The organism is Phytohabitans sp. LJ34, from assembly GCF_052068095.1.
In the GTDB taxonomy this organism is placed as follows: domain Bacteria; phylum Actinomycetota; class Actinomycetes; order Mycobacteriales; family Micromonosporaceae; genus Phytohabitans.
The window spans coordinates 455407-509699 of sequence record NZ_JBQHDG010000001.1 but is presented as its reverse complement, the minus strand read 5'-3'; the positions used below and the strand labels follow the sequence as shown (position 1 = coordinate 509699).

General features: G+C 71.3%; 57 protein-coding genes, 2 tRNA genes and 1 pseudogene (2 of these 60 only partly in view). 25 read left to right on the top strand and 35 right to left on the bottom strand.

What is annotated here, in order from left to right:
* Positions 1 to 455: the 5' portion of an ATP-binding protein gene (locus ACTMTJ_RS02430; RefSeq protein WP_441214338.1), read on the bottom strand. 292 nt of this gene lie to the left of the window's left edge; only the first 455 of its 747 coding nucleotides appear in the window; it begins with the start codon at positions 453 to 455; its stop codon lies beyond the left edge, outside the window.
* Positions 456 to 634: 179 nt separating this feature from the next.
* Here ACTMTJ_RS02430 and ACTMTJ_RS02425 point away from each other — a divergent pair, with 179 nt between their 5' ends.
* The 4 genes from ACTMTJ_RS02425 to ACTMTJ_RS02410 all read left to right on the top strand — a co-directional run bounded on the left by ACTMTJ_RS02425 (position 635) and on the right by ACTMTJ_RS02410 (position 3600).
* On the top strand, positions 635 to 970 hold the full coding sequence (locus ACTMTJ_RS02425; RefSeq protein WP_441214337.1) for an STAS domain-containing protein: 336 nt from the start codon (positions 635 to 637) through the stop codon (positions 968 to 970).
* A complete protein-coding gene (locus tag ACTMTJ_RS02420) occupies positions 970 to 1692 on the top strand; it encodes an ATP-binding protein (RefSeq protein ID WP_441214336.1) in 723 nt (240 codons plus the stop codon). Before ACTMTJ_RS02425 ends, ACTMTJ_RS02420 begins: the two co-directional genes overlap by 1 nt.
* A 101-nt stretch (positions 1693 to 1793) precedes the next feature.
* Positions 1794 to 2903, top strand: a complete 1110-nt coding sequence (locus ACTMTJ_RS02415; RefSeq protein WP_441214335.1) for a SigB/SigF/SigG family RNA polymerase sigma factor — start codon at positions 1794 to 1796, stop codon at positions 2901 to 2903.
* Between the two features lie 4 nt (positions 2904 to 2907).
* Positions 2908 to 3600: a hypothetical protein gene (locus tag ACTMTJ_RS02410; RefSeq protein ID WP_441214334.1), complete on the top strand. Its 693-nt coding sequence runs from the start codon at positions 2908 to 2910 to the stop codon at positions 3598 to 3600.
* Here the strand turns inward: ACTMTJ_RS02410 and ACTMTJ_RS02405 are convergent.
* Both ACTMTJ_RS02405 and ACTMTJ_RS02400 read right to left on the bottom strand, forming a co-directional pair.
* A complete protein-coding gene (locus tag ACTMTJ_RS02405) occupies positions 3566 to 4795 on the bottom strand; it encodes an RNA polymerase sigma factor (protein ID WP_441214333.1) in 1230 nt (409 codons plus the stop codon). The genes ACTMTJ_RS02410 and ACTMTJ_RS02405 overlap by 35 nt on opposite strands.
* Entirely contained in the window at positions 4792 to 5148 is a 357-nt protein-coding gene (locus ACTMTJ_RS02400) for a YciI family protein (RefSeq protein WP_441214332.1), read from the bottom strand. The genes ACTMTJ_RS02405 and ACTMTJ_RS02400 overlap by 4 nt, the downstream gene beginning before the upstream one ends.
* Positions 5149 to 5301: 153 nt before the next feature.
* Between ACTMTJ_RS02400 and ACTMTJ_RS02395 the strand changes: the two genes are divergently transcribed.
* The gene (locus tag ACTMTJ_RS02395) at positions 5302 to 5733 is read left to right on the top strand and encodes a DUF4304 domain-containing protein (RefSeq protein WP_441214331.1); all 432 of its coding nucleotides are present in this window, start codon (positions 5302 to 5304) and stop codon (positions 5731 to 5733) included.
* Between the two features lie 50 nt (positions 5734 to 5783).
* Here the strand turns inward: ACTMTJ_RS02395 and ACTMTJ_RS02390 are convergent.
* The 3 genes from ACTMTJ_RS02390 to ACTMTJ_RS02380 form a co-directional block, all read right to left on the bottom strand.
* Positions 5784 to 5860, bottom strand: a tRNA-Met gene (locus ACTMTJ_RS02390).
* An 82-nt stretch (positions 5861 to 5942) separates the two neighbouring features.
* Positions 5943 to 8954: a UPF0182 family membrane protein gene (locus ACTMTJ_RS02385; RefSeq protein ID WP_441214330.1), complete on the bottom strand. Its 3012-nt coding sequence runs from the start codon at positions 8952 to 8954 to the stop codon at positions 5943 to 5945.
* 84 nt (positions 8955 to 9038) lie between these two features.
* Positions 9039 to 10055 (bottom strand): YlbL family protein, encoded by a 1017-nt coding sequence (locus ACTMTJ_RS02380; protein WP_441214329.1) that lies wholly within the window; start codon positions 10053 to 10055, stop codon positions 9039 to 9041.
* 85 nt (positions 10056 to 10140) lie between these two features.
* Between ACTMTJ_RS02380 and ACTMTJ_RS02375 the strand changes: the two genes are divergently transcribed.
* Positions 10141 to 11352 (top strand): zinc-dependent metalloprotease, encoded by a 1212-nt coding sequence (locus tag ACTMTJ_RS02375; RefSeq protein WP_441214328.1) that lies wholly within the window; start codon positions 10141 to 10143, stop codon positions 11350 to 11352.
* Between the two features lie 14 nt (positions 11353 to 11366).
* Here ACTMTJ_RS02375 and ACTMTJ_RS02370 read toward each other — a convergent pair whose 3' ends face one another.
* Positions 11367 to 11963 carry a hypothetical protein gene (locus ACTMTJ_RS02370; protein WP_441214327.1) on the bottom strand — a complete coding sequence of 199 codons (597 nt, stop codon included), beginning with the start codon at positions 11961 to 11963 and terminating at the stop codon, positions 11367 to 11369.
* A 29-nt stretch (positions 11964 to 11992) separates the two neighbouring features.
* On the opposite strand from ACTMTJ_RS02370, the gene ACTMTJ_RS02365 reads away from it, so the two are divergent.
* The 9 genes from ACTMTJ_RS02365 (at position 11993) to ACTMTJ_RS02325 (ending at position 18332) form a co-directional block, all read left to right on the top strand.
* Entirely contained in the window at positions 11993 to 12412 is a 420-nt protein-coding gene (locus tag ACTMTJ_RS02365; RefSeq protein WP_441214326.1) for an HIT family protein, read from the top strand.
* A gap of 48 nt (positions 12413 to 12460) precedes the next feature.
* Complete coding sequence (gene msrA / locus ACTMTJ_RS02360; protein WP_441214325.1) at positions 12461 to 13123, top strand: peptide-methionine (S)-S-oxide reductase MsrA; 663 nt, start codon at positions 12461 to 12463, stop codon at positions 13121 to 13123.
* A gap of 160 nt (positions 13124 to 13283) precedes the next feature.
* The gene (locus ACTMTJ_RS02355; protein ID WP_441214324.1) at positions 13284 to 13493 is read left to right on the top strand and encodes a hypothetical protein; all 210 of its coding nucleotides are present in this window, start codon (positions 13284 to 13286) and stop codon (positions 13491 to 13493) included.
* A complete protein-coding gene (locus ACTMTJ_RS02350; protein ID WP_441214323.1) occupies positions 13490 to 14005 on the top strand; it encodes a DUF6879 family protein in 516 nt (171 codons plus the stop codon). Before ACTMTJ_RS02355 ends, ACTMTJ_RS02350 begins: the two co-directional genes overlap by 4 nt.
* Positions 14006 to 14028: 23 nt before the next feature.
* On the top strand, positions 14029 to 14880 hold the full coding sequence (locus ACTMTJ_RS02345; protein ID WP_441214322.1) for a helix-turn-helix domain-containing protein: 852 nt from the start codon (positions 14029 to 14031) through the stop codon (positions 14878 to 14880).
* A 109-nt stretch (positions 14881 to 14989) separates the two neighbouring features.
* Positions 14990 to 15934: a helix-turn-helix domain-containing protein gene (locus tag ACTMTJ_RS02340; protein ID WP_441214321.1), complete on the top strand. Its 945-nt coding sequence runs from the start codon at positions 14990 to 14992 to the stop codon at positions 15932 to 15934.
* Positions 15931 to 16158 (top strand): hypothetical protein, encoded by a 228-nt coding sequence (locus ACTMTJ_RS02335; protein ID WP_441214320.1) that lies wholly within the window; start codon positions 15931 to 15933, stop codon positions 16156 to 16158. Before ACTMTJ_RS02340 ends, ACTMTJ_RS02335 begins: the two co-directional genes overlap by 4 nt.
* 759 nt (positions 16159 to 16917) lie before the next feature.
* Positions 16918 to 17868 (top strand): ribonuclease Z, encoded by a 951-nt coding sequence (locus tag ACTMTJ_RS02330; RefSeq protein ID WP_441214319.1) that lies wholly within the window; start codon positions 16918 to 16920, stop codon positions 17866 to 17868.
* Positions 17829 to 18332 carry an N-acetyltransferase family protein gene (locus ACTMTJ_RS02325; protein WP_441214318.1) on the top strand — a complete coding sequence of 168 codons (504 nt, stop codon included), beginning with the start codon at positions 17829 to 17831 and terminating at the stop codon, positions 18330 to 18332. Before ACTMTJ_RS02330 ends, ACTMTJ_RS02325 begins: the two co-directional genes overlap by 40 nt.
* A gap of 134 nt (positions 18333 to 18466) precedes the next feature.
* Here ACTMTJ_RS02325 and ACTMTJ_RS02320 read toward each other — a convergent pair whose 3' ends face one another.
* A complete protein-coding gene (locus ACTMTJ_RS02320; RefSeq protein ID WP_441214317.1) occupies positions 18467 to 19084 on the bottom strand; it encodes a gamma carbonic anhydrase family protein in 618 nt (205 codons plus the stop codon).
* 711 nt (positions 19085 to 19795) lie between these two features.
* Between ACTMTJ_RS02320 and ACTMTJ_RS02315 the strand changes: the two genes are divergently transcribed.
* Positions 19796 to 20740, top strand: a complete 945-nt coding sequence (locus tag ACTMTJ_RS02315) for a S1C family serine protease (protein ID WP_441214316.1) — start codon at positions 19796 to 19798, stop codon at positions 20738 to 20740.
* 239 nt (positions 20741 to 20979) lie between these two features.
* Here ACTMTJ_RS02315 and ACTMTJ_RS02310 read toward each other — a convergent pair whose 3' ends face one another.
* Both ACTMTJ_RS02310 and ACTMTJ_RS02305 read right to left on the bottom strand, forming a co-directional pair.
* Positions 20980 to 22350, bottom strand: a complete 1371-nt coding sequence (locus ACTMTJ_RS02310; protein ID WP_441214315.1) for a cystathionine beta-synthase — start codon at positions 22348 to 22350, stop codon at positions 20980 to 20982.
* Positions 22351 to 22354: 4 nt separating this feature from the next.
* The gene (locus tag ACTMTJ_RS02305; RefSeq protein WP_441214314.1) at positions 22355 to 22708 is read right to left on the bottom strand and encodes a YkvA family protein; all 354 of its coding nucleotides are present in this window, start codon (positions 22706 to 22708) and stop codon (positions 22355 to 22357) included.
* A gap of 112 nt (positions 22709 to 22820) precedes the next feature.
* Between ACTMTJ_RS02305 and ACTMTJ_RS02300 the strand changes: the two genes are divergently transcribed.
* From ACTMTJ_RS02300 to ACTMTJ_RS02290, 3 genes are read left to right on the top strand one after another with little or no spacing between them, the layout of a single operon-like run.
* Positions 22821 to 23858, top strand: a complete 1038-nt coding sequence (locus ACTMTJ_RS02300) for an SGNH/GDSL hydrolase family protein (protein ID WP_441214313.1) — start codon at positions 22821 to 22823, stop codon at positions 23856 to 23858.
* Positions 23859 to 23909: 51 nt separating this feature from the next.
* Positions 23910 to 24698 carry an SGNH/GDSL hydrolase family protein gene (locus ACTMTJ_RS02295; protein WP_441214312.1) on the top strand — a complete coding sequence of 263 codons (789 nt, stop codon included), beginning with the start codon at positions 23910 to 23912 and terminating at the stop codon, positions 24696 to 24698.
* Positions 24699 to 24724: 26 nt separating this feature from the next.
* Positions 24725 to 25972 carry an acetyl-CoA C-acetyltransferase gene (locus tag ACTMTJ_RS02290; protein WP_441214311.1) on the top strand — a complete coding sequence of 416 codons (1248 nt, stop codon included), beginning with the start codon at positions 24725 to 24727 and terminating at the stop codon, positions 25970 to 25972.
* Between the two features lie 228 nt (positions 25973 to 26200).
* Here ACTMTJ_RS02290 and ACTMTJ_RS02285 read toward each other — a convergent pair whose 3' ends face one another.
* Entirely contained in the window at positions 26201 to 27700 is a 1500-nt protein-coding gene (locus ACTMTJ_RS02285) for an MFS transporter (protein WP_441214310.1), read from the bottom strand.
* Positions 27701 to 27829: 129 nt separating this feature from the next.
* Between ACTMTJ_RS02285 and ACTMTJ_RS02280 the strand changes: the two genes are divergently transcribed.
* Complete coding sequence (locus tag ACTMTJ_RS02280) at positions 27830 to 28552, top strand: TetR/AcrR family transcriptional regulator (RefSeq protein ID WP_441214309.1); 723 nt, start codon at positions 27830 to 27832, stop codon at positions 28550 to 28552.
* Here the strand turns inward: ACTMTJ_RS02280 and ACTMTJ_RS02275 are convergent.
* From ACTMTJ_RS02275 to ACTMTJ_RS02265, 3 genes are all read right to left on the bottom strand, one after another.
* Positions 28549 to 28860, bottom strand: coding sequence for a hypothetical protein (locus ACTMTJ_RS02275; RefSeq protein ID WP_441214308.1), 312 nt, complete (start codon positions 28858 to 28860; stop codon positions 28549 to 28551). The two genes, ACTMTJ_RS02280 and ACTMTJ_RS02275, sit on opposite strands and share 4 nt — an antisense overlap.
* 70 nt (positions 28861 to 28930) lie before the next feature.
* Positions 28931 to 29743, bottom strand: a complete 813-nt coding sequence (locus ACTMTJ_RS02270) for a Bax inhibitor-1/YccA family protein (RefSeq protein ID WP_441214307.1) — start codon at positions 29741 to 29743, stop codon at positions 28931 to 28933.
* 167 nt (positions 29744 to 29910) lie between these two features.
* Positions 29911 to 29991 (bottom strand) — tRNA-Leu (locus ACTMTJ_RS02265).
* A gap of 96 nt (positions 29992 to 30087) precedes the next feature.
* Between ACTMTJ_RS02265 and ACTMTJ_RS02260 the strand changes: the two genes are divergently transcribed.
* Complete coding sequence (locus tag ACTMTJ_RS02260) at positions 30088 to 31941, top strand: hypothetical protein (protein ID WP_441214306.1); 1854 nt, start codon at positions 30088 to 30090, stop codon at positions 31939 to 31941.
* Between the two features lie 224 nt (positions 31942 to 32165).
* Here the strand turns inward: ACTMTJ_RS02260 and ACTMTJ_RS02255 are convergent, their stop codons facing one another.
* From ACTMTJ_RS02255 to ACTMTJ_RS02215, 9 genes are all read right to left on the bottom strand, one after another.
* The gene (locus tag ACTMTJ_RS02255; RefSeq protein ID WP_441214305.1) at positions 32166 to 33485 is read right to left on the bottom strand and encodes an NAD(P)/FAD-dependent oxidoreductase; all 1320 of its coding nucleotides are present in this window, start codon (positions 33483 to 33485) and stop codon (positions 32166 to 32168) included.
* Positions 33486 to 33576: 91 nt separating this feature from the next.
* Positions 33577 to 34119, bottom strand: coding sequence for a hypothetical protein (locus tag ACTMTJ_RS02250; RefSeq protein WP_441214304.1), 543 nt, complete (start codon positions 34117 to 34119; stop codon positions 33577 to 33579).
* Positions 34116 to 35432 carry a DUF58 domain-containing protein gene (locus tag ACTMTJ_RS02245; protein WP_441214489.1) on the bottom strand — a complete coding sequence of 439 codons (1317 nt, stop codon included), beginning with the start codon at positions 35430 to 35432 and terminating at the stop codon, positions 34116 to 34118. Before ACTMTJ_RS02245 ends, ACTMTJ_RS02250 begins: the two co-directional genes overlap by 4 nt.
* 38 nt (positions 35433 to 35470) lie before the next feature.
* Entirely contained in the window at positions 35471 to 36520 is a 1050-nt protein-coding gene (locus ACTMTJ_RS02240; protein ID WP_441214303.1) for an AAA family ATPase, read from the bottom strand.
* Positions 36517 to 37107, bottom strand: a complete 591-nt coding sequence (locus ACTMTJ_RS02235; RefSeq protein WP_441214302.1) for a hypothetical protein — start codon at positions 37105 to 37107, stop codon at positions 36517 to 36519. The genes ACTMTJ_RS02240 and ACTMTJ_RS02235 overlap by 4 nt, the downstream gene beginning before the upstream one ends.
* Positions 37104 to 37805, bottom strand: coding sequence for a DUF4129 domain-containing protein (locus tag ACTMTJ_RS02230; RefSeq protein WP_441214301.1), 702 nt, complete (start codon positions 37803 to 37805; stop codon positions 37104 to 37106). The genes ACTMTJ_RS02235 and ACTMTJ_RS02230 overlap by 4 nt, the downstream gene beginning before the upstream one ends.
* Positions 37806 to 37863: 58 nt before the next feature.
* On the bottom strand, positions 37864 to 38577 hold the full coding sequence (locus ACTMTJ_RS02225) for a uracil-DNA glycosylase (RefSeq protein ID WP_441214488.1): 714 nt from the start codon (positions 38575 to 38577) through the stop codon (positions 37864 to 37866).
* Positions 38578 to 38596: 19 nt separating this feature from the next.
* Complete coding sequence (locus ACTMTJ_RS02220) at positions 38597 to 39280, bottom strand: dienelactone hydrolase family protein (protein ID WP_441214300.1); 684 nt, start codon at positions 39278 to 39280, stop codon at positions 38597 to 38599.
* Between the two features lie 163 nt (positions 39281 to 39443).
* Positions 39444 to 39890 carry an LppU/SCO3897 family protein gene (locus ACTMTJ_RS02215; RefSeq protein WP_441214299.1) on the bottom strand — a complete coding sequence of 149 codons (447 nt, stop codon included), beginning with the start codon at positions 39888 to 39890 and terminating at the stop codon, positions 39444 to 39446.
* A gap of 177 nt (positions 39891 to 40067) precedes the next feature.
* On the opposite strand from ACTMTJ_RS02215, the gene ACTMTJ_RS02210 reads away from it, so the two are divergent.
* Positions 40068 to 40496 carry a hypothetical protein gene (locus ACTMTJ_RS02210; RefSeq protein WP_441214298.1) on the top strand — a complete coding sequence of 143 codons (429 nt, stop codon included), beginning with the start codon at positions 40068 to 40070 and terminating at the stop codon, positions 40494 to 40496.
* A 45-nt stretch (positions 40497 to 40541) separates the two neighbouring features.
* On the opposite strand, the gene ACTMTJ_RS02205 is transcribed toward ACTMTJ_RS02210, so the two are convergent.
* Positions 40542 to 41447, bottom strand: a complete 906-nt coding sequence (locus ACTMTJ_RS02205; RefSeq protein ID WP_441214297.1) for a Ppx/GppA phosphatase family protein — start codon at positions 41445 to 41447, stop codon at positions 40542 to 40544.
* A gap of 18 nt (positions 41448 to 41465) precedes the next feature.
* Between ACTMTJ_RS02205 and ACTMTJ_RS02200 the strand changes: the two genes are divergently transcribed.
* Positions 41466 to 42020 carry an NUDIX domain-containing protein gene (locus ACTMTJ_RS02200; protein ID WP_441214296.1) on the top strand — a complete coding sequence of 185 codons (555 nt, stop codon included), beginning with the start codon at positions 41466 to 41468 and terminating at the stop codon, positions 42018 to 42020.
* Positions 42021 to 42399: 379 nt separating this feature from the next.
* Here the strand turns inward: ACTMTJ_RS02200 and ACTMTJ_RS02195 are convergent, their stop codons facing one another.
* The 4 genes from ACTMTJ_RS02195 to eno are packed head-to-tail and all read right to left on the bottom strand — an operon-like array spanning position 42400 to position 45293.
* Positions 42400 to 42906 (bottom strand): amino-acid N-acetyltransferase, encoded by a 507-nt coding sequence (locus ACTMTJ_RS02195; RefSeq protein WP_441214295.1) that lies wholly within the window; start codon positions 42904 to 42906, stop codon positions 42400 to 42402.
* Entirely contained in the window at positions 42891 to 43385 is a 495-nt protein-coding gene (locus ACTMTJ_RS02190) for a DUF501 domain-containing protein (RefSeq protein WP_441214294.1), read from the bottom strand. The genes ACTMTJ_RS02195 and ACTMTJ_RS02190 overlap by 16 nt, the downstream gene beginning before the upstream one ends.
* The gene (locus tag ACTMTJ_RS02185) at positions 43382 to 43963 is read right to left on the bottom strand and encodes an FtsB family cell division protein (RefSeq protein ID WP_441214293.1); all 582 of its coding nucleotides are present in this window, start codon (positions 43961 to 43963) and stop codon (positions 43382 to 43384) included. The genes ACTMTJ_RS02190 and ACTMTJ_RS02185 overlap by 4 nt, the downstream gene beginning before the upstream one ends.
* A 46-nt stretch (positions 43964 to 44009) precedes the next feature.
* On the bottom strand, positions 44010 to 45293 hold the full coding sequence (eno, locus tag ACTMTJ_RS02180; RefSeq protein ID WP_441214292.1) for a phosphopyruvate hydratase: 1284 nt from the start codon (positions 45291 to 45293) through the stop codon (positions 44010 to 44012).
* 121 nt (positions 45294 to 45414) lie between these two features.
* Between eno and ACTMTJ_RS02175 the strand changes: the two genes are divergently transcribed.
* The gene (locus tag ACTMTJ_RS02175) at positions 45415 to 46104 is read left to right on the top strand and encodes a hypothetical protein (protein WP_441214291.1); all 690 of its coding nucleotides are present in this window, start codon (positions 45415 to 45417) and stop codon (positions 46102 to 46104) included.
* Between the two features lie 626 nt (positions 46105 to 46730).
* Here the strand turns inward: ACTMTJ_RS02175 and ACTMTJ_RS02170 are convergent.
* From ACTMTJ_RS02170 to pdxR, 4 genes are read right to left on the bottom strand one after another with little or no spacing between them, the layout of a single operon-like run.
* Positions 46731 to 47879: a hypothetical protein gene (locus tag ACTMTJ_RS02170; protein WP_441214290.1), complete on the bottom strand. Its 1149-nt coding sequence runs from the start codon at positions 47877 to 47879 to the stop codon at positions 46731 to 46733.
* On the bottom strand, positions 47876 to 48391 hold the full coding sequence (locus tag ACTMTJ_RS02165; RefSeq protein WP_441214289.1) for an RNA polymerase sigma factor: 516 nt from the start codon (positions 48389 to 48391) through the stop codon (positions 47876 to 47878). The genes ACTMTJ_RS02170 and ACTMTJ_RS02165 overlap by 4 nt, the downstream gene beginning before the upstream one ends.
* Positions 48392 to 48426: 35 nt before the next feature.
* Positions 48427 to 50037, bottom strand: a complete 1611-nt coding sequence (locus ACTMTJ_RS02160; protein WP_441214288.1) for a DUF885 domain-containing protein — start codon at positions 50035 to 50037, stop codon at positions 48427 to 48429.
* Positions 50012 to 51397, bottom strand: a complete 1386-nt coding sequence (gene pdxR, locus ACTMTJ_RS02155) for a MocR-like pyridoxine biosynthesis transcription factor PdxR (protein ID WP_441214287.1) — start codon at positions 51395 to 51397, stop codon at positions 50012 to 50014. Before pdxR ends, ACTMTJ_RS02160 begins: the two co-directional genes overlap by 26 nt.
* Before the next feature lie 38 nt (positions 51398 to 51435).
* Between pdxR and ACTMTJ_RS02150 the strand changes: the two are divergent.
* Positions 51436 to 52275 (top strand): annotated as a pseudogene (locus ACTMTJ_RS02150) (DMT family transporter); the annotation flags it as partial.
* A 23-nt stretch (positions 52276 to 52298) separates the two neighbouring features.
* Here ACTMTJ_RS02150 and ACTMTJ_RS02145 read toward each other — a convergent pair.
* The 3 genes in view from ACTMTJ_RS02145 to mfd are tightly spaced (at most 13 nt apart) and all read right to left on the bottom strand, a layout consistent with a single transcriptional unit that may run on beyond the window.
* Positions 52299 to 53270 carry a nucleoside triphosphate pyrophosphohydrolase gene (locus tag ACTMTJ_RS02145; RefSeq protein WP_441214286.1) on the bottom strand — a complete coding sequence of 324 codons (972 nt, stop codon included), beginning with the start codon at positions 53268 to 53270 and terminating at the stop codon, positions 52299 to 52301.
* A complete protein-coding gene (locus ACTMTJ_RS02140) occupies positions 53267 to 53995 on the bottom strand; it encodes a hypothetical protein (protein WP_441214285.1) in 729 nt (242 codons plus the stop codon). The genes ACTMTJ_RS02145 and ACTMTJ_RS02140 overlap by 4 nt, the downstream gene beginning before the upstream one ends.
* Positions 53996 to 54008: 13 nt before the next feature.
* Positions 54009 to 54293 carry the 3' portion of a transcription-repair coupling factor gene (gene mfd, locus ACTMTJ_RS02135; RefSeq protein ID WP_441214284.1) on the bottom strand. It continues 3345 nt past the right edge of the window, so the window shows 285 of its 3630 coding nt (coding positions 3346-3630); the start codon falls outside the window, past its right edge — the gene reads right to left on this strand; its stop codon occupies positions 54009 to 54011.

Here is a 54293-nt window from a genome sequence, read left to right as displayed (position 1 = left end):
GGCATGTCCCACTGGAAGCACACCTCGGTGGCCAGCTCGCGGGCCCGCCGGCCGGCGCCGACCACCGGGAGCAGGTCTTCGCTGATCGAGGGGGCCGTGTGGTCGAGCTCGAGGGAGCGCACCGCGTCGTTCAGGGTGGGCAGCACGGGCATGCGGCGCTCGTCCGCCGCGCGCCGCAGGAGGTCGGCCGCGTCGGCCGGGGGCGCGCAGAGCACCAGCGGCACCGCCGGCCACTTCGCCGCCTGCCGGGCGACGGCGAAGAAGATGGAGAGGGCACTCGGCTCGCCGAGGCGCATTCCGGACAGGTCGACGAGGACCGCCTCCGGCTGCTCGGCCAGACACTTGATAAGAGCGGAGCGGACCTCGGCCGCGCCCTTGACGTCCAGCACTCCCACCACCCGCGCCACCGCGTACGGCTGGTGATCGTCAATCAAACACTGGACGGCTGTCGGCATGGCACCTCGTTGTCCGCAGGGGGCCTCCCCGCGAGGTTACCCGCCGTTCGCCCGGGAAAAACGCGATCATTGCCAGCTAAGCTGGGCCCCCCGTTCCGGGTGGGCCCGGATCTGTCATTACCCAAGGGGCGTTACGGGCGTGCGCTCCTCGGGTACGGTCCGTTGCGGAGGGATGGTCGATGGCATACGACTTCGACCTCCGGGTGGAGATGCCGAGCGGGGACACCGCGCGGGTTGTCGTCAGCGGCGAGATCGACATGGCTGTCACAGCGGCGCTTTCCGCGAGTGTGCTCGGTCTTCTCCGCGCCGACGGGGTCCGTCTTGTCGAGCTGGAGTTGTCCGCTGTGGGATTCATCGACGCCTGTGGTGTTGGTGCCCTGCTCGCGGCGCGCAACGACGCGCGCGGGCAGGGCAAGAGCCTGGTGGTGCGCGGCGCGCGGGGCATGCCTCGGCGGGTGCTGGAGATGACCGGTGTCCTCGGTGTGCTGGCCGGCACGTCGGTCGGGGCCAGGTGATGGCCCAGCGCCTCCGGTGCACCGCCGTCCACGAGCCGCCCCTCGCGGTCCTGCGCGCCGACGGTCTGCTCACCCTTCGCAGCGCGGGCCAGCTTCGCACCGCGCTGCTCGAATGCCTCGCCGAGCAGCCGATCGCCATCCTCCTCGACGCCGAGGCCCTCGCCGTCGAGGAGGATCTCAGCCTCACGGCGTTGCTCGCGGCGTCCCGCCACGCCGCGGCGTGGCCCGGCGTGCCGCTCCTCGTCTGCGCGCCCTCGCGCGACGTGCGGGCGGCGCTGCGCCGGCTCGGCGTCGAGCGGCACCTGACGCTCTGCACCGACCTCGACCGCGGCCGGGCCGTCGCCACGCGCCGCGAGCTGCCCGCCCAGGTCCGCGACCGCTTTCCGGCCGCCGCCGCCTCGGTACGCGCGGCCCGCACCCTCGTCTCCGGGGCGTGCGACCGCTGGCGCCTGCCGGTCGTGGTCGAGCCGGCCCGCCTCGTCACCACGGAGCTTGTCACCAACGCGGTCCGCCACTCCGGCACCCCCATCGACCTGACCGTCACCCGCGGCGGCCGCTATCTCCATCTCGCCGTGCGCGACTACCACCCACGGCGCAAACGACTGACGGGGCCCGGTTTTCCGCTTGTCGAGGCTGTCTCGTCAAGTTGGGGTTGCACACTCCTGCCCGACGGTAAGGTCACGTGGGCAAGCCTTCATCTAGCGGCACGTTCGCGTATCTGATCCGGTGGGATATTCCGCCAGCCAACTGGGTACGAAACGCGAGTTCAACCACGCCCACTCGGGGCCGTGCCATCCAAGGCTTCTGCCACAAGGAGGCGGTGATGCACTCGGAACAGGACACTGCCCAGCTAAACCTCGACGAGGAAGCGGCGCGGTATGGCGAGCGTGTTGTTTCGGATCCGTCCGCTCGGGCGGAGTTCGTGGAGTTGTGTTTGCCGCTCGCGCATCGGCTCGCCCATCGCTACCGCGGAAGGGGTGAGCCGTTCGCTGACCTGGAGCAGGTCGCGCGGTTGGGTCTGGTCAAGGCGGTAGACCGGTACGACGGTGAGCGGGGTTCGTTCACCGCGTTCGCGGTGATCACGATCCTGGGTGAGTTGCGTAAACACTTCCGGGATCGCACGTGGGGGGTGCGGGCGCCGCGCCGGTTGCAGGATCTTGTCGTGCAGATCCGCCACGCCGGTTCGGATTTGACCAACACGCTGTCTCGGGCGCCCAGCAGCAGCGAGTTGGCCGACCGGTTGCACACCACCACCGACGAGGTGGACAAGGCGATGCTGTCCGCGGCCGGCTATACGCTGCTGTCGTTGAACGCGCCGGTGACCAGCCCGGGCTCCGGCGGTGGGACGGCCGAACGCGGTGACCTGATCGGTGAGGTCGACGGTGACCTGGCCGCGATCGACGACCGGCTCACCATCCAGACGCTGCTGGACCGGCTGCCCGAACGCGAACGCCGGATCCTGATCCTGCGTTTCTACGGCAACCTCACCCAGGTCGAGATCGCGGAAAGGTGCGGCATCTCCCAGATGCACGTATCCCGGCTGCTGTCCAAGACACTGACCTGGCTGCGCAACGCCATGCTCGCCGACACCCCACCGCACTGGGGCGAGGTGGAGGACACCACACTGGGCACACCCCGTCTGCGGGTGACCACCACCCACGCCGGCGGCGGCACCCTCACCGTCGCGGTCGGCGGCGAAATCGACCGAGACAGCGCCGACGAGCTACGCCAAGCCATCCTCAACGCCCTGGCCCGCCGCCCCAACACCGTTCACCTGGACATGTCCGCCGTCCCGTTCATCGACGCCGCCGGCATCGCCGCCCTCGTCTCCGGCTACCAGGAGTCGCGGCGGGCGGCGGTCGAGTTGCGCCTGCGCGGCACCCAACCGCACGTACGGCGGATCCTCGCGGTGGCCCGGTTGCCGTATATGTAAGGAGGTGTCGCGGGGGATCCGGTCAGTGGTGGCGGCGTTCGCGTCCCTCGCCGTCCTCGTCGCCGGCGCCGCCGTGTGGGAGTACGGTCGCCGGTCCGGCACCGCCGCACCCGATCTGAGTGGCATCGGGCTCATCGGCACGCTCGCCTACCTCGGCGGCATCGACTGGGTGCGCCGCCGCATCCAGCGCGACGACCTCCGCTGGCATCGCGCGCTCGCCTTGCCCGGCGGCGCCCGGCCGGGCCTGCTCGCCCGGCGGTCCAAGCGAGGGCTGGCGCTGATGATCGTGGCGGTGGGCGGGATATTCGCCGGCGGGCTGCTGTGGGGCGGTGCGCGGGCGGACGGGTGGAATGGCCGCATCATGACCGCGCTGTGCGTCGTGACGCTGCCGATGCTGGCGTGGGTCGTCTTCAAGGCTGTGCGCCATCCCATCCTCGTGGCGGTCACCTCGCAGGGCGTCGTCGCCGGCGGGCAGACGCTGTCCTGGGAGCACATCAAGTCGGTGCGGCGCGACAAGGATGGTGTCCAGCTTCGGGTGCGCGACTCCGACAAGGGCCGGTGGGTCACGGTGGGCGGCGACGGCTGCGCCGTCTCCAACGAGCGCCTCGCCCACGTGATCGAGTACTACCGGGCTACCCCGCACCGGCGCATCGCACTCGACCTCAACGCGCCTGGACCTCTCGGAGCCGTTCAGTGAGGAAGGCGCGCTCCACCTCGTTGTCGGTCAGGGCCAGCGCCTCCTCGTACGCGCCGGCCGCCTCCTCCCACCGGCACAGCCGCCGCAGAAAGTCCGCCCGTACGGCGCTGAGGTAGCCGTAGGTGGCCAGTGCCGGGTCGGCGAGCAGGGGCACGAGCGCGTCGAGGCCGGCGGCCGGCCCGTCCCGAAAGCCGATCGCGACCGCGCGGTTGAGCTCGACGACCGGCGACGGCCACAGCCGCAGCAGCACGCCGTAGAGCGAAACGATCTCCGACCAGTCGGTCTCCTCCCACGTCCGCGCCTCCACGTGTACCGCCGCGATGGCGGCCTCCACCGCGTACCGGGTGGGGCTCTGCCGCCGCAGCGCGTCGGTGAGCAGGGCCGTGCCCTCGGCGATCAGCTGGCCGTCCCACCTGCTCCGGTCCTGTTCGGACAGGAGCAGCAGCCGTCCGCTTTCGGAGAGGCGAGTCTCCATCCGCGCCTCGATGAGCAACAGCAGCGCCAGCAGACCGGTGATCTCCGCGTCGCCCGGCATGAGCAGGTGCAGGATGCGGGCCAGCCGGATCGCGCTCCCGGTCAGGTCGCGCCGCACCAGATGCGCACCCGTTGGCGCGGCGTGCCCGGTCGTGAAGATCAGATGGACCACTTCGAGTACCGCGCTCACCCGCTCGGCCAACTGGTCCGGGGCGGGCACCCGATACGGGATGCGCGCCATGGCGATCTTCTTCTTGGCCCGCGTGATCCGCGCGGCCATCGTGGCCTCCTGCACCAGGTAGGCCCGCGCCACCTCGGCCGTCGACAGCCCGCATACCAGCCGCAGCGTCAACGCGACCTGCGCGTCCCGGCCCAGCGCCGGGTGGCAGCACGTGAAGATCAACCGGAGCCGGTCGTCGTCGAGGCCATCCTCCGGACCGGGCACCGCCTCGTCGGAGACGAGCAGGGGCATCGCCCGCCGGAAGTTCGACTCCCGCCGCAGCACGTCACGCGCCCGGTTACGGGCGATCGTGGTGAGCCAGGCACCGGGCCGGTCCGGCACGCCGGTCCGCGGCCAGGTCAGCAACGCCTGCGCGTAGGCGTCCTGCGCGCACTCCTCCGCCAGGTCGAGATCCCGGGTCAGCTGCGCGGTGGTGGCAAAGACCCGTGCCCACTCGGTGCGATGCGCCTCCGCCACCGCCGCGGTGATGTCCGGGGTCACCCGTTCTGGACTATCGGACGGATCTCCACGCCACTGTGTGCGGCGCGGACCTCCGGCAGCTTCGCGGCCAGCCCCAACACCTCGTCGAGATCCTTGGCCTCGATCAGGTAGTAGCCGCCGACCGCCTCCTTGGCCTCCAGAAACGGCCCGTCCGTCGTGGTCACCCCGCCGGCGCCGTCCGAACGCAGCGAGGTCGCGGTCGGCGCCAGCTCCAGCTCATGCCCCCCGAGCACCCGCGAACCGGCGGCCGCCCGGAACTCACCATGTGCCGCCTCGTGCGCCGTGCGCTGCTCCGGCGTCATCGCCTCCCACTGCTGGTCGTCGCCGTAGATGAGGATCAGGTATTTGGCCATGTCAAACGTCCCATCGTGACCGGCCCGGGTGGGCCTCCTACCCTACGACGAGCACGGACACCCTCAGATCGACAACGAACCAAACGGAGTTTCGAACGGCCCCCCGGCCGCCGTGAAGGCAGGGACTCGCCGGCGTGGGCCAGAATCGGGTTTGTGAGCAGCGTTCAGGACGTCTATCGGGCGATGCTGCGTGACCGGGTGGCGCCTGGGCTGCGCGCCTTGGGCTTCAAAGGATCCGGCGCCAGATACCGCCTCGACGACGAGGAATGCCTGGCCCAGCTCGGGTTTCAGTCGTCGGCCTACAACACCAGCGCGAGCCTGAGCTTCACGCTCAACCTCTCCGTGGTCAGCCGGCTGGTGTGGGAGTCGGCCCGCCGCGAGCAGCCGTACCTGCCCACGTCCCCCTCGCCGAACGTCTTCTACGGGACCTACGTGTGGCAGCGGCGCATCGGGCAGCTGATGCCGACCCAGTCGGACCTGTGGTGGGACCTGGAGCACGATGCCGACCCGGCGGCGGTGGCCGACGCGGTGGTCACCGCGGTCCACGATTACGGCCTACCCGCGATGCGCGAACAGCTCCGGTGATACCAAATGCGAAACGCCCTCCCAGAGGATCTCTGGAAGGGCGTTTCTGATGGTAGCGGGGACAGGATTTGAACCTGCGACCTCTGGGTTATGAGCCCAGCGAGCTACCGAGCTGCTCCACCCCGCGTCGGCTCGTTAACACTAGCGCACCCGTCGCCGTACCTGCAAAACGGGCCGCCGTGTCGTGGCGCACGCGGGATAGGCGCAGCTCAGCCGCCGCCTGGGGTGGGTGAGGGTGATGCGGGCGGCGGGGTGGCCGTCGCGGTTGGGGCGGGTGTGGAGCCGCCGTTGCCGCGGTTGGCGGCGTCCAGGGCGGACTGGAACTCGGCCATCGCGTCGTCGAGTGCCTTGAGCGCCCTGCCCTCGCGTTCCCAGTCGCCGGCGGCCCTCGCCGCCTTGACCTCGGCCCAGGCGGAATCGATCTTGTCAGCGGCCGCGCGTAGCTCGGGCGTCAGCTGCTGGTTTCCGCCCGTGGTGGGTGGCGGTGGATTCTCGTTTTCGTTTCCGCCCTGTTGCGGGGCTCCTCGCTTGCCTTGCTCCACAAGCTCCTTGATGCCCTCTTGCAGGTTGTTGGCGAGTACGACGTACGAGCCGCCGTCGCCGTAGGACATCAGGATCTTTTGCAGCACCGGATACGCGTTTTCCTGGTTGCTCTTCACGTACACCGGTTCGACGTAGAGCATGCCGCCGCCGAACGGCAGGGACAGCAGATTGCCGTACAGGACCTGTGCCTGGTTGGACGAGAGCAGGTTGAGGTCCTGTCTGATCTGGGCGTTGGTGTTGGTCATCCGTTGATGGACCTGCACCGGGCCCTGCACCGCCGTCTGGTCGGGCAGTTCCCACACTTGCAGCTGCGGCTTGCCGTCCACATAGGAGCCGGAGATGAGCGCGGCGAGGTTTTGCCGGCCCAGTGGTGTGACCGCGGAGGTTATCTGGAAGCGCGGCGCGTCCTGCTCGGGGAACTGGGTGAGCAGGTAGTACGGCGGCTGCTTGACGCCCGTGTCGGGGGCGTCCGGCGCGTTCGGCACCTCCCAGAAGTCCGAGCCGTTGAAGAACTCGCCCGGGTCGGTCACGTGGTAGCGGGCCAGCAGGTTGCGCTGCACCTTGAAGAGGTCGGCCGGGTAGCGGAAGTGGGCGGCCAGGTCTGGCGGGATCTGCGACTTGGGTGTCACGAGGTCGCCGCCGAAGGCCTTGTTCCAGGCCTTGAGCACGGGGTCGGTGTCGTCGAACTCGTACAGCCGCACCGTGCCGTCGTACGCGTCCACTGTGGCCTTGACCGAGTTGCGGATGTAGTTGACGTTTTCGCGGGCGAGCTGGAAGGTGCCCACGTTGGTCAGCTCGTCGGTGGTCTCGGACTGGAGGTTGACCCGCTGGGAGTACGGGTAGGTGCCGGCGGTCGTGTAGCCGTCGAGGACCCACTGGATGCGGCCTCCGACCACCGCCGGGTAGGGGTCGCCGTCCATCGTGAGGAACGGTGCCACCTTCTCCACCCGGTCGCGCGGGTTGCGCACGTACAGCAGCTTGGAGTTGTCGTTGACGGCGTCGGAGAGCAGGAAGTTGGACTCGCGCTCCTTGATGCCGTAGAGCAGCCGCCGCATGAACGAGCCGATCTCGACGCCGCCCTCGCCGGTGTACGTGTAGTTGATGCCCTGGTCGCCGCTGGCGCCGGTGGGCCGGTCGTACTCGACGTTGCGCTCGGGGTCGGTCTGCCCCACGATCGCGTAGTCGGCGCCCTGCTGGCCGCCGCCGACCCGCTCGCCGTAGTAGATGCGCGGCTGCTCGACGTCGATCTGCTCGGTCTTCGACGCGCACGCCTCGCCGCTCTGGTCGTCGCCGAGGAAGCCGGAGACGAAGTACGGCTGGCCGCCGCAGACCACCTGGTTGGCCGGCGCGCCGACCAGCCCGTACCCGTGCGTGTAGACGGTGTGGCGGTTGAGCCAGTTGCCCTGCTGGGCGGTGAGGCGGCTGTAGTTGATCTCGCGGACGCCGACAACGTAGTCCTGGGTCTTGCCGTTGAGCGTGTACCTGTCGATGTCGAGCTTTTGCCCGAAGTCGTAGAAGCCGCGGACCTGCTGGAGCTGCGTGTACGACTGGGAGACGAGCTCGGGGTCGAGCAGGCGGATGTTGGGCACGACCGAGGTGTCGGTGGCGAGCGTGGCGGGTGGCGTGAGGTTGGTGGCGGTGTACGCCTTCATATCCGTCTGTGCCAGCCCGAACGCGTCTCGTGTCGCGTTGATACTCCGCTCGATGTAGTCGCGTTCCTTGTCGCGCACGCTGGGGTTGACCTCGAAGGTCTGCACCGCCCAGGGGTAGATGCCGCCGATCGCCACCGCCGAGATGGCGAGCAGGGCGAGGGAGACGCCGGGCCACACGAGGTTGCGCATGACCGCGTTGGAGAACACGATGATCGCGATCGCGACCACCACCGAGATGTACGCCAGGATCTCCTTGGCCGGCAGCAGCGCGTTGATGTCGGCGTAGCCGGCGCCGTAGAGGTTGGGCGGATCCTGCTCCAGCAGCAGCGCGCGGCGGTCGAGCACGTACGCGATGGCCTTGAGGAGCACGAACGCCGCCACGAGCGACGTCAGGTGGGCGCGCGCCGCGGCCGTCATGCGGTCGCCGATGCCCTGGAGCCGCACACCGCCGAAGATGTAGTGGACGGCGAGCGCGCCGAGCACCGAGAGCACCACCGCGGTGAAGCCGACACCGAGCAGGTAGCGCCAGAACGGGTACTCGAAGACGTAGAAGCTCACGTCGATCTTGAACTCGGGGTCGGACGCGCCGAACGGCACCGAGTTGCGGAAGAGTAGCCAGTCGCGCCAGCGGCTCTGCCCGGAGAGCCCGGCGAAGAGGCCGATGATCACGGACAGCACCGCGATCCAGGTGCCGATGCGCGGGCTGAGCACCATCCGGTATCGCTCGAGCGTCGCCTGCTCGGCCGAATGCGGGCGCAGCAGCGGCCGCAGGCGGTAGGCGAGGTACAGGTTGCCGCCGACGACCACCGCCATGGCCAGGCCTATGGCGAAGAAGAGCAGGATCCGCGTGGTGAGCACACCCGTGTAGACCTGCGTGTAGTCGACTTCGTCAAACCAAAGCCAGTCGGTCCAGACCTCGACGGCCCAGCCCATCAAGGTGAAAAGCAGGAACACCCCGATGAGTACCCCGACAGTGACGCGGCCCCGCCGGCTCATTCTCGGCAGAGGACTGCTACGCATGACCACGGTATGCTCCGCACGCTTGATGTCTGATCCGCTCCGATCAGGCACCTACAGTACGGGGTGTTCCTGAAAGTCATTTCCCCTGGTTCAGCAGAGCGGTGGCTGACCGCCGCTACGCACGGTCTCCAGGGCCGTGAGCGCCTCGTCGAGCGTGCCCACCTTGATCAGCGGAAGGCCTGGGCGCGCGTTCGCCTTGGCTTCCGTGCAGTTGTCGGCGGGGGTCAGGAAGTACACGGCGCCGGCGTCCTTCGCGCCCACGAGCTTTTGCGCGATGCCGCCGATCGGACCGACGAAGCCCTCGTCGTCGATCGTGCCGGTGCCTGCGATGATCTTGCCGCCGGTCAGGTCGTCAGGATCGATCTTGTCGATTATGCCCAGCGCGAACATCAGGCCCGCGCTCGGCCCGCCGATCTCCGCCAGGTCGATCTTCAGCTCGAACGGGTGCGGCTGCTTCGGCTCGATCTCCACCCCGATGCGCGGCGGCTCTCCCTCGGCCGCCCGCGTCGTGATCTTGTTGGTCGCGGACTTGCCGCCCCGCGTGTACTCGATGGTCAGCGCCGTCCCGGCCGGCTTGGACCGGACCAGCTCGGTGAGCTTGGGCGCGCTCGTCACCGCCTGGCCATCGACCTTGGTGATCACATCGCCCGTCTTGAGGATGCCCTCGGAAGGACCGCCCGCCGTGACGTTCTTGACCGTCACCTGTACCGGATAGCCCAGCTTGCGCAGCGCCGCGGTCTCCGCGCTGCTCTGCGACGCCTTGAAGTCTTCGGCGTTGCGCTCCTCGACCTGCTGCTCGGTCTGGTTGGGCGGATAGATCAGCTCGCGCGGGACGACCGCCTCCTCGTCGCTGAACCACCCCGCGATGGCGGCGAGCAGCTTGACGTCCGGCTGCACGCCCACGGTGGTCAGCCGGAGCTGGCCCGACGAGGTGGAGGTCTGGGTGCCGTTGACCTGGATGACCTCTTTGCCGTCCTCTTTGCCCAGCGTGTCGACGGTGGGGCCGGGCCCCAGCACCACGTACGGGATCGGGGCGGCCAGCACGCCCACACTCAGCAACGCGGTGATCAGCGCGCCGAGGAGAACCGTGACACCGCGACGTCTCATGCGCGAAGCGTACCTACCCCGGTTTCACCCTGAGCTGACAGCGCGGGCAGGGTTTTGACACAGGGCCGGGCGTACCGTTGGTGACGTGCCTGATATCCCGTTCGGCTTCGCTCTCCCGGGCGCACAGCCACCCGACCCCAACGATCCGCAGCAGATGCAGCAGTTCATGGCTCAGCTACAGCAGCTGCTCGCGTCGCCCGGCAGCGGCCCGGTCAACTGGGACCTCGCCCGCCAGGTCGCGGTGAGCCAGCTGGGCTCGGCTGACCCCGCGGTCAACATCTACGAGCGCAACGAGGTCGACGAGGCTCTGCGCCTGGCCGACCTGTGGCTTGAGCCCGCGGCCGCGCTCCCCTCGGGCATCCGCACCTCGGTCGCCTGGACCCGCAACGAGTGGATCTACAACACGCTCGACGTGTGGCGCAAGCTCTGCGACCCTGTCGCCGGCCGCATGGTGGCCGCGATGGGCGACCTTGTGCCGCCGGAGGCGCGCGCCCAGCTCGGTCCGATGCAGTCGATGGTCACCACGCTCGGTGGCGCGCTCTTCGGGGGCCAGCTGGGGCAGGCGCTCGGCTCACTCGCCGCCGAGGTGCTCTCCGCCGGCGACATCGGCCTCCCCCTGGCACCGGCCGGCACCGCCGCGCTCGTCCCGGCCAACATCAAGGTGTACGGAGAGGGCCTCGAGCTGCCACTCGACGAGGTCCGGCTGTACGTGGCGCTGCGCGAGGCGGCCCACCAGCGCCTCTTCCAGCACGTGCCGTGGCTGCGCGGGCACGTGCTCACCGCCGTCGAGACCTACGCGGCGGGCATCACGGTCAACCGCGAGGCCATCGAAGAGGCCATGGGCCGCATCGACCCCAGCAACCCCGAGTCGATGCAGGCGATCGCGCTCGAGGGCATCTTCACTCCGGAGGACAGCCCCGCGCAGAAGGCCGCGCTGGCCCGGCTGGAGACCGCGCTCGCGCTGGTCGAGGGCTGGGTGTGCCACGTCGTCGACCAGGCGGCCGGCGACCGCCTGCCCAACGTCGCCCGCCTCGGCGAGGCGTTCCGGCGCCGGCGCGCGGCCGGTGGCCCGGCGGAGCAGACGTTCGCCGCGCTGGTCGGCCTGGAGCTGCGGCCGCGGCGGCTGCGTGAGGCCGCCGCGCTGTGGGCGGCGCTCACCGAGCACCGGGGCACCGCGGGCCGCGACGCGCTGTGGGGCCACCCGGACCTGCTGCCGTCGGAGGAAGACTTCGCGGATCCGCAGACGTTCGCCCGTTCCCAGCTGGATCTGGGCGACCTGGGCGATCTTGGCCTGTAGGGACTTGTAGGCGGCTACGCGGATAGGAGGGCTCGGGTCGTTTCCCAGCCCTCCACCGCGGGGTCGAGCGTCGCCAGGTCGGCGGGGCCGCGCAGGCGCCGCCACCCCGGGCTCGACCCCACGTCCGGCAGCTGGGGCGCCGCCGAGCGCAGCTCCGGGATCGAGCCGCCATCCAGGTCGAACGCGGGCAGCCAGTCCGGCGCCGGCAGCCGCGACGCCACGCCAAGCAGCCCCGGCCCAGGGTCGGCGGGTGCCACCGCGAGCGGCCGGGTGGTGAGCGGGCGCAGCAGCTTGCCCACGAGCAGCCCGGGCAGGTCGGGCGCGTCGGCCACCACGGCAGCCGCCTGGTCGTAGCCATCCTTGGCCGCGGCCGCGAAGACCGCGCCGGCGGTGAGGTCGGGCACCTCGTACACCGGCATGGAAGGCCAGGCCACCGACTCGGCGAGCGCCCGGTCGGCGCCCAGCGCGGCGATGGCCGGCTCCACCTCGTTGAGCGTGGCCAGCAGATCGACGACATCTTCGGCCAGCGCCGCGCGCCACGTCGCCAGGTCGACGCCGGGCGGGCTCCACGCCACCGGCCCCAGCACCGCGATCACCACTCGCCTCGTCACGGAGACCAGGCTAGCCCTACTCTCCGGGGGTGGCTGACTGTCTGTTCTGTGGCATCGTTTCCGGCTCGGTGCCCGGTTTCGTGGTGGCGGACGAGCCGGCGGGGTTCGCGTTCCTCGACACCCGGCCGGTCTTCAAGGGGCACACGCTCGTGGTGCCCCGCGAGCACGCGGTGGTGCTCGCCGACCTCCCCACCGACCAGCTCGCCCCCTACTTCGGCCTGGTCCAGCGCCTGTCCGTGGCCGTCGAGGAGGGTTTGGGCGCCGGCGGCACCTTCGTGGCGATGAACAACAAGGTGTCCCAATCGGTCGCCCATCTGCACACCCATGTGGTACCCCGTACCAAAGGCGACGGCCTTCGCGGTTTCTTCTGGCCGCGCACGCGGTATGCCTCCGATGACGAAGCCCGCGAGTACGCCGGGAAGATCTCCGCCGCCCTTCGGCCCGGGTAAGGGTGGGCCGCCTCCCGGTGTTGCAGTGGGCGGAGAAAGGAGCGTGCAGTGTTTCTGCGGCGCATGAAGCTTGAAATCCCCACCCCCGACCAGGCCCTGCCCGGTCGACCGATCCAGATGCCGGTGGCCGACCGCCACACGGTGCTCGACACCCCGCTGCGCGGCCCCTGGCCGGCCGGTGCCGAGGTCGCGGTCTTCGGGATGGGCTGTTTCTGGGGCGCCGAGCGTCTGTTCTGGCGCCTGCCGGGTGTGATCTCCACCTCGGTCGGCTACGCGGGCGGGTCCACCCCCAACCCGACGTACGAGGAGGTCTGCTCCGGCCAGACCGGACACGCCGAGGTGGTCCAGGTCGTGTACGACCCCAAGAAGATCGGGTACGAGCAGCTGCTCAAGGTCTTCTGGGAAAACCACGACCCGACCCAGGGCATGCGGCAGGGCAACGACGTGGGCACCCAGTACCGCTCGACCATCTACACGACGACGGACGAGCAGCGCGTGGTGGCCGAGGCGTCGAGGGAGGCCTTCGCGCCAGTGGTCGCGCGCAGCGGCCTGGGCGAGATCACGACCGAGATCGCGCCGCTGGGCGACTACTTCTACGCCGAGGACTACCACCAGCAGTATCTTTCAAGTGACAAAAACCCGAATGGGTACTGCAACCACGGCCCTAACGGCATGACCTGCCCCATCGGTGTCGGCAAGGTCGAGTCCTAATCATTGGCGGTGCTTGGGAGTAGCACCGCCAACCATTTGCTGAACGCTACTGCGGCATTGTCGGCCAGCGGGCCGCGCAAACTGGCGCACACTCCTTGAGGCGCTTGTCCAGCGGCCCGCAAACTCGGATACGTCGTTTCCGAGTGGAAGGAAGGTCGTCATGGCGCTGCGATTCCTCGGCAAGGACCCTGGCTCTCCCAGTGGTGGATCACCCACGCTGTACTACGACGACAGCGACGACACCTACGTGGTGCAGGGCTGGAAGGTCACCGATCCGGCAGTGCTCGCCCAGATGGACATCCCCGACCACGAGACGGTGGTCCGGATCCCGCGGCGCATGGCGCAGTTCCTGCCGGAGGTCAACGGGTGACCGGCCTCGACGTCACGATCGGCGAGCTGTTCACGGCCTGCGAGCGCAGCGCCGTGCACCTGGAGATGCGGGACGCGTACTCGACCGAGGACCCGGTGTTTCAGGACTGGCGCGCCGGCATCTCTGTCGATCCCGCTTCGCGTTGGCGCGAGTGGTTCGATCTCGTATCCAGCACGACGGCGCGCGGCGTCCAGATCATGCGCGCGCGCATCATCTCCGAGCCGATCAGCGCCTACATCCGGTACGAGTACGAGATCACAGACGGGCTCAACATCACGGCCGGCGAGCAGGTCCGTTGGTTGCCTCGTCGCGGAGCGTCGGATCTCGCGCTACCCGGCAATGACTTCTGGGTGTTCGATCACCGGCTCGTCGCACTCAACCACTTCGGCGGTGAGGGTGAGTGGCTGGATATCGAGCTGTCCACCGATCCCGCGATGGTCAAGCTCTGCGTGGCCGCGTTCGAGGCGGTCTGGGAGCGGGCTACACCGCACGCCGACTACCACCCGGCGTGAGACCCGACGGCCATACTCGACACGTGGCGTCCCCCTCGTCCAGCGCCCAGCAGGCGCTAGAGGCACTGGGCGCCCAGCTCCGCGAGATCCGCACCGACGCGGGTCTCACGGGGCGCGACCTCGGCCGCCGGGCGGGATGGCACTCATCGAAGGTCAGCCGGATCGAGCACGCGCGCCAGGCTCCCTCGGCTGATGACATCACCGCCTGGTGCAAGCACTGCGAGGTGCCCCAGCGGGCCGCTGATCTCGTCGCCTCCCTACGAGCGGCTGAGGGCATGTTCGTTGAGTGGCAGCGGATGGAGCGGACCGGCCTGCGGTTCGTTCAGGAGTCCGTCATCCCTCTATGGGAACGCACGCGACGGTTCCGCATCTACTCGTGCTCGATGATCCCGGGTCCGCTCCAGACTGCCGCTTACATCCACGCCTTGCTCGACGCGCTCCGGATCCGCCGTGACCTCCCGGACGATGTGGAGGCCGCGGTGAAGGTCCGAGTGGCAAAACAACACGTCATCCACGAGGGCGACCATCGGTTCGCCGTGCTCCTGGAGGAAGGCACCCTGCGCTACCGCATCGGCGACATCGAGACCATGGCGGGGCAGCTCGGCCATCTGCTCACCGTCGCCGCACTGCCCTCGGTGAGCCTCGGCATCATCCCGGTCGACGCGAACCGATCCGGGCTGTGGCCGGTGGAGAGCTTCTTCCTCTACGACGACGAGCAGGTCAACGTGGAGCTGATATCCGGCCATCTCACGGTCACACAGCCGCGCGAGATTGCGATGTACGCCGACGCGTTCACCCAGCTCGCCGAACTCGCGGTTTACGGGGCGGCTGCCCGCTCTCTGATCGGCGCCGCGATCACCGCGCTCGACAATTGATCGAACGCAAACTCGCGCACATCCGTTGAGCTGTTCTTGGCGCCAAACCTAGCGTCCTGTTGTCCCGACCGCACCAGGCGGGAATCCCCCAACAGCAGGAGGTACGGCCATGCCTACCAAGCGGGAGCATTTCCAATACTCCCTCCGCGCCCAGTCTCTCGGCGAAAAGATGCGCAATCTGCGTGACGAGCGCGGGCTGACGTTGAAGTACATCGCCGAGTACCTCGGCGTCGAGTTCTCCACGCTGGCCCGATACGAGCGCGCCGAGTGGCCATTCCGGCGAGACCACGTGATGGCACTCCTCGACGTCTACGGCATATATGACGAGCGTCAGCGGGCGGAACTCCTCGACCTGGCCGCGAACGCCTGGCGCATCAACCAGTGGGAGCCCGGCTACGGCGGCAACAGCCGCAGCGGCGCTAGCGACGACCTGACGATCATCGACCACTGGTGGATTCAGTCGCGTGCCGAGGAGTTGTGCGTGTACGCGAGCAGCCTCATCCCGGAGCTGTTGCAGACCCGCGACTACGCGGAGGCGGTCATCCAGCGCCGTGAGCCGAACGCCGCGCGTCTGGACAGGCTCGTACGTAAGCAGGTGGTGCGGCAGGAGGTGCTGGACGAGCGGCCTCCGAAGCGCCTGACTGTGATCATCGAGGAGTCGGTGCTCACTCGCCCGGTCGGTGGGCGGGCAGTGCTGGAGCAGCAGTTGGAGCATCTGCTCCGGGTGGTCGAGCGACCGCACGTCAAGGTCCGCGTTCTGCCGACGAGGATTGGCCTCCACGATGGGAAGGATGGTCCGTTCATACTCTGCCTGATGCGGCCGCCGTATCCGCCGGTCGCGCTGGTGGAGCACCTGGGCGGCCGGCTCGTCCTGGAGGACGTGGCCGCCGACTGGTACTTGAAGGCGTTCGAGAAGCTCACTGAGCAGGCGGCGAGCGATGCCGACTCGGCCAACCTCATTATCGAGACCCTCGCCAGCATCTCGCACCACAAGCCGGCCAAGCTCAACCGGTCGGCGCCTGAGCACGACGAGTCCGCGGCGGTGGCGGCGTGACGATCCCCTTCGACTCCGACGCGTCGCGGGCGGTGGTAACGATGGCTGCCCAGCGGATCGCCTCCTTCGCCGACCGGCAGGGCATCCAGATCGAGCCGGCACAGTGCGAGGAACTGGCTGAGAGTCTGGTGCACGTCTACGTGGCGTTTTTCGCCGGCCTTCAGCACGCGGCACAGCACAATGACACCGCATCCAACCCGCGCCCCCCTGTAGGTCCTAGTTAGACGAGATTCTGCCGCCACTGCGATGTCGGCCTTTGTCGAGTTCTTGCAGGCGGCGGCAGCCTCTCAACCTCACTCAGACCGTTTGTGTTGGACCACCACTTCCTTCATGCACCTGCTGGAGACCCACGACTGCCACCTGGCAGGGCGCGTTTGGGTCAAGGAATCCAATCGAGGCATCTTGTCGCCTCGACCTTGGTTTTTCCCATGGCATGCGCCGCCTACTGCCCACCGCGTACTGGCTACGTCCATTCATCCTCGCAGTACTTCGATGTACGCAGTTCCTTCGGATACCGGCTCAGCCGACTTCAGTACCGCTAAAGGGATGAAGCCGGCCGCTGGCGTGGCGGGCTGGTGGTCAGTGACCGGATCGCCCATCGCCCCGGTTCGCACTTGTTCGGCGCCTGACGCGCCGGCCGCCGAACCGGAGCCCTCACCCGTCCCCTCCTCTCGCCACACCCCGGCTACCAGGCCGGCCGCTGGTGTGGCGAAATAGGCGTTGCCGACCAGCGGGCGGGGTGGATAGCGTTGCGGTACACGGGAAGGGAGGTGGTCCGGCTTTGTGTAGCAGTAGGACTCGTGAGGTGGCTGTCCGCTAGCCGCTGTCCTTGACGCAGCACGTCGTCGAGACCGTGTGACAGCGGTGCGGCGAAACCAAGTCAGTCACCCGACCCCCGGGGTGCCGGCCCAGTCCAGCCGGCCCGTGCGCGACCGCGTTCGGAAGCCCCGGGGGTCGCTGCATATCCGGGCTGAGGAGGACCAGTGCGGGAGCTTGTCGTCCTCGGCACCGCGAGCCAGGTGCCCACCCGCCACCGCAACCACAACGGGTACCTCCTCCGCTGGGACAGCGAAGGCATCCTCTTCGACCCGGGCGAGGGCACCCAGCGCCAGATGCTGCGCGCCGGCGTCGCGGCGTCGGATGTCACGCGGATCTGTGTCACGCACTTCCACGGTGACCACAGCCTGGGCCTGCCTGGAGTGATCCAGCGCATCTCGCTCGACCGGGTGCCGCATCCGGTCGTGGCGCATTTTCCGGCCGGCGGCGCGCACTTCTTCGCCCGCCTGCGGCACGCGACGAGCTTCTACGACCACGCCGACATCCGCGAGGTGCCAGTCACCGGCGACGGGCCGATCGGTGGGCAGCTCGAGGCCCGCCGCCTGTACCACTCCGTCGAGACCTACGGGTACCGGCTCACCGAGCCGGACGGTCGCCGCATGCTGCCCGAGCGCCTCGCCGCGCACGGCATCGGAGGGCCGCGGGTCGGCGAGCTCATCGAGCGCGGGCACCTCGACGTCGACGGGCATCGCGTGGGCCTCGACGAGGTGAGCGCGCCGCGGCCGGGGCAGAAGTTCGCGTTCGTGATGGACACCGGGCTGTGCGACAACGTGTTCGCGCTGGCCGAGGGCGTCGACATGCTGGTGATCGAGGCGACCTTCCTGAGCGAGGACGCCACGATGGCCGCGCAGGTCGGGCACCTCACCGCGGCCCAGGCCGCGCGCGTCGCCAAGGAGTCCGGGGTACGGCGGCTCGTGCTCACCCACTTCTCGCAGCGGTACGACGATCCGGCGCGGTTCGTCGCGGAGGCGCGGGAGCACTACGACGGCGACCTCGTGGTGGCGGAAGATCTCATGAGGGTGCCGGTGCCACAGCGACGCCAGATAGCCTCGGCGGAATGGCGTTCACGATCCGATCCGCGGGTGAGCGGGACCTGACCGCCGTCGCGCATCTGCACGTGCGGTCGCGCGCGGCTGCGTACGCCGGCTTCGTCCCGGCCGCCGCGCTCGAGGCCGTACCGGCGGCCAGCATGGTCGACTACTGGACCGAGCGCTGGCGGTACGAGCGCGACACCCACCAGATGACCGTGGCGACCGAGGGTGGCGACGTCGTCGGCTTCACCTACCTGGGGCCGGACGAGCAGCCGGACACCGGCATCCTGCACGCGATCCACGTGGCACCGGACGCGCAGGGGCGGGGCCTGGGCGGCGCCCTGATGGCCGACGCGCTGGACAAGCTGGCCGCGTGCGGCTGGCACCATGCCGTGCTGTGGGTGCTGGCGGACAACACGCACGCGCGGGGCTTCTACGAGCGCGGCGGCTGGACACCCGACGGCAGCCAGCGCGACGACTACATCGGCCCCGCGCGGGTCCAGCAGGTGCGGTACGCGAAAGCCCTTTGAACCAGACTTCCCGGGTCCGCGTCAGCGGCGGGCCGCCGCTCCCGCCGGAGACCGCGGCGGCCGGCGGCTCGCGGGGCGAGCCGAAATCCCCGGCCACCGCTGCCATGTCCGCGACGCAAGACCCACCGCCTGATTTAGAGCATCTCGTCGTCCGCGTGCGCCGCGAACTCGGCCACCCGCACCTCGGCGATCCGCTCGTACCGCGCGATCCGGTCCGTCCACTCCGCCTGCACCCCGAAGGCCGCGGCCGCGAAGTTGACGTCCCGCACGGCGGCGGTGAGCTCCTCGGGGCGCTCCGAGCTGATCACCCGCACCGGATCGCCCACCGCCACCGACATCGGCGGCACGAAGTACTCGGCCGGCAGCACCGTACGCGCGTGTACCAGCGCGCCGACCGCCACCACCGCGCCGGGCTCCAGCCGCGCGCCCTGGAGGACGGTGATGCCGGTGGCGAGGTAGGCGCAGCGGTCGACCTGGCAGCCCAGCAGTGTCGCGTGTGGTGAGACGAACACGTGGTCGCCGAGGATCACCGGGTAGGCCGGGTCGGCGACGGCGGTGGCGCGGAGCACCGCGTTTTCGGCGATCACGCATGCCTCGCCGATCTCGATGTACGCGCCCTCGGCGTCGAGTGTCGCGCCGTACATGACGCGTGCCCGCGGCCCGACGCGGACGTCTCCCACGAGGGTCGCGTTTGGTGCGACGTAGGCGGTGGGATCGACGGTGGGCTGATTGCCGCGATGTCTGATCAGCATCCACACACAATGCCCAAAAATCGGCTGGGCGAGGGTACGCGACCGGATGTATGCGGGGGAACCGGTGATCACGTACCCTCGCCCGCCGTACCCAACCCAAACCGGGGGAAACGCCTGGCCGGAGGCGCCGGACCGACGGAGGCTTGCCGGTCTCCAAGCTTGGGTGGGTCTTTGCGGGGCGCCGGTGTGCTGGCGGGGCACCTCGGCGTCAACCGCGGGTTATGCGGTCATTGGTGTTGTCGGGTCAGTCGAAGGAGCCGCGGTTCGTCGGGCCCCACCGGCCCGGTCCGCCCAGGTCGTCGCGCCAACTCGGCAGCGCTCGGAGCCCGTTCAGGTCGTGCCGTGCCGTCCACGACTCGCGCCAGGGCCGGCGGGATGCCGCCTCGGCGCGTTGCGCGAGTCGCCTGGGCGGACACGGCCACTGCGAGCCGCACCAGACACACTTGCTGTCATGGTCGGGTTGTGCGTGCCGGCCGAGCATGGTCTGTGCGTCCCGCCAGAGCAGGCGATCCACCACGTCGGTCGGCTCCGTGTGGTCAATGCTGACCATCCGTCCGTCCCCCCTCTCGGGAGCCACGCTTAGTCAACGGGGTCGACAAGGGGTGTGATCGGACAGCTTGTGCGACGCGGCCAGAATGCCACTTTCGGGGCGTTCGCTCAGAGCGGATACCGCCCGGGATTGACCGGCACACGGCGGGCGTTGGGTGCGACATGAGCACCGAACGCGAAGTCGAACGAGCGGCGCTCGACGCATACTCGCAGGTCGTCACGGGTGTGGCCGAGCGAGTGTTGCCGAGCGTGGCCGCCCTGGCGGTACGCACCCCACGCGGTGGTGGCGCCGGATCGGCGGTCACCTTCACCGACGACGGATTCCTTCTCACCAGCGCACACGTGGTCGCCGGCGCGACCGGCGGCACCGCGACCTTCGGCGACGGCCTGGAGACGCGGTTCGACGTGGTGGGCGCCGACCCCCTGTCCGACCTGGCCGTCCTCCGGGCGCACGCGCCCGGCGCGCCCCCGGCCGAGCTGGGCGACGCCGACCGCCTCCGGATCGGCCAGCTCGTCGTAGCGGTGGGTAACCCCATGGGCCTTGCCGGCTCGGTCACCGCCGGCGTGGTGTCCGGCCTCGGCCGTTCGATACCGGCCCGCGACGGCCGCAACATGCGCCTGATCGACGACGTGATCCAGACCGACGCCGCCCTCAACCCGGGCAACTCCGGCGGCGCGCTGGCCGACTCGGCCGGCCGGGTGGTGGGCGTCAACACGGCGGTGGCCGGATTCGGCCTGGGCCTGGCCGTGCCGATCAACTCCACCACCCGCCAGATCATCGGCGAGCTCGTCTCCAACCGGCGGGTCCGCCGGGCCTGGCTGGGCGTGGCCGGCGCGCCGGTGCCGCTCCCACCCGCCCTCGCCGAGCGCCTCGGCCAGAAGGTCGGCCTGCGCGTGGTCGAGGTCGTGCCCGGCAGCCCCGCCGGCGTGGCGGGCATCTACCTCGGCGACGTGATCCTGTCGGCCGGCGGGCGCCCGGTCTCCAACGTCCAGGCCCTCCAGCGCCTCATGCTCGGCCCGGCGATCGGCACCCGCCTGCCGGTCACCGTCCTCCGCAAGGGCGCGCTTGTCGACGTCGTCACCGTCCCGGCAGAGCTGGGGCGCTAGAGATTTGAGCTGCCGCGACGTCCGTCGTGGTCGCTCTCCGTCGCTCCCGCGGCCTCACCCATCCGCTGCCGGTCGCGGTCACCCCTCAACCCCTCCGATGCCGCCTTAGCGGTCCTCGGGTTGGTCGTGTCACGCGGAGGGTGAGGCCGCGGGAGCAGCGGTCCGGACCACCGCGGACGTCGCGGTAGCCCAAATCTTTCGCTTTTGGATTGGAACGCCGCGGGCCGGAAGCGACGTGACTAGCGCGCCCCGAGGTGGGCGAGCAGGTCCTGGCGGGTGAGCACCCCTTGGGGCTTGCCGTCGACCAGCACGAGCGCGGCGTCCGACTTTTCCAGTAGGCGCACCGCCTCGTTCACCGGCTGGCCGCCGCCGACCATCGGCAGTGCCGGACCCATGTGCCGCTCGATGGTGTCGTGCAGGTGGGCCTGGCCGGTGAAGAGCGCGTCGAGCAGGTCCTTTTCCGCGATCGAGCCGGCCACCTCGCCGGTGACGACCGGGGGCTCGGCCTTGAGCACGGGAAGTTGGGAGACGCCGTACTCGCGCATGTAGTCGATCGCGTCGCGGACCGTCTCGGTCGGGTGTACGTGGACCAGCGACGGCATCCCGCCGGGCTTGGCGGAGAGCGCGTCCAGCACCGTCGGCTCGGCGCTGCCGGTGTCGAGGAAGCCGTAGCGGGCCATCCACTCGTCGTTGAAGATCTTGGAGAGGTAGCCGCGGCCGCCGTCCGGCAGCAGCACGACCACCACGTCGCCGGGCTTGGCGCGGCTGGCGACCTCGAGTGCCGCCTGGGCCGCCATCCCGCACGAGCCGCCGACCAGCAGGCCCTCCTCGCGGGCGAGTCGCCGGGTGAGGTCGAACGACACCTTGTCGGACACCTTGACGATCTCGTCGCAGATCTCGCGGTCGTAGGTCTCCGGCCAGAAGTCTTCGCCGACGCCCTCCACGAGGTATGGCCGGCCGGTGCCGCCGGAGTAGACCGAGCCCTCCGGGTCGGCGCCGATGACGCGGACCGCGCCGCCGGAGACCTCCTTGAGGTAGCGGCCCGCGCCCGAGATCGTGCCGCCGGTGCCGACGCCCGCCACGAAGTGCGTGATCCGTCCCCCGGTCTGCTCCCACAGCTCGGGGCCGGTGGTCTCGTAGTGCGAGCGGGGGTTGGCCGGGTTGGCGTACTGGTTGGGCTTCCACGCGCCGGGGATCTCGCGGGCCAGCCGGTCGGAGACGTTGTAGTACGAGCGGGGATCCTCGGGAGCGACCGCGGTGGGGCAGACCACCACCTCCGCGCCGTACGCCCGGAGCACGTCCTGCTTGTCCTGGCTCACCTTGTCAGGACAGACGAACACGCAGCGGTATCCACGCAGCTGCGCGACGAGTGCGAGGCCGACGCCGGTGTTACCGCTGGTCGGCTCGACGATCGTGCCGCCCTCTTTGAGTAGGCCGGCGGCCTCCGCATCCTCCACCATCTTGAGCGCGATGCGGTCCTTGACCGAGCCGCCCGGATTCACATACTCGATCTTGGCAAGCACCATGGCCTCGATGCCGGCGGCGACGTTTCGCAGCCTGACCAGCGGGGTGTTGCCGATCAACTCGACGACGTTGTCGTAGTAGCGCACCTGGTCAGACTACGTGCCCGTGGATGACGCTCCGTCGCGCGGCGTCCCACTCGATGAACCGCTCGGTCTCCGCCAGGATCGCGCCCGCCAGCCAGGCGATCACCACGGCGTCGTCGATGAGGCCGACCAGGAGCAGGAACGCCTCGGGCACGAGGTCGATCGGCGACGCCACGTACGCCGTCGCGGCCACCATCATCGCCAGTCGCACGCCGCCGTCGTAGCGGCCCGTGATCGTGGCCCACACCATGCGCGGGAGGGCGGCAAGGCGCGCGCCCACCGAGGGGCCGCCCCGCGCCCTCGCCGTCAGCGCCCGGCCCAGCGCGGTGAACGCCGCCGTGCGATTCAAGGTCCTACCCATTCGCTCATAGTGCCCCGCCGCGACAAACCCCAAGCGTGGCCGCAAGCCCCGGCCGTGCGGCGCTGTCGCGATAACCTCGTAAACCTCAGTGGGTATTCGGCGGGGGGCGCTGATGAACACGTGGAAGGTTGCCAAGGCTGCGGCGGTCGGTGCGGGCCTGGCCGGTGCCACGGTGGTGGTGAGTGCCGGTGTGATCGTCGGGCAGGCCAAGGCGGCCCGGAGGGTGATTCCGCAGGCCGAGGCGCCGCCACCGCGCGGTGACGGTGTCTACGGCCCCCGGCTGCCCGGCAAGCCGATCACGATGGTGGTGCTCGGCGACTCCTCCGCCGCCGGCTACGGGGTGCACCGCCCGCGCGAGACTCCTGGCGCGATGCTCGCCACCGGCGTATCCCGGCGGCTGCGCCGGCCGGTGCGCCTGCATCGCTACGCCGTGGTGGGTGCGATGTCGGCGGGGCTCGGCCGGCAGGTCGAGGCCGCGCTGGAGGTCGAGCCCGACGTCGCGATCATCCTGGTGGGCGGCAATGACGTCACCCACCGCGCCACCACCAGCACCGCCGTCCGCCACCTCGTCAACGCGGTCCGCGACCTGCGCGCGGCGGGCGCCGAGGTGGTCGTCGGCACCTGCCCCGACCTGGGCACGATCCGGCCGATCAAGCCGCCGCTGCGGTGGCTGACCCGCTACTGGAGCCGCCAGCTCGCGGCCGCGCAGACGGTGGCGGTGGTCGAGGCGGGCGGCTGGACTGTCTCGCTCGGCGACCTGCTCGGCCCCCGCTTCTCGGCCGAGCCGACCAGGTTCTTCTCGTGGGACCACTTCCACCCGTCCGCGGACGGCTACGCGGTGGCGGCCGCCGCCCTGCTGCCCACGGTGCTGGCGGCGCTGGGCGCGGCCGAGGAGCGGCGCGTGGGGCTGGCGGCCGACGAGAGCGTGCGCTCGCTGCCGCGGGCCGCGCAGGAGGCCGCCCGCCAGCCCGGCACCGAGGTCAGCGGGGCACAGGTGGCCGGCCGCGACCGCGGTCCCGAGGGCCGCTGGGCTCAGCTGCGGCGGCGCTCGGCGTGGTTCGGCCACCCGCGCACCGACGAGCCCGAGACCCCGGTCGATGCCGCCGTACCCTTGGAAAGGTCCGTCCCGAGCGGCACCGAGCGAGACTGAGCGGCGGGCCAGCGGGTAGGACAGATCCGAGCGATACGAGAGGACGACGGCATGCCCATGGCGCGACGGCTCGGCCGCGCGACGGTGATCACGATGATCGCCGGGACGGTCGGTGGCGCCGCGCTGCTGGCCGGCGAGGCAGTCATCGCCCGCAACCGGCGATACGCGCAGCCGGAGATGGGGCTGGCGCTGCGCACCACGATGGGCCCGCAGAGCGCCCCGGCGCTGCGGCTTGTGCTGATGGGCGACTCGTCCTCACTCGGCGTCGGCGTCGAGCAGCTCGCCGACACGGTCGGCGGTCAGCTCGCCACGCTGCTCGCCGACGGCTCGCCCAGCCTGCCGGCCCGTCATGTGCAGCTGTCGAGCGTGGGCGTGTCCGGCTCGCGTTCCACGGATCTGGCCACCCAGGTGGCGCGGGCGCTGCTCGGCGGCCGTCCCGACGTGGCCGTGATCCTGATCGGTGCCAACGACGCGACCTCGCTGCGCCGCCCCACCGAGTCCGCGGCCTACCTCGGCGCGGCCGTGCGGCGGCTCCGCGACGCGGGCGTCGAGGTGGTCGTCGGCACCTGTCCCGACCTCGGCGCCGTCCGCGCGATCGCCCCGCCCCTGCGCCAGGTCACCGGCTGGCTGGGGCGCCGGATGGCGCGGGCACAGGCCAGGGCCGTGCGCGCGGCCGGCGGCACCGTGGTCGACCTGGCGGGCGAGACCGGCGCGGTGTTCCGGGCCGACGCGGGCACGCTCTGCTACGACGGCTTCCACCCCTCCGCCGACGGCTACCGGGTTTGGGCACACGCGCTGCTGCCAGCGGTGATCCGCGCGGCGGTCCCCACTTCCCGCTGAAGTTACCGGCAAGTAGGGTGGTGGGTATGCCGAACGCCGTCATCGTCGCCACCGCCCGCTCCCCCATCGGCCGGGCACACAAGGGTTCGCTGCGCGAGGTCCGCCCCGACGACCTGGCCGCCACCATCGTGCGCGCCGCGCTCGACAAGGTGCCCCAGCTCGACCCCGCCGAGATCGACGACCTCTACCTGGGCTGCGGCCTGCCCGGCGGCGAGCAGGGCTTCAACATGGCCCGCGTCGTCGCCACCCTGCTCGGCTACGACCGGCTGCCCGGCGCCACGCTGACCCGATACTGCGCGTCTTCGCTCCAGACCACGCGGATGGCGTTCCACGCGATCGCGGCCGGCGAGGGCGACGTCTTCGTCTCGGCGGGCGTCGAGTGCGTCTCCCGCTACGCGCGCGGCAGCTCCGACGCACTGCCACCCGAGGCGCAGGCACTCGTCGGCGGCGGCTGGGAAAACCCGCGCTACGACAAGGCGCGGGCCCGCTCGACCGAGCGCGCGCAGGCCGGCGCGCCGGTGTGGGAAGACCCGCGCGAGGCCGGCGACCTGCCCGACATCTACCTCGCGATGGGCCAGACCGCGGAAAACCTCGCCCAGATCAAGGGCGTGACGCGCGAAGACATGGACGAGTTCGGCGTGCGCAGCCAGCAGCTCGCGGAGAAGGCGATCGCGGACGGCTTCTGGGCCCGCGAGATCACGCCGGTGACGGTCCCCTCGGGCGAGGTGGTGAGCGCCGACGACGGCCCGCGGCCCGGCGTGACCCTGGAGGGCGTGGCGGGGCTCAAGCCGGTCTTCCGCCCGGACGGCCGCATCACCGCCGGCAACTGCTGCCCGCTCAACGACGGCGCCGCCGCCGTGGTCGTGATGAGCGAGACACGCGCCCGCGAGCTCGGCATCACCCCGCTGGCCCGCATCGTCTCGACCGGCGTCACCGCGCTGTCCCCGGAGATCATGGGCCTCGGCCCCGTGGAGGCCTCCAAGCAGGCACTCAAGCGCGCCAGCATGACCATCGACGACGTCGACCTTGTCGAGATCAACGAGGCGTTCGCCGCTCAGGTCATCCCCTCCTACCGCGACCTGGACATCCCGCTGGAAAAGCTGAACGTGATGGGCGGCGCGATCGCGGTCGGCCACCCGTTCGGCATGACCGGCGCGCGGATCACCGGCACGCTCCTCAACGCACTCGACTGGCACGACAAGACCATCGGCCTGGAGACCATGTGCGTCGGCGGCGGCCAAGGGATGGCGATGGTCGTGGAGCGCCTCAGCTAAAACCCACTTCCATTTCCCGGGTCCGCGTCACCCGCGGACCGCCGCTCCCGCCGGAGACCGCGGAGGCCGGCGGCTCGCAGGGCTCGCCGAAACCCCCGCCCTCCGCTGCCACCTCCGCGCCCCAAGCCCACCCTGCCCCTCGCCCGCCTCGCCCCGCCCCGCCCCGCCTTGCTCATCGCGCGGGGAGGCCGGCGCCCTCCCTGGGGCGCCGGCCTTTGTGGATGGTCGTCAGGCTACGAGTTCCAGGTCCTTCGGCTCCTCGGGTGTCGGGGTGGGCTGGCGCCTGGCGTCGCGCATGACCACTGTGGACAGGATCGCGGCGGCCAGCACGCCCACCGCGGCGATCATGAAGGTCACCGACATCGACGAGACGAAGGCTTCGCGGGCGGCGCTGGCCAGGCCGCTGTCGCCGAGGGCCAGTGCGCCGGCGATCGACTGCCGCGCCTGCTCCGGCGTGCCCGCCGGCATGTCGCTGGCGTAGCCGCTGGTGAGCAGCGAGCCGAGGATCGCGATGCCGAGGGCGGTGCCGGCCTGCTGGATCGTGTCGTTCAGGGCCGAGCCGACGCCCGCCTGCTCCGGCGGGATGGTGCCCATCAGCGCGCCGATCGCGGCCGGCATCGCCATGCCGGCGCCGAGGCCGAGCATGCCCAGCGCGATCGCCGGGAGGGCGAAGCCGGTGTCCGGCGAGACCGTGGTCAGCAGGACGAACGACGAGGCCATCACGAGCATCCCGACCAGCACCACCGGGCGGTTGCCGAACTTGGCGGCGGTGCTCGCGCCGACCGCGTTGCCGGCCAGCGCGGCGACCGCCAGTGGCACGAACGCCAAGCCCGCCTTGATCGGCGAGTAACCGAGGACGAACTGTAGATACTGCGTCAGCACGAGCAGCAGGCCGCCGTTGCCGATCTGAAGCAGAGCCAGCGAGAGCGAGCCGCCGCTGAAGTTGCGGTGCTTGAAGAGCACCAGCGGGACCATCGGCGCGGGCGTGACGTTCTCCCAGATCACGAAGCCGACCACCGCGACGACCGCGACCGCCAGCACGATGCCCGAGCGCTCGCCGAACGCGCCGTGCTTGGGCAGCTCGATGATCCACCACACCAGGGCGGTCATGCCGACCGCGGAGAGCACCGCACCGAGCGGGTCCGGCTTCTGCCACGGCCCCCTCGACTCCGGCATCAGGAGCACGCCGGCCAGGATGGCGAGGGCCACGACCGGCACGTTGATCAGGAAGATCGCCTGCCAGGAGAAGTGGTCGATCAGCACGCCGCCGAGCACCGGGCTGCCGACCAGGCCGAGCATCGACACCGAGCCCCACGCCGCCATCGCCTTGCCGCGCTCGGCCTCGTCGAAGACCGTGATCAGGATCGACAGCGTGGACGGCATGATCAGTGCGCCGCCGATGCCCATCGCGACCCGGAGGGCGATCATCTCGCCGGGGTTGGCGACGAACATCGCCCCGAGTGACGCCGTCCCGAACAGCACCAGGCCGATCAACATCACCTTTCGCCGGCCGAACTGGTCGCCAAGGCTGCCCGAGGTCAGCAAGAGCCCGGCGAAAACCAGGATGTACGAGTCGAGGATCCACTGGGTGTCCTGCGCGCTCGCGCCGAGATCTTCGGTCATCGCCGGCACCGCGACGGTCAGTGCCATGCCGTCGACGACCAGGACCAGGCTGCTGAGGCACAGCACGACGAGGATCCACCAGCGGTGTGGATTGCGGGTTTGCATGGCGGCTTCCTTTCGGCCTGCGTACGTCGTTCCCGTGATGCGAACACTGTACGCAGGACGGAACAGTGTGCGCAAGACTGAATTTGTGTACGCTGGCGGCGAACGTTGTACGCAGGAGAGGGAGTCGCCATGGCCGCCAAGACGAAGCCGATCCCGTCCGTGTGGGCCCGGCGGGAGTCGGAGCTCGACCAGCCCGCGCTCAGCCGGGCGTCGATCGTCCGCGAGGCGATCGCGATGCTGGACGCCGAAGGCATCGAGGCGCTGAGCATGCGCAAGCTCGGCGCCCGGCTGAACGCCGGCGCGACCTCGCTCTACCGGCACGTGGCGACCAAGGACGAGCTGGTGGAGCTGGCGGTCGACGAGGTCTTCGGCGAGATCACCATGCCGGACGCCGGCGCGCTGGGCTGGCGCGCCGCCGCCGCGGAGGCCGCCCGGTCGTTTCGCGCGACGGCACTGCGCCACCCCTGGCTGCCCCCGATGCTCAGCCAGGCGGGGCTCGCCTACCTCGGGCCAAACCTCATGTCGTTCGCCGAGTGGCTGGCGGCGCTCTTCACCGAGGCCGGCTTTCCGGCGCCGAGCGGCGCGATCGACACCCTGCTGTCGTACGTGATCGGCATGAGCACCACCGAGGCCGCCTGGCTCACCACGGTCGCCCGCTCAGGTGAGACCGAGGCCGGTTTCCTGGCCCGCCTGATGCCCGCCGCCCAGGAGGCGGTCGCGGACTATCCGCACATGGCGACGGGCAAGCCGGACACCACGCTCGACCCCGCCGAGGTCCGGGAAAACAAGTTCGCGTACGCCCTGGAGGTCGTCCTCGACGGCCTGGCGACGCGGATGCCGTCACCGCACTAGCTGAGCGCGGCGCGTACCGCCTCGACGTCCGCGGCTGCCGCGGCGGTGACCGCCTCGGGTGGGGTGGCGGCGAGCAGGTCGGCGGCGACCACACGCAGCTGGTCGGTCAGCGTGGGATCGGCGACGAGCCGCGGCACAGGGCGGCGCGGCTGGCCATCGGCGTCGGCGGCGCGGTCGGCGATCCGCTGCACGAGGCCGTGCGTCAGGTCGCCCCGGGTGCCTCCCGGCCCGGCCGGCTGTGCCCAGCGGGATGCCGTCCAGTGCCCGGTCTGACCGACGAAGAGGTCCACCGCCCGCTGGAGATCCATTCGTGACTCCTCCCGCATACGCCGAGGGCGCCCCCGGATGCCGGGGACGCCCTCGCATACTGCCAAACCGTCAGTCGTCGCCTTGGAAGTAGCTGATGAGGCGCAGCATCTCCAGGTAGAGCCAGATCAGGCTGACCAGGATGCCGAACGCCGCCACCCAGGAGTAGCGCTGCGGCAGACCCATCCGCACGCCCTCCTCGACCTCGTGGAAGCTGAGGATGAAGCTCAGCGAGGCCACCACGATGCAGACGAGGCTGAAGCCGATCGCGAGTGGGCTGCCGTCGCGCAGCCCGGTGTTGATGTCGAAGAGCGCGAGCACCAAGTTGATCAGCATGACGGCGAAGAGGCCGGCCATCGCCGCCACGACGCCGCGGATGAACCGGGGGGTGGCCCGGATCGCACGGATCTTGTAGAGGATCGCCATCAGGAAGAAGACGCCGAACGTGGCGGTGACCGCCTGGAGCACGATGCCGTCGAAAAACGTCTCGTACGCCTTGCTCACCATGCCGACGAAGACGCCTTCGAACACCGCGTAGGCCACGACCAGTGCGGGGTTGGCCATCCGGGAGAAGGAGATGATCAGGCCGAGCACGAGACCGATCAGCGCCGCGCCGATCCAGGCCGCGGGGGCCAGGGAGTCGGGGATCAGCGCCCATGCGGCCCCGGCCGAGATGCCGGTGATGCCGAGCAGCGCGACGGTCTTGACGACGACGTCGTCGACCGTCATCGGCCGCACAGTGGGGGGAGCCGCCGGATAGTCGGTCGTCGGGTACGCCGAGTCGTAACCGGGCTGACCGTACTGACCGACCGGGGCGTACCCGGCAGCCCGCTCGCGCTCGGCCGCCTGGCCGAGCCGTGCCAGCACCGGGTTGGAAGTCTTCACGTCAAGCCTCCCTGACAGGGTTTGTGCACCGCTTCGTGCCCCACCAAGGGTAAACGCCAATCGCGACAAACGGTGAGAGGGCTGGGTAAGTGCGCCGCCGAGGTGTGCCTGGGGAAGGTGCTGCCGGGATTCGAAGCCGCATGCCTCGCGGCCGGCCGCGAGTCCTGTGCCCGGGGCGGGACTCGAACCCGCATGCCTCGCGGCAGCCGCTTTTAAGGCGGCCGTGTCTGCCGTTCCACCACCCGGGCCGGCGTAGGGAGAAATGTCGTGCAGAATGCCACGGTAGCGGGTCCACGCCCACCGGGGCGCACCCGCACGCCGGACCGGGCATTAGGGTCGAGCGCGTGACCAGCACAGCCCGCGCCGCGCAATCTGCCACCGGCGAGGCACATGCCAGCACTCCGGCCACCTCCCCCCGCACGGCCGACGCGATCGGTTCGCTGCGCACGAGACTGGCCGCGCTAGCCAGGTCACATGTGTGGGACGCGCTGGTCTGCCTCGCGTTCGTGGCGCTCGCCGCCTGGATCACGCACGGGCTCTGGCCCAACCCCAACGGCCGGGTGCTCGCGCTCAACCCCGAAGACCAGACCCTCTACGAGTGGTTTCTGGCCGCGGACACCAAGTTCGCGTTCGGCGACTGGGGCCTGCTGACCGACCGGCTCAACGCGCCGGACGGCGTCAACATGCTCAACAACACCACGGTGATCGCGCTCGGCACCGTCCTGACGCCGGTCACGCTGGCGTTCGGGGTACCGGTCACGTTCGCGGTCATCGCCGGCGCCAACCTCGCCGGCACCGCCATCGCCTGGTACTTCTTCTTCACCCGCGTGCTGCGCGGCAGCCGGCCGGCGGCGGCGCTCGGCGCCGGGCTGTGCGGCTTCGGGCCGGGCATCATCTCGCAAAACAACAGCCACCTCCACATGACCGCCCAGTGGCTGGTGCCGGTGATGGTGTGGCTGGTGATCCGGCTGGCGCGGGCTGCCGACCCGGCGGCACGGCCGGAGGGCGTCGACCGCCGCCGGGTGCTGACCTCCGCGCTCTGGCTGGCCGCCGTCGTGACCTTCCAGGTCTTCGTCGGCGAGGAGGTCCTGTTCCTCACCGCGCTGACCATGGTGATCTTCGTGATCGGATACGGCCTGGCCCGGCGCGAGCAGGCCCGCCGGGTGCTGCCGAAGTTCGTGGCCGGCATGGTGATCGCCGTCTCGGTGGCCGGCGCGGCACTGATCTACCCGCTGTGGTTCCAGTTCAAGGGACCGGGCAGCGTGCCCAACGGCGTCTTCAGCGCCTACTTCTTCTCCGCCGACGTGCTCAGCTTCACCGCCATCTCGCCGCTGTCGGTGCTCGGTTCGCCCGAGTCGGCCCGGCTCTCCACGGGAGCCGCAGAGTACAACACGTTTCTCGGCTGGCCACTGGTCCTGGTCGCCGTTGGCTGCCTGATCTGGCTGGTCCGCGAGCCGCTGGTGCGCGCGATCGCCGGGGCCGCACTCGTGATGACCTGGCTGTCACTCGGGCCCAAGCTGGTGATCGACGGCGAGCGTACGAGCATCCCCGGGCCGTACATGGCGCTGGTCGGGCTGCCGGTGATCGAGGGCGCGCTGCCGATGCGCTTCGCGCTCGCGCTGCTCCCGCTCGTGGCGATGCTGCTGGTGATCGCGGTCGACCGGGCGCGGGCGCACGCCTCCCGTCCGGTACGCCTGCTCGTGCCGGCCGCGGTCGTGGTGTCGCTACTCGCGATCTTCCCGAAGCCGCTGCCCACAGAGGACCGCCCGCCGCTGCCACAGTTCATCACCGGCGGCCACTGGCGGGAGTGCGTCAAGCCGGGCGGGGTGCTCGTGCCGGTTCCCGTGCCGACGCCGCCGGAGCCGTGGGCGATGCGGTGGGCGGCGGCGGCCAACGCCGAGTTCGGCCTGCCCGAGGGTTTCTTCATCGGGCCGTACGGCAGGGGCGGGCGGGCATCGATGGGCACGTACAAGCGGCCCACTTCGCAGCTGCTGGCACTCGTGGCGAGGCAGGGCGGCCGGCCCGAGATCGGCGAGCCGCAACGCCGGGCGGCGCGCGACGACATCGCCTTCTGGGGCGCCTCCTGCGTCGCCGTGGCCGCGGACCAGCCGCACCGCGAAGACCTGGTGGCCACGCTGGAGGCACTCCTCGGTCCCAGCACGAAGATCGCCGACGCCTGGACCTGGAAGGTGGGCTAGCCGGCCTTCCTTGACAAGACGTGCCCGGGTCCGCGTCAGCGGCGGACCGCCGCTCCCGCCGGAGACCGCACAGGCCGGCGGCTCGCGGAGCGAGCCGAAATCCCCGACCTGCGCTGCCGACTCCGCGCGGCAAGCCCAACGACCGCGACCAGCAGCGGATGGGTGAGGCCGCGGGAGCAGCGGTCCGGACCACGACGGACGTCGCGGTAGCTCACATTTTCTGGTTAGCCGACCTTCGGGGTCACTTCGGTGAACTCGTCGCGCGGGTCGTGCAGCTGGCCCAGCGCCACCACCTCGCGGCGCAGGAAGAAGGCGAGCGTCCAGTCGATCACCACGCGCACCTTGCGGTTGAACGACGGGATCCGGCTGACGTGGTAGGTGCGGTGCATGAACCAGGCGAGCGGGCCCTTGAGCTTGATGCCGTAGACCTGCGCCACGCCCTTGTGCAGGCCCAGGCTGGCGACGCTGCCCACGTGCTTGTGCTTGTAGGGCACCGGCTCCTTGCCCCGGATGACCGCGCGGATGTTGTCGGCCATCCGCACGGCCTGGCGTACCGCGTGCTGGGCGCTGGGCGAGCAGAAGGTGCCGGGCGGGCCGGTGAGGTCGGGCACGGCCGCGCAGTCGCCGGCGCTCCAGGCGCCCTCGACCACCGTGTCGCCGTCGACCACCTGGAGCGTCGGCAGGCAGGTGATCCGCCGCCGGTCGTCGCGGGGCAGGTCGGTGTTGTCGAGCATCGGCGAGGGCTTGACGCCGGCCGTCCAGACGATCGTGTCGGAGGCGAAGCTGTCTCCGTCGGAGAGCTTCACCACGCCGTCTACACAGGACTCGAGCCGGGTGTCGAGGCGGATGTCGAGGCCGCGCTTGAGGAGCTGCTGCACCGTGTACGCGCCCATGTCGCGGTCGACCTCGGGCAGCACCCGCTGGGTCGCCTCGACGAGCACCCAGTGCATGTCCCCGACGTTGAGCTCCGGGTAGTACTTGAGCGCGTCGCGGGACATGTCTTCCATCTCGGCGAGTGCCTCGATGCCCGCGTATCCACCGCCGACGAAGACGAACGTCAGCGCCCGGCGCCGCGTCTCCGGGTCGGTGGTGACGGCCGCCACGTCGAGCCGGTCGAGCACGTGGTTGCGCAGGTAGATGGCCTCACCGATGGTCTTGAAGCCGATGCCGTGCTCGCGCAGCCCGGGGATCGGCAGCGTGCGGGAGACCGAGCCGGGCGCCACGATGATCTGGTCGTACTCGATCTCCAGCGGCGGGCCGATGATCGGCTGCACGGTGGCCGTCTTGCGGCTGTGCTCGATCCGGGTCACCGCGCCGGAGACGATCTTGCAGTGCTTGAGCTCACGGCGCAGCGGCACCACCGAGTGTCGCGGGGATATGTTTCCGGCCGCCGCCTCGGGCAGGAACGGCTGATACGTCATGTGCGGCTGCGGGTCGACGACCGTCACCTCGGCCTCGCGCGCCCGGAGCTTCTTGGACATACGCAGGGCCGCGTACAGGCCGACGTGGCCGGCACCCACCACAAGGATCCGTTGCGCGCTCACGACCTACATCATTCCCCTGTGGCGGCGGTTACACCTGGTCCATGCCGGCATCTGTGACCGCCGATACGACTGGTGTGACGGCGGCAACGCCTCAACGGCGGCGGAGCAACCAGGCGAGCAGCGCCGTCGCGCCGAGCGCCACCCCCAGGCCGGCCAGCGCCGCCACGAGGAGGTCGCGGTCGCCGCCCCGGTTGGCCGCGCTCAGCAGGAGCACGGTGAGCACCGCCGAGCCGAGTACCACCGCCAGTGCCCGGGAGAGCCACCGCACGGTGACCTCGGCCGGGACGTGCGCGTCGTAGGGCAGGAGCGCGCTGAGCGCCGCCAGGCTGTGGGTCAGGTAGAGGAACGAGGCCAGCGCGATCAGCCGCCACAGCTCGACCGGGTCCTCGTACCAGATGGTGGAGACCACCCAGCCGGAGACCGCGGCCAGGATGGCCACGGTGACCCAAGGGCTGCGCGGCAGGATCGCGGCGATGCCGGCGAGGATGACCAGCACGCCGGTGAAGTAGCCGGCGCGCATCTCCGCCGGGTACCCGACCACGAGCGCGGCCAGCGCGACGGCGAACACGCCCGCGCGCACCAGCAGCGGCCCGGCCGTGGCCCGGGACAGCACGTACGCCGCGCGGCCGATCACCGCAGGGCCCCTTTCGGCGCGGAGGCCATCCGGGCGACGTCGCGGAGCACCAGGTCGAGGGTGCCGGCTCCGGCCCAGCGCACCACCGGCACGCCGTGCTCGCGCAGCTGCCCGATCGTGTTGTCGCGCTCCAGCCGCCACAGCCGGTGCGCCATGTCGGTCCAGTCGCTGCGGCGGGCCGGCGCGACCCGCTCGGGCAGCGTGTCGACCGCGAGCACGAAGCGTCCGGCGCGGGCCAGCTTGGCGAGCATCTCGCCCGAACGCGCGTCGATCAGCGGGGTGAAGACCACCACAAGCGCATCCGAGGAGAGCAGGTGCGGGCCGAAGACGTGGTCGTACGGCTCGTACGGGGACGGCTGGGCCTCGACGTCGAGGAGCCACTCCAGCACGGTCAGGTACTGCCGGCGGCCGGTCGCGGGGCGCAGGCGGCGGGCCGACGTGCCGTACTCGAGCATCGAGACCCGGTCGCCGCGGTGCAGGTAGTGCTCGGCGATCGCGGCGGCGGCCCGCACCGTGGTGTCGAGCACCGACGCGGTGCCGCCCACGCCGCCGGAGCTGCCCGCCTCGGCGAGTACGTCGAGCAGCAGCACCACCTCGGCGTCGCGGTCGGAGAGGGTGGCGGCCACGTGCAGCTGCCGGGCGCGCAGCGAGACCCGCCAGTCGATGCGGCGAAGGCGGTCGCCGGGCTGGAAGACGCGTACGCCGGCCAGCTCGCCGCCCTCCCCCGGGCGCCGCGACCGGTGCGCGCCGACCAGCCCGGCGGCGCGCGGCATGGCCTCGTCGGCGTCGAAGGGCTCGGTGACCGGGTACACCTTGACGTCCCGCGCGTAGGCGACGCCCGGCCGGCTGATCATCAGCCCGTCGCAGGCGGCGGCGCGCGCGGCGGCCGGGCCGAGCGGGTGGCGGCCCCAGCGCAGCGCCTTGCCGCGCAGCTCCACCTGGTCGACCGCGCCCGGCGCGAGCGTGAGCACGACCGGCCGGTCGCCGTCCTTGATCCGCAGCCACGGCGGGATGCGGGTGCGGATCACCACCAGGTCGTACGCCGGCGGGTCCGGGTTGCCGACCGTCACGGCGGCGAAGGCCTCGGCGCCCTCCACGAGATAGCCCTCGTCGATGTCGAGCGCGATCCGCGGCCGCTCGCGGGGCCGGCGGTGCAGCGCGACGGCGGCGCCCACGGCGAACGGGATCGCCAGCACCACGAGGTCGACCCGCCCGGCCAGGACCCCGGCGACGAGGAGCAGCCCGGTCACCAGCACCGCCCGGCCGAGCGCCTTGGTGGGCACCCACTCGGGCTGGGTGTCGAGGAACTCCACACTCCCCTCGACCCCTGGAACGGCGGGCCGGAGAAGCGTCACCGGCCCGGCTCGAGGGGCTCGGTGATCCGGGTGCCCGGCTCCCGGCCGCCGAAGCCGGCGGCGTAGGTGGGCAGCGCGCCGCTCGCCGGTGCCGGCACCTTCTCCAGCACCTCACCCACCACAAAGGACGGGTCGACGCGGCGCAGCCACATCTCCGGGCGGAGCGTGATGCGGTGTGCGAGCGCCGGCGCGGCGACCTCCTTGACGTCTTCCGGGATCACGAAGTCGCGGCCGGCGAGCACGGCCCGCGCCCGGGAGAGGAGCAGCAGCGCCAGCGACCCGCGCGGGGAGGCACCGACGAGCACCGACGGGTGCTCGCGGGTGGCGGCGGTGAGGTCCACGATGTACCGGCCGATCGAGTCTTCGACCGCGATGTCTTCCAGGGCGGCTTGCATGCCGCGCAGGGTGGCGGGGTTGACCACCGCCCGCAGCTCGGCCTCCTCGCGGCGGCGGGACATGCGGCGCTGAAGCACCTCCCACTCCTCGTCGCGGCTGGGGTAGCCGAACGAGACCCGCAGCAGGAAGCGGTCGAGCTGTGCCTCGGGCAGCGGGTAGGTGCCTTCGTACTCGATCGGGTTGGCGGTGGCCAGCACGTGGAAGGGCTCGTCGAGCCGGTAGGTGACGCCCTCGACCGAGACCTGCTTTTCCTGCATCGCCTCCAGCAGGGCGGCCTGTGTCTTCGGCGGCGTGCGGTTGATCTCGTCGGCGAGCAGCAGGTTGGTGAAGACCGGCCCGGCGCGGAACGTGAAGTCGGAGCGGCGCTGGTCGTACAGGAACGAGCCGGTGACGTCGGCGGGCAGCAGGTCGGGTGTGAACTGCAACCGCCGGAAGTCGAGCCCCAGCGCCTGCGCGAACGACCGCGCGGTCAGCGTCTTGCCGAGGCCGGGGAGGTCTTCGAGCAGCACGTGGCCGCCGGCGAGGATGCCGGAGAGCACGAGCTCCAAGGCGCCGCGCTTGCCCACCACCACCGTGCCCACCGTGTCCAGCACGGCGTGGGCGAGGCGCCCCACCTCGTACACCGGCACCGCTTGGACGTCGTCGCTCATAGCTTCTCCAGTCGGGAGATGGACGCCGCCAGATCGCGCGGCGCCACGGGGCGCTTGACCGGGGTGGTCAGGATGGTCCACAACTCTTCGCCCAGGAGCGCGCGGGCGCTTTTCGGGTCGCTGGCGATGGTAAGGCCATGGCGCTGGCGCAGGCGCTCGTCGGCGAGCTCGCGGAGCATCTTGGGCACGGTGCGCAGGTAGCGGTCGAGGTCTTCGCGGCGGGACCAGCCCAGCGGCACCTCCCACCGGTGCACCGCCACGCGCAGGGCGTCCTGGCTGGTCCGCCAGTTGTACGAGCCGCTCTCCTCGCCCACCACGCGGCGCAGCCCGATCTTCGCCAGCGGTGGCGCCGCCACGTACGCGACGACCCGGCGGAGCAGCAGCAGCGCGAGGCAGCCCGCGAAGGCGAGCGGGATGGCCAGCGTCAGGCCGGCCATCCGCATGCCGAAGACCGCGACCGCGGCGAGGCCGGCGGCCATCAGCACCGTGCGGATCCACCAGCCGGCGCCGGTGGCCACGCGCTTGGGCTGCGGGGGCGGCTCCTCCTCGTGTACCAGGAGGTCGTCGATGCTCGTCTCGACGCTCACGCCCTTGCCTCCGCCGTCAGCTCGGCGCGCAGGCGCTGGAGGGCGGCGCGGGCCTGCTCGCGCATGCGCTCGTCGACGGCGTGCGTGGCGTACCGCGCCTCGCGGTAGACGTCGGCGAAGCTGGCCAGCACGTCACCGCTCACGTTGTGCTGGCCGAGCAGCCGGGTGACGAGGTCGGTGGGCGTGTCGGTGGCCTGGCGCGGGGTGCCGGCCGCGGCCGCCGCCTGCTCCAGGCGCAGCCAGCAGGCGATCACCGCCCGCCGCGGGTCGAGGTCGGCGTCGGAGAGGTCGATGAGACCGGCGTCGAGGGCGGCGACGACCTCCTCCGCGCTCGCCGTGCGGCTCACCTGGCGCGGCGGCATCTTGCCGCGCACGCGCCGGCGGCTGACCTCGCGGGCGAGGGTCCAGACCATCACACCGATGAGTACGGCCAGGATGACGCAGCCGATGACCAAGGCGGCCGTGCCCAGCCAGCCGGGCACCTGGGTCGGGTCGGTGTCGACGAAGTCACCCGGCTGGGGGGTGGGCTCCCGCTCCAGGTCGTGCTCCTCGAGCTGGGGCGCGGGGCCGCTGTCGATCGCCGGCTCGTCGACCCGGCCGATCTGGGGCGAGGAGTGCGCGGCAGCGACCGCCGCGAGGGCGAGAAGCAGGACGACAGCGGCCAGTGGCCACAATCTGCGCAGTGAACCAGGAGTCATTTGGCGTTATGTCCGGAATGTCAATAGTCGGGCGTGCCTGTAACCGTACCGCCCGGCGTCAGGCAAGCCCCGCGAGGTGCTTCGCGGCGGCGAACACATCGTCCAGCATCGCGGGTGTGAGCCGCCCGGTAAAGGTGTTCTGCTGGCTCACGTGGTAGCAGCCGATCAATGCCGGCACGTCCGCGCCACTCCATCGGGCCCCGTGACCGAAGGCGGGCCGGGGTACGGGCGGGCGTACCCCGTACACCGCGGCCATGGCCGGCCACCACGCGGCCCAGGCGAAGGCACCCAGCGCGACCACCACCCGGAGCGTGGGTTTGACCAGCTCGACCTCGCGGTGCAGCCACGGCGCGCAGGTGTCGCGCTCGCCCGGCGTGGGCTTGTTGTCCGGCGGCGCGCAGCGGACCGCGGCGAAGATGCGGGTGTCGCGCAGCGCCAGCCCGTCGTCGCGTGACACGCTGGTCGGCTGGTTGGCCAGGCCGGCCCGGTGCAGCGCGGCGAAGAGCACGTCGCCGGAGCGGTCACCGGTGAAGATGCGACCGGTGCGGTTGCCGCCGTGCGCGGCGGGCGCCAGGCCGAGGATGGCCAGCCGCGCGTCGCCCGCGCCGTAGCCGGGGACGGGCCGGCCCCAGTACTCCTGGTCGCGGAAGGAGGCCCGCTTGGTCGCGGCCACCTCCTCCCGCCAGGCCACCAGCCGGGGGCAGGCGAAACAGTCGGAGACGGCGACGTCAAGATCGTCGAGGGTGGCCGACCGGCGTGCGCGGCCGGCCACCTCATCGGGGGTCCTGGTCTCAGCCAAGTTTGGTACGGAGGAAGTCGAGCGTGCGGGCCCAGGAGCTCGCGGCCGCCTCCCGGGCGAAGACCTCGGGCCGGTCGTCGTTGAAGAAGGCGTGCTTGGTGCCCGCGTAGTCGTAGAGGACGCAGTCGCCACCGGCCTCCTCGATCGAGCGCCGGGCCAGCTGCACCCCCTCGGCCGCCGAGGTGCCGTCGCCCTCGGAGCAGTGGATCACGGCCGACTTGCCGGAGTAGCCGGACCAGTCGGGGCGCATCCGCTCCCACGGGAGCACCGGATAGAAGCCGACCGTGGCGACGATCCGCTCGGACAGCGTCGCCGACCACAGCGCGAGGCTGCCACCCGCGCAGAAGCCGACCGCGCCCACCTTGCCACCGGTCTCCGGCCGCTCCGCGAGGTACGCGGCGGCGCCGGCGATGTCTTTGGCGGCCTGGTCCATCGCGAGGCCCATGATGAGCTTGCCGGCCTCGTCGGGCTCGGTGGTGTGCTTGCCGTGGTAGAGATCCGGCGCCAGCGCCACGAATCCCGCCTCCGCGAACCGCTCGGTGAGCGAGATGATGTGCGGCACCAGGCCCCAGTACTCCTGGATCACTACGACGGCTGAGGCGCCGGGGGCGGACGGTAGAGCGAGATATCCCTCACTCGTCCCACCGTTGCTGCGGTAGCTAACCATTTCGCCCATAGGCCGTCCTCCTGCCGGTCAGTCATCGTTGGCTGGTCGCACAGTGGCGTTCTTGCGTGCGCGTAGCCTGCCATGCCGTACCGGGGTGGGGAAAGGCAACGGCGGCGTGGCGTACACCTCCCTGTTGCTCTGTGTACGCCTCGCCGCCGCGGGGAACGGGGTATCAGGCCGGCTTCAGGCAGAGCACGTAACCCTTGCCGCCGGCCGGGATCGCGTAGTACCGCATCGTGGCGTCCTTGAACGGCTCGCACACCTCGTCGACCGAGGCCTGCGCGACAGTGACGTCGTCGACCCGGCCGGACACCGTGTACTTGGCGTCGGGCGAGTCGCAGGCCACCACCTTGGCGTCCTTGACGTTGGCCTCCTCGCCGGGCTGGGCCTGCGGCAGGTTGGCGAGGCAGTCGCCCGCCTTGGCGTCCTGGGTCGGGTCGGTGGTGGAGAGCACCCCGCGCACGACGACGACGGCGACAACCGCGAGGACCACCACCGCGAGCACGGCCACGATGCCGAGGATCACCTTGCTCGCGCCACCCTTCTTGGCGGGGATCGGCGCGGGCTCCGGCGCCGTACCCTCTTCCTGGGCTGGCGACGAAGGTGGCTGGTTGGTCACGGCGGGGTCCTCTCCCGGGCGATGGTCATTCGGCGGTGGCAACCTAAGCGAGCCGGCCCGGCCGCCGCCACCCCGGTCACCTAATGCGAGTGTCCGGACACAGGCGGCAACGCATCGCCAAGTGTCCACTGTGGATGCGACGCCCCGGTACTTGCCGCCAGCAGCTAGTGTGTCGCCGTGCAGGCCGAGGATGTGTTGGGACGCTTGGCAAACGCCAGCGGCGTCTACCGGGGGCGCGGCGACGGCCCGGAGAGCGGACCCTTCGTGGCGAGGATGGCGGTGGCGTCGATCGTGCGCGGCCGCGCGGTGACCCTCGACTACGAGGCCACCAACGACCACAACGGCCTGCAACACGTCGAGCACACGGTGCTGGTGGCTGGCGAGGCGGGCCGGCTGGAGCTGCACGTGGCGTGCCTCGAGCTGCCCGGGGTGGTGCGCTTCACGCAGACCAAGCCGGGCGAGTTCACCGCGTACGAGGGGCCGCTGGTGGCCCGCATCATCCTGCACCTGCCCCAGCCGGGCGCGATCAGCTACGCCTGGTGGTGGTCACGCGACGAGTCCGAGCCCCGCGAGCAGTCCCGGGCCGAGCTGCGCCGCACCAACTGACCCGCTCCTGCGCCAGGCGCCAGTCTCTATGCCAGGCGCCAGTCTCTACGCCAGGCTCCAGGCGATGCCGTCGAGGATGTCGTGTTCGCTGGCGACCACCGCCGGCATGGCGGCGCGCTCCATGACGACCCGCAGCACGAGCGCGCCCGCGCCGATCACGTCCGCGCGGCCCGGGTGCATGACCGGGATCGCCAGCCGCTGGGCGGTCGTCATCGCGAGCAGCTCGCCGGTGACCTTGGCCACCTCGTCATAGGACACGACCGCGTGGTGGGTGCGGCCCGGGTCGTACTCGGGCAGGCCGAGCGCGATCGCCGCCACCGTCGTCACCGAGCCAGCCAGCCCCACCAGCGTGCGGGCCTCCCGCCCCGGCACGGCGGCCAACGCCCGGTCGACCGTGGCGGTGACGTCATCGGTGGCCGCGGCGATCTCGGCGGCCGTGGGCGGGTCGCCGTGCAGGTGCCGCTCGGTCATCCGGACGCACCCGATGTCGACGGAGATCGCACCCTCCACGGTGGACTCCCCCACCACGAACTCGGTGGAGCCGCCGCCGATGTCGACCACCAGGTATGGCGGCTCGGCGCTCAGGCCACGCACCGCGCCGGTGAACGACAGCCGCGCCTCCTCCTCGCCGGTCACCACCTCCGGCTCGACGCCCAGCGTCTCGACCACCATGCCGCGGAAGTCGCCCGCGTTGGCCGCGTCGCGCGTCGCCGAGGTGGCGCACATCCGCACACGGGTGGCACCGAGCTCGCGGATCTGGGCCGCGTAGGAGGCGAGGGCCACGCGGGTGCGCTCGATCGCCTCGGGGGCCAGCCGGCCGGTGCGGTCGACCCCCTGACCGAGGCGGACGATCTCCATGCGCCGCACGACGTCGGTCAGCGACCCGTCGATGTCGGCCACCAGCAGCCGGATCGAGTTGGTCCCACAGTCGATCGCCGCCACCCTCGTCATGCGTGAAACCCTAGCCGGATGCTCCCGCCGGTCACCGCGGTCCACGACATCGTCGCCGCCATCACACCCCTGGACGACCTGGAAGCGACCCACCGGCAGGAGACGCTGCGCTGGCTGGAGAGCACCGACGACGTCTTCCGCCGGGTCAAGCCGGCCACGCCGCCACGCCACCTCGTGTCGTACGTCGTGCCGATCACCGCGGAAGGCGACATCCTGCTGGTCGACCACGTCAAGGCCGGCCTGTGGCTGCCGCCCGGCGGCCACGTCGACCCGGGCGAGCACCCCGCGGACACCGCCCGCCGAGAGGCTCACGAAGAGCTCGGCGTCACGGTCGACGTGCGGCCGGTCTTCCTCACCGCGACTCTGACGAGGAGCATCGACGCCGGGCACACCGACGTGAGCATCTGGTACGTGGCACCGGGCGACCGCGCCTGGACGGTGCCGGCGAGCGAGGAGTTTCACGCCGCCCGCTGGTGGACGCCGGGCGAGATCGCGGACGCCGGCGAGATCTTCGACCCGCACTTCCGGCGCTTCGTCCGCAAGCTCTCCAGCCTTTGCCGCTTTCCCCGATGATCGTTCGCCCAATACCCGCACTCTTCCCGGCGTGTCGTGTCGTTTCCGGGCGAACGATCATGACGCCGCATCCCCAACCAGTGGGAAGGCGGACCGGCGACCTGCCGGCCACGGTAGTCCGCGGCCCGGTCAATCCCCTAGCCGCAGCCAACGTGCGAAGCCCGAGCCGTGCCACCCACCCAGTAACGCGAAACAAGGCCAGCCGGCCCCGTCCGGAGCCCGAGGCCCCGCCGGACTAGAGACCTTTCGGAGTCGGGGGCCTTCGACCCCCTATCCCGGCCCATGAGCTCGTGACGCTGCGTCAGGATGGCGAAGAACATGGGCAAATTTGCCTCGAAGCAACGCCACGACGGGCGGCGACCCCGACCCCGAAAGGTCTCTAGAGGTGGAGGAGCATGCGGCTGTTGCCGAGGGTGTTGGGTTTGACGCGCTCGAGGCCGAGGAATTCGGCGACGCCCTCGTCGTACGAGCGGAGCAGTTGCTCGTAGACCGGCGCCGGCACGGGTGCGCCGTCGATCTCGACGAAGCCGAACGAGCCGAAGAAGCCGGTCTCGAAGGTCAGCACGAACACGCGCGCGATGCCGAGCTCGCGCGCCACGCCGAGCAGCTCCGAGACGATGCCGTGGCCGATCTTCAGGCCGCGGCAGGAGGGGTGCACCGCTACCGTGCGGATCTCGGCCAGGTCTTCCCACATCACGTGGAGCGCCCCGCAGCCCACCACAGCACCGTCGGGGCCGCGGGTGGCGACCCAGAACTCCTGCACGTCTTCGTAGAGGGTCACGGTGGCCTTGCTGAGCAGGCGGCGTTCCTCGCTGTAGGTGTCGATCAGGTCGCGGATGGCCCGCACGTCGGCGGTGCGGGCCCGGCGGATCACGATGTCACGCATGGTCCGTCCGCCCACCAGGCGCCGACCTGCTCGACCACCTCGTCGCCGAAGGGGTTGACGCCCGGCCCGACCGCCAGCGCGTGTCCCATGTGGACGTGCAGGCACTTGACCCGGCCGGGCATGCCGCCGGCCGAGGTGCCCTCGATCTCCGGCACGTGCTCGATCGCCTCGCGGCGGGTCAGGTAGTCGTCGTGCGCGGCGCGGTACTGCTTGGCCAGGTCGGGATCGGTGGCGAGCCGCGCCTCCATGTCCTTCATGACGCCGGCGGACTCCAGCCGGCTGCACGCCGCGGTCGCGCGCGGGCAGGTGAGGTAGTACAGCGTCGGAAACGGTGTGCCGTCGGCGAGGCGCGGCCGGGTCTCGACCACGGCGGGCAGGCCGCACGGGCAGCGGTGCGCCACCGCGCGCGTGCCGCGGGGGGTGCGGCCGAGCTGGGCGGCCACCGCGTCGAGGTCGGCGGCGGTAGCGGGCTCGCTCATCGGTCGCTCTCCGCGTCCGCGGCCTGGATCGAGGACCACAGCGTGTCGTACCAGGGGTCGGCGGGCTGGCTCTTGCCGGCGTCCGGCGGGGTGCCGGCGTCGCGGGCCGCCCCCTCGGGGTCGGTGAGCACCACCAGGGGCACCTCGCCCGGGTAGACCATGTAGAACCGCTTTCGCGCCTGGATCTCGATGTACCGCTCGTCTTTCCAGAGCGCCGCCTGCTCGCTCAGCTCGCCGATCCGCCGGCGCTGGTCGGCCTGCGCCTGCTCCATGCTCGCGATGTCGGACTGCTGGGTCAGGTAGACCCGCACCGGATAGGTGTAGCCGAGCGCGAGGGCGATGAGCACGACGAGCAGCACTGTCGCGCGGCCGGTGAAGCGGCGCGGCTGCGGCGCGTTGGTGCGGCGCACCGGCGCGCGCCGGGCGGCCGGGCGGTTGGCCGAGCGGCCGGTCTCGGCGCTCTCCTTGGCTTCGGCGCCCCGGGACACCGGGCGGCCGGTCCGCGGTGGCGCGGCCCGGCTCCGCTGTCCCGGGCGCCGGGCGGGGCCCTGCCCGCCCGGCGTGAGCCTCTGCGTCATCACGTCCTCCCCGTGATCCGGGGCGCTTGTCGCAGCCCTAGATCAACTAGGACAGATGGTACCGCGGGAAGGCCGCGGCCCCCGCGTACCGCGCCGCGTCGTCGAGCTCCTCTTCGATGCGAAGCAGCTGGTTGTACTTCGCGACCCGGTCGGAGCGCGCCGGCGCGCCGGTCTTGATCTGGCCGGTGCCGGTGGCCACCGCGAGGTCGGCGATCGTGGTGTCCTCCGTCTCGCCGGAACGGTGGCTCATCATGCACGTGAAGCCGGCACGGTGGGCGAGGTCGACCGCGTCGAGTGTCTCGGTCAGCGAGCCGATCTGGTTGACCTTGACGAGCACGGAGTTGGCCGCCTTCTCGGCGATGCCGCGCGCGATGCGCTCCGGGTTGGTGACGAAGAGGTCGTCGCCGACGATCTGGATCTTTTCCCCCAGCGCCGCGGTGAACGCCGACCAGCCGGCCCAGTCGTCCTCGGCCAGCGGGTCCTCGATGGACACGATCGGGTACGAGTCGACCAGCTTGGTGTAGTAATTGATCATCTCGTCGGTGGGTTTGGGCGAGCCCTCGAAGACGTACGCGCCGTCCTTGTAGAACTCGGTCGCCGCCACGTCGAGCGCGAGCACGATGTCGTTGCCCAGCCGCAGCCCGGCGGCCTGCACAGCCTCGGCGATCAGGTCGAGCGCGGCCGCGTTGGTGGGCAGGTTGGGCGCGAAGCCGCCCTCGTCGCCCAGCCCGGTCGACAGGCCCTTCTTCTTCAGCACCGACTTGAGCGCGTGGTAGACCTCCGCGCCGGTGCGCAGCGCCTCGCGGAACGTCGGCGCGCCGATCGGCGCGACCATGAACTCCTGCACGTCGACATTGGAGTCGGCATGCGCGCCACCGTTGAGGATGTTCATCATCGGCACCGGCAGCACGTGCGCGTTGGGGCCGCCGACGTAACGGAAGAGGCTCAGCTCGGCGCTGGCGGCCGCCGCCTTCGCCACCGCGAGGGAGACGCCGAGGATGGCGTTTGCCCCGAGATCCCCCTTGTTGGGCGTGCCGTCCAGGTCGAGCATCTTCTGGTCGATGGCGCGCTGCTCGCTCGCCTCGTACCCGATCAGCTCGGGCACGATCCGGTCTTCGATGTTGGCGACGGCCTTCTCGACGCCCTTGCCGTTGTACCGGCCGCTGTCGCCGTCGCGCAGCTCGACCGCCTCGAAGGCGCCGGTGGAGGCGCCGGACGGTACCGCCGCGCGCGCGATCGTGCCGTCGTCGAGCCCGATCTCGACTTCGACGGTGGGGTTGCCGCGCGAGTCGAGAATCTCCCGCGCGACGATTCCCTCGATGGTGGCCACTGTGACGCTCCTCGCCTAGATGTTCAGGGGCCGCCGCTCTGCGGCCGAGGCTTCGCCGATGAGCCTAATGAGGGCGGGAATTGGGCTCGCCGGCAGGTCGAAACTCAGTACCCTGGCCCCCATGCCTCGCGCCCGTCTCGTCCGTCTCGTGCTGGTGGCGGTGACGCTGGGTGCGGCGGTGCCGGGCTGCGGCGAGACGGGCGGGGCGATCGACCGCGCCGACCTCGTCAACGAGCTGGCCAGCCGGCTCGACGCGTCGGGCCAGCTGACCTATTCGGCGGAGTACCAGCTGCCCGAAGGCCGCACCGCCACGATCGCCCAGGCCCAGTCCCCGCTGCGCTCGGCGTACATGTACCCCGAGGGCAAGCTGACCGTCACCGACGAGGCCACGGCCGACTGCCGGCGCGCGGGCGCCACGACGACCTGCACGCTAACCGAGGCGCCCACGCCCAACAACGAGCCGGCCGTCGCCGCCTTCCGCGACGCCGGCGCGCACGGGCTGATCGCACCGACCGTGGTGATCAGCCTGCTCACGACCGCGTCGCTGGAGCGCGGCGCCACGATCGAGCAGAGCGGCACCACGATCGCCGGGAGGCCCGCCACGTGCGTAGCCGTGCGCGGCATCCGCGACGCCGCCGCCTCCGCGTTCGACGCGTGCATCACGATCGACGGGGTGCTCGGCAGCTTCTCCGGCGTGGTCGACGGCAGCGAGGTCGACATCGCCATGACCCGCTACCGCGACCAGACCGACCCCGACGCGTTCACCCTCCCGGCCGGCGCCAAGATCGTCGACGAGCGATCCGGCACCTAGAGGCGGGGTGTTTCCCTTTTCGTTGCCCATGTCCGCGTCACCTGTAGACCGTTTGCTCCCGCGGGCACCGCTCCGGTCGGGGTTTCGGCGTCGCTGGCGCTCGCCGAAACCCCGACGCTCCGCTGCCGGGTCCGCGGTGCAAGCCCACGGGCCACCAGATCTTGGTATCTAATGCCCCATTCGGGCAGCTCGACTTTCGCGGTTTTGGTCGCTCGAGGCCGGGCCAAGCAAGGCTTCGCAAGCGCGGTGGCTCTCGCCCTTCGGTGATCGTTAGCCCAAAACCCGCGTTCGTGCCCGCGTGTCACACGGGTTCCGGGCTAACGATCATGACGCATCCCGGATGCTGAACCACATCCCCAAACACTGGGAAAGCGGCCGGCGAGCCGCCGATCATGGTGTTTCGCGGCCAGGCCAACCCCGAAGCCGCATACTCCAAAAGGCGAACGGCTTGGGGCGCGGAGCTGGCAGCGTGGGTCGGGGATTTCGGCGAGCGCCAGCTCGCCGCCGACCCGCGCGGTCTCCGGCGGGAGCGGCGGTCCGCAGCTGACGCGGACCCGGGACAATTTCGCCAGCCCGGGTGAGCGGCGGCCGAAGCCGCCGGCTCACCCGGTGAAGGTTGTGCCGCGCTAGTTGACGTCGAAGGTGCGCACGTGCAGCACCTCGTCCAGCGGGTAGACGCGGTCGGCGCGCGGTGCGCGGGCCATGGCCAGCCGGACCTGGGTGCCGTCCGGCCACGCCAGGCCGACCGCTTCGCCGAACCCGAGATCCGGGCTCTCCTCGCCCGGCGCCGGGGTCGGTACGTCGAGCCGGGAGGCGCCGGTCGTCAGGTCCACGACGGCCAGCCGCAGCGGCTCTTTGACGGCCCGCTGGTAGCTGACGGCGGCTAGGCGGCCGTCCTGTGACATCCGCGCCATCCGCACTTCGTGGCAGGCACCCGGCGTCACCGGGTGCTCCGCGGTTGATCCCGTCCGCAGGTCCACCACCTTGAGGTAGCAGCGGCGCTGGCGTTCGCCGGTGATCAGCGCTCGGTCGCCGGCCACGTCGGCGTCCCTGACCTCGGACCAGTAGTGCTCGGCGAGGCGGTCGGCGGGGACGAGGACGCGTTCCTCGCCGGTGGCCAGGGTGTGCGCCACGAGCCCGGTGTGCCTCAGCAGGTAGGCCGTCTCGGCCGTCGCACCCACCAGCCGTGTCAGGCCGCCGTTACCCACGGACCTGGCCACTTCGACCGTCCCCTCCCGCGACAGGACCAGGAGTCTGTCGGGCTTGAGGCTGGCACCGTCCAACGGCCGTCCCTCGCCCCGTGGGGGAGGGCTTCCGAAGAACGCCGGCTGAGACTTCTCCCGCGCGGCGACCACCACACGGCCGTCCGGCAGGCCCACGGCGTCACTCACGACGAGCTTTTCGGGCAGGCCCCAGCGGGCGACCGCGCCATCCGGCTGGACCTCGAAGGCGGTGCCGGCCGGCAAGGACACGCCGAACTCGGGGCCGTTCTCGCCCATTCTCAGTGACCAGTAGCCCTGAATCATCAGGCGCTGGGCGGTCTTGTCCTCGCCCGCGGGGCGCTGGTCAGGCCCGGCGCCCCGGCTGCCGAGCACGGGCAGGGCCGCCAGGCTCACCGCGACGAGTACGGCCACGCCCGCGGCGCCGGCGACCGCCCGCCGCCGCCTGCGGCGCCGCCACCGCTGCTCGATGCCGCCGAGGTCGGGGATGTACTCGGTGGTGCCGGCCGCGGCGTCGTGCACCGCGTCGACAAGGTCCTCAGGTATGACGCTCACGACTCGCTCCTTCCCTCCAGCTCCTGCCGCAGGGCGGTCAACCCGCGGGAGAGGCGGCTCTTGACGGTGCCTTCGGAGATGCTCAGGGCGCGCGCCGTCTCGGCGGTGGAGAGCTCCAGGAGCACCCGGCAGACGATCACCGCGCGCTGGGCGCGCGGCAATCGGTCCAGTGCCGCCCGGGCGGCGAACGCGGCAGGGTCGGTCGCCGCCGCGCGCGGGTGCCGCTCCTCGGTGAGTACGCCCTGTTCCCGCCGTACCTTGCGCCACCACGACGTGGCCCAGTTGAAGCCCACACGGAAGACCCAGCCGGCGGGATTGTCCAGCTCGCGGACGTGGCGCCAGCGCGCGTACGCACGGGTCATCGCCTCGTCGACGGCCTCCCGGGCCACGTCGTCATTGCCCAGTGTCACCGCCAGCGCCTTGTACACCCGGTGCACGTGGGCCCGGTAGAACTCCGGAAACGTGCCCAGGTCGGCGCGGTGGGTCGCCTTTGACGCCGTCGGGATGCTCACGCCGGTACACGCACCGGGCGCCCGCCTGGTTCCCCTCAGACGCCGAGGAGTGTGCGCAGATGGCGGGGTGGCGGGGAGCCGTGGGCGAGCATGGCGTCGTGCCACTCACGGGGTGAGGTGCCGGCCGGGCGGGCGGCCGCGATGTCGGCGACCTCCGTGTAGCCGACGAAGTAGGTGGAGAGCTGCGTCGAGGTGAGCAGCGCCCGGCGCCACTTGCCGGCCGCCTCGCCCTCCTCCTGGAAGCCCCGCCCGGTCATCAGCGCCATCGCGTCCGCCTCGGACATGTCTTCGCAGTGCACCAGCTGGTCGAGGATGGCGTTGATGCTCATCCGCAGCTGCATCTTGAGCTGCTGAAGGCGGACCGGCAGCCCGCCGAAGCCAAGGCCGACCATCAGCTCCTCGGTGTAGACGGCCCAGCCCTCCACGAACGGGCCGGACGAGCCGATCGCGCGCACCCGGGTCGTGCCGCGGTATCGGCGGGCGTGTGCGAGCTGGAGGAAGTGGCCCGGCATCGCCTCGTGCACCGTGAGGTTGCGGATCATCTGGTTGTTGTACTCGCGGTAGAACGACTCGACCCGCTCCGCCGGCCAGTCCGCCGGGGCGGGCGCGATGCAGTAGAACGTGGGCAGGTCGTCCGACTCCAGCGGGCCGGGCGCGTCGCAGTAGGCCACCGCGACGCCGCGGGCGAACTCGGGCATCGGCAGGATCTCGCACGGGTCGTCGACGAGCCCGACCAGGTCGTGGGCGCGGACGAAGTCGGTGGTCTCGCCGAGCGTCACCTTGGCGAGGTCCACGATGGACTCCTCGTCCGGCCGCTCCGCGGACAGCTGGCCGAGCGCGCGGCGTACCGTCTCGTCGTCGGGCGGACCGCCGACCAGCTCGGCCGCCGCGGCGCGGATCTCCTCCGTGACGCGCTCGAGATTGGCCTGTGCGCGGGCGAGCACCTGCGCGGCGGGCAGCTCGGTGTCGAGCGTGTGCCACAGCCGTGCCTCCCACAGCCGGCGACCCAGCCGCGGGTCGCGGTCGGCGCCGTCCACTTTGGAGCGGAGCCACGCCGCGAACCCGTCGAGCTCGGCCGCCGCGGTCTCGGCCGCCGGCTCGACGGTGGCGCGCATCCCGGGCGCCGCGGCGAGCATGCCGGGCACCTCCTCGCGCACCAGGGCGGCCGCGCCGGCGAACTGTCCGGCCGCGGTCTCCACGTGCACGCGCGGGCAGTCGCGCAGCGTGGCGCGGGCGGTGGCCAGCGCGTCGGGGACGGCGGCGAGGCGGCCGGCCAGGCTCGCCAGCCGCTCCTCCGTGGACGCGAAGGGGCGGGCGATCAGGTTGTAGATCAACGGCGCGGGGTTGTGCTCGAGCGGGTCCCACTCGTGCGCGCGTACCTCCGTGGCCTCGAACAGCCCGCGCTCGACGAGCGCGGTCAGTACCGCGTGGTCGACCTGCTCGGGCGGGTCGAGGGTGTCGGCGTCGACCTCGGCGAGCGCGTTGCCCGCGTCGCGCAGCATCGCCACCTGGGCGGCCACGCCGCTCGCGGACAGGTCGGGCAACCTGTCGTCGAAGCGGTGATCGCCCACATAGGAGGCGAGGGCCGGGTTGCTTTCCAGGACTGCGTCGACGATGCGCTCAGCGAGCGGTACGAACTGCGCCATACGCAGACGCTAGCTGCTGTACGGCCGTTTCGAGCTCCCCGGGTGGGTTCGCCGCGTAGCCGAGCACGAGTCCGGGCGGTCCGCCGCTGGCCAGGCGCATGCGGGAGAGCGGCAGCGGGCCCAGCCCGGCGGCCCGCGCCCGCTCGGCGAGGGCCTCGTCGTCGACGCCCTCCGGCAGCTCGACGACCAGGTGCAGGCCGGCCGCCACGCCGGAGATACGCAGGCCGGGCATGTGCCGCCGCAGGGCCGCGACCAGCGCGTCCCGGCGCCGGCGGTGTTCCAGCCGGGCCCGGCGCAGGTGGCGGTCGTACCCGCCGCCGGCCAGCATCTCCGCGAACGCGAGCTGCTCCAGGACGGGCCCGCCGAGGTCGGCCCACGCCTTCCGCTCGGCCACCGCGTCCCGCCATTTCTCGGGTACGGCCAGCCAGCCGAGCCGCAGCGCCGGAGCGAGTGCCTTGCTGACCGAGCCGATGTACGCGACGGTGTCCGGGGCGATCCCCTGTAGGCACCCGACCGGGTCGCGGTCGTAGCGGAACTCGGCGTCGTAGTCGTCTTCGACGATCAGCCCGCCGGTGCGCCGCGCCCACTCGACCAGTGCCGCGCGGCGGGCCGGCGCGAGGACGACACCGGTCGGAAACTGGTGCGCCGGCGTGACGAAGACGGCGGGCACGCCCGAGCGTTCCAGCGCGGCCACGTCGAGTCCGTCGCCGTCGACCGGCACCGGCACCAGGCGCAGCCCGTGGCTTTCCAGGTGTCCGCGCACGCCGTAGCTGCCCGGCTCCTCGAAGCCGATCGCGGTCGCCCCGCCGTCCCGCAGCGCGGCGGCCAGCACGGCGAACCCCTGCGCCGCCCCGGTCGTCACGATCATCTGGCCGGGGCTGACCCGGGCGCCGCGCACCCGCCCGAGGTAGCTGGCCAGCTCGGCACGCAGCCGCCGCGCACCCGACGGATCGCCGTAGTCGAGCGCGGCGTCCGCCATGTGCGCCAGCGTCTTCTCGTACACCCGGCGCCACGCCGCGCGCGGAAACATGCCGAGGTCGGGCACGCCCGGCCGCAGCAGCACCGCCATCGCCTGCTGATCGGGGGGTTCGGCGGGTCGCCGGACGGGCTCGCTCGTCAAGGCCGCGACCACCGTCCCGGCGCCTTGGCGGGACAGGAGACGGCCTTCGGCTACCAGCTGCTCGTACGCCTCCACCACCACGCCGCGGGAGAGCTTCAGGTCGGCGGCGAGGGCGCGGCTGGACGGCAGGCGGGTGCCGGGGGCGAGGCGGCCGTCGGCGATGGCGTCGCGGAGCGCGTCGATGAGTTGGTCGGCCAGTCCCGGCCGTTCGCGGTCGAGATGGACCAGCGCCTCCCACAAAATGGTCCTCCATCGTCGCGCTCAAGTGGCTCTGTCTTATGGACCACTGCCACCATAGCGTCGCTCTCATGAAGGTTGGCGCGCTGCTCTGTATCGCGGGCATGGTGATCGTCGGGAGCTCGGTGTCGCTGAGCCAGCTGATCCTCGACTACCCCACGCTGACCGGCCAGGCGCTGCGGTACGGGCTGGCCGCCCTCATCCTCGCCCTCCTGGTCCGCGGCCGGGTCCGCCCAACCCGCCGTGAGCTGGGCATCCTGACCGTGCTGGCGGCGACCGGGCTGGCCGCGTTCAACGTCTGCATCCTGATCGCCCTGCCGCACGCCGACGCGGCCGTGGTCGGCACCGTGATCGGCGCCGCCCCGCTCGGCCTCGCGCTGCTCGCGCCGATGCTCCGCGGCGCCCGACCGGCCGCCCGGATCGTGGTGGCCGCGGCCGTGGTCGTCGGCGGCACGGCGCTCGTGCAGGGCTCCGGCAAGGCCGACGCGGTGGGCGTGCTCGCCTCGTTCGGCGCGCTGGTCGGCGAGGTGCTCTTCTCGCTGCTCGCCGCCGCGGTGCTGCCCCGCCTGGGAGCGATCCGGGTCGCCGCGTACAGCTGCGGGCTCGCCGCCCCGCTGCTCCTGGTCGGCGGCCTCGCGGCCGGTGAGGTGGCCGAGTGGCGGGCGCCCACGCCGGTCGAGGCGGTCACGCTCGGCTACCTGGCGCTGCTGATGACGGTGGTGGCGTTCGTGGCCTGGTTCACCGGGTTGCAGCGGCTGGGCGTGGAGCGGGCCGGCATGATCGTCGGCCTGATGCCGGTGGCCACGCTGGTCACCGCCGCGATACAGGCCGGCCGCCTGCCCGATCCGGGCCAGACCGCGGGCGTGCTGGTGGTGGCGCTCGGGCTGGCGGTGGGCCTGACCGCTCAGCCGGCTTCGGTTGGGCGCGCGGAGCCGGCTTCGGCCGCGCGCACCGATTCGGCGTACGACAGCGCGGTCCGCCGGAGCGCGGCCTCCGCGTCGAGCCCGCGCGAGCGGGCGTCGGCGACGATGGCCAGCAGCGCCGCACCGAGATCGTCCTCGGCCTGAGGTAGCGGCACTTCGATGCCCGCCCGCTCCGCCCGCTGCATGATCTTGGCGGCCAGCGCGAGCGCGGGCTGGGCGAGCGCGATGCCGTCCACAGCGGAGTCGCGGGACTTTTCGGCCCGTTTGATCTGCTCCCAGTTTTCGATGATCTCGTCCACCCCGGCCACGGCCGCGCCGGCGAAGACGTGCGGGTTGCGGCGGATCAGCTTCGCCACCAGGTCGCCGGCCACGTCGTCGACCGACCACCGCTCGTCTTCGGGCAGCTCCTCCGCCATCCGCGCGTGCAGCACCACCTGGAGCAGCACGTCACCGAGCTCCTCGCGCAGCGCGCCGAGGTCGCCCGCCTCGATCGCGTCGTAGGCCTCGTAGCACTCCTCCAGCAGGAACTGCGCGAGTGTGGCGTGCGTCTGCTGCCGCTTCCAGGGGTCGCCGCCGGGCGACATGAGCCGGTCCATCACGGTGACCGCGTCGATCAGCCGGGCGCCGGGCGGATCCCACGAGCCGTACATCAGCTCCAGCTCGGCCCGCCCCGGCTCGCGGGTCAGCCGCAGACCCAGCTCGCGGGCGAACGCCTCGTCACCTGTCGGCCCGGCCAGCCACACCGCCGTGCCGTCGGCACCCGCCGCGTCCAGCAGCGCGTCGGTGCCGCTCGCGATCGTCACCGAACCGCCCGCGGACCGCACGACGGCGGCCAGCCCGCTCTCCGCGCCGGCCAGCACCGGGTGGGCGCGCACGAGATCCCAGGCCTCCGCCGTCAGCAGGCCGACCGGCAGGCGGGGCGAGGTGACGAGCAGTACGAGCCGGGCCGTCATAGAGAAACGTCGGTCACCATGTCGGACGAGATGTAGGGCAGGTCGAAGAAGATCAGGCCCTGGCCGGTGTTGAGGAACACCGGCGCGTTGACCGGGGCGTACTTGGGGTTGACCTTGGTGTCGGTCGACTCCAAGGCGGCGCCGAGCGCGGTCGCCACGACGATCCCGTCCACGGCGGAGGGGATCTGCGCGATCGACTTTCGCACCTCGTCCACCGGGGCGCCCGGCTGGATCACGTCGACCTTGACCAGCGCTTCGTACACCTTGGTGATGCCCTCGTCCGTGAGCTGGGAGCGCGGGGCGTTCTGGAGGATCACCGACTGGAGCTCGTACCACTCGGCGGCCAGCTTCACGTACTCGCTGTCGGCGGGCAGCTTGCGCGCGTCGGCGACCGCCGCCGGGTCGATCGGCTGCGGCGCGGGCGGCAGGTTCTTTTCCTTCACCACGCGGCGGGCCAGCTCGAGGCTCACCAGCAGGTCGACGACTTCCTGGCGGGTCACCGACTGCTCGGCGGCGGGCGCGGGCGACCCGGACGCCTCCGGAGTGGGCTCCTCCTTGGGCGCCTTGGCCACCGCGTCGTCGTACACCTCGGAGACCCGGTCTTCGCTGATCGTCGTGTCACCCACGAACGCGGCCTTGCCGGTCTCGGTCTGGCAACCGACGAGGCTGCCCAGGCCCAGCGAGGCGACGACGAGGATGGATGCCAGCCGGCGGCCACGGTTCATGGCCGACACTCTCTCACGCGCCGCCGACCGCGGCCGGTACGGGGTCGCCCAGCAGGTCCTTGAGCAACTGGACGCACCACTCCAGCAACGCCTGGTCGCGCAGCGGCTCGCCACCGATCCGGCGGGTGCTCGGCCGCGGCACGCTCACCTGGTCGATCGCGTGCTTGTACACCGCGTCGGGGTGGTAGCGCTTGAGCCGCAACTGCTTCGAGTCGGGCAGCGCCAGCGGGGCGAAGCGCAGGTGCTTGCCCTGCACGGACACGTCGGTGAGGCCGTACGAGCGGGCGACCAGCCGGAA

What these genes read in the sequence shown, in the direction of transcription:
- ACTMTJ_RS02425 (WP_441214337.1), top strand. Translation starts at nt 635, where the DNA reads ATGGCATACGACTTCGACCTCCGGGTGGAGATGCCGAGCGGGGACACC.
- ACTMTJ_RS02420 (WP_441214336.1), top strand. Translation starts at nt 970, where the DNA reads ATGGCCCAGCGCCTCCGGTGCACCGCCGTCCACGAGCCGCCCCTCGCG.
- ACTMTJ_RS02415 (WP_441214335.1), top strand. Translation starts at nt 1,794, where the DNA reads ATGCACTCGGAACAGGACACTGCCCAGCTAAACCTCGACGAGGAAGCG.
- ACTMTJ_RS02400 (WP_441214332.1), bottom strand. Translation starts at nt 5,148, where the DNA reads ATGGCCAAATACCTGATCCTCATCTACGGCGACGACCAGCAGTGGGAG.
- ACTMTJ_RS02380 (WP_441214329.1), bottom strand. Translation starts at nt 10,055, where the DNA reads ATGAGACGTCGCGGTGTCACGGTTCTCCTCGGCGCGCTGATCACCGCG.
- ACTMTJ_RS02355 (WP_441214324.1), top strand. Translation starts at nt 13,284, where the DNA reads ATGGCGCTGCGATTCCTCGGCAAGGACCCTGGCTCTCCCAGTGGTGGA.
- ACTMTJ_RS02340 (WP_441214321.1), top strand. Translation starts at nt 14,990, where the DNA reads ATGCCTACCAAGCGGGAGCATTTCCAATACTCCCTCCGCGCCCAGTCT.
- ACTMTJ_RS02325 (WP_441214318.1), top strand. Translation starts at nt 17,829, where the DNA reads ATGGCGTTCACGATCCGATCCGCGGGTGAGCGGGACCTGACCGCCGTC.
- ACTMTJ_RS02320 (WP_441214317.1), bottom strand. Translation starts at nt 19,084, where the DNA reads ATGCTGATCAGACATCGCGGCAATCAGCCCACCGTCGATCCCACCGCC.
- ACTMTJ_RS02315 (WP_441214316.1), top strand. Translation starts at nt 19,796, where the DNA reads ATGAGCACCGAACGCGAAGTCGAACGAGCGGCGCTCGACGCATACTCG.
- ACTMTJ_RS02305 (WP_441214314.1), bottom strand. Translation starts at nt 22,708, where the DNA reads ATGGGTAGGACCTTGAATCGCACGGCGGCGTTCACCGCGCTGGGCCGG.
- ACTMTJ_RS02300 (WP_441214313.1), top strand. Translation starts at nt 22,821, where the DNA reads ATGAACACGTGGAAGGTTGCCAAGGCTGCGGCGGTCGGTGCGGGCCTG.
- ACTMTJ_RS02295 (WP_441214312.1), top strand. Translation starts at nt 23,910, where the DNA reads ATGCCCATGGCGCGACGGCTCGGCCGCGCGACGGTGATCACGATGATC.
- ACTMTJ_RS02290 (WP_441214311.1), top strand. Translation starts at nt 24,725, where the DNA reads ATGCCGAACGCCGTCATCGTCGCCACCGCCCGCTCCCCCATCGGCCGG.
- ACTMTJ_RS02285 (WP_441214310.1), bottom strand. Translation starts at nt 27,700, where the DNA reads ATGCAAACCCGCAATCCACACCGCTGGTGGATCCTCGTCGTGCTGTGC.
- ACTMTJ_RS02280 (WP_441214309.1), top strand. Translation starts at nt 27,830, where the DNA reads ATGGCCGCCAAGACGAAGCCGATCCCGTCCGTGTGGGCCCGGCGGGAG.
- ACTMTJ_RS02275 (WP_441214308.1), bottom strand. Translation starts at nt 28,860, where the DNA reads ATGGATCTCCAGCGGGCGGTGGACCTCTTCGTCGGTCAGACCGGGCAC.
- ACTMTJ_RS02240 (WP_441214303.1), bottom strand. Translation starts at nt 36,520, where the DNA reads ATGAGCGACGACGTCCAAGCGGTGCCGGTGTACGAGGTGGGGCGCCTC.
- ACTMTJ_RS02230 (WP_441214301.1), bottom strand. Translation starts at nt 37,805, where the DNA reads ATGACTCCTGGTTCACTGCGCAGATTGTGGCCACTGGCCGCTGTCGTC.
- ACTMTJ_RS02220 (WP_441214300.1), bottom strand. Translation starts at nt 39,280, where the DNA reads ATGGGCGAAATGGTTAGCTACCGCAGCAACGGTGGGACGAGTGAGGGA.
- ACTMTJ_RS02205 (WP_441214297.1), bottom strand. Translation starts at nt 41,447, where the DNA reads ATGACGAGGGTGGCGGCGATCGACTGTGGGACCAACTCGATCCGGCTG.
- ACTMTJ_RS02200 (WP_441214296.1), top strand. Translation starts at nt 41,466, where the DNA reads ATGCTCCCGCCGGTCACCGCGGTCCACGACATCGTCGCCGCCATCACA.
- ACTMTJ_RS02195 (WP_441214295.1), bottom strand. Translation starts at nt 42,906, where the DNA reads ATGCGTGACATCGTGATCCGCCGGGCCCGCACCGCCGACGTGCGGGCC.
- ACTMTJ_RS02190 (WP_441214294.1), bottom strand. Translation starts at nt 43,385, where the DNA reads ATGAGCGAGCCCGCTACCGCCGCCGACCTCGACGCGGTGGCCGCCCAG.
- ACTMTJ_RS02185 (WP_441214293.1), bottom strand. Translation starts at nt 43,963, where the DNA reads ATGACGCAGAGGCTCACGCCGGGCGGGCAGGGCCCCGCCCGGCGCCCG.
- ACTMTJ_RS02175 (WP_441214291.1), top strand. Translation starts at nt 45,415, where the DNA reads ATGCCTCGCGCCCGTCTCGTCCGTCTCGTGCTGGTGGCGGTGACGCTG.
- ACTMTJ_RS02160 (WP_441214288.1), bottom strand. Translation starts at nt 50,037, where the DNA reads ATGGCGCAGTTCGTACCGCTCGCTGAGCGCATCGTCGACGCAGTCCTG.
- ACTMTJ_RS02145 (WP_441214286.1), bottom strand. Translation starts at nt 53,270, where the DNA reads ATGACGGCCCGGCTCGTACTGCTCGTCACCTCGCCCCGCCTGCCGGTC.
- ACTMTJ_RS02140 (WP_441214285.1), bottom strand. Translation starts at nt 53,995, where the DNA reads ATGAACCGTGGCCGCCGGCTGGCATCCATCCTCGTCGTCGCCTCGCTG.